Genomic DNA, 57,177 nt, shown 5'->3' with positions numbered 1-57,177 from the left:
TGCTGAATGCTCAATGGATGGCGCGTCGGATGATGGATGGAGGTGGAGATGTTGATCGTTCTACAAGTGTCGTAAAGTCGCAGTAAATGTCCCCGAGGAACGGCAGCGATAGGACGCCAGATCGGCACAGAGGCGAACTCCGGATGCTATCGATGTGGACATTCGATCGATACATCGGCCTCTAAGTCCCGATTATCGAGAACTAGTGAAAATTCCGGCTCTTCACATTCAGCCGGTCGATGAGCAGATCAGGTATAAAAATGTCCCGCGCAGGCGCCGCTGGTTTTGGTCGATCTCTGGCATCCGGCGCCCCATTCCCATGCGCGAATTCATCGCCGCGCCCGTGCGGAAGCGGAAACGAATCCCCCCGCTCACCGAGCTGATCCAGATCATCGGATAGATCGACCAGCCGCTGTGCGACAAGATGGACCACGTCCCCTTCCCGCTGGATTTTGCCGTCGATCGCCAGCATCGAGGCCGAAAGCACAAGCCGGCGCTGGCACTCGAATAATGTTGGCCAGACCACCGCATTGACGATGCCCGTCTCATCTTCGATCGTCATGAACATGACACCCTTGGCGGAACCCGGGCGCTGGCGCACAAGCACCAGCCCGCCGGTCATCAACCAGCGCCCGTCCCGCGCGGCCATGGCTTCGGCACATGTGACCATGCGCTTCTCGCGAAGGTCCTTTCGCAGGAAGGCGACCGGATGTTGGCGGAGGGTGAGGCCGATATGGGAATAGTCCTCCACGACCTCGTGCCCTGCCTTCATCAAGGGCAAAGCAACCGAGGGCTCCTGCACTTCAGCAACCTGCCGCGCCTCGCGCTCGGCGGCCGCGGCCCATAGCTCAAGCGGCTCGTCGCGCAGCGCCTTAATAGCCCATAGCGCATCGCGGCGCTGGCGCTGTAACGACGGCAGGAAGGCATCGGCATAGGCGAGCTTCACGAGGGCGGCTGTCGGCACACCGGATCGGCGCCAGAGATCGTCGGGTGATGCGAAAGGTTCGTCGGCCCGCGCAGCTACGATCCGCGCAGCATCCGCGATTGAGAGCCCCTTCACCATCCGCATGCCCAAGCGCACGGCTTTCAGGCTGCCGTCGCCGGCGTCCTCAAGCGTGCAGTCCCAGCGGCTTTTATTGATGCAGACGGGCCGTACTTCGACGCCGTGCGCCCGCGCGTCGGACACGATTTGGGCGGGAGCGTAAAAACCCATCGGCTGCGAATTCAAAAGCGCGGCGCAAAAGGCGTCCGGGTGGTGGCATTTGACCCAGCTTGACGCGTAGGCGATCAACGCGAAACTCGCCGCATGGCTTTCCGGGAATCCGTAGCTGCCAAAGCCTTCCAGCTGCGAAAACGTGCGCTCGGCGAAATCATCCGAGTAGCCGTTCTTGACCATGCCCGCCACGAGCTTGTCCTTGAATTTCGAGACCCCGCCTGAGAACTTGAAGGTCGCCATGGATTTCCGCAACTGGTCCGCCTCCCCGCCGGTAAAACCCGCACAGACCATCGCTACCTTCATGGCGCTCTCCTGGAACAGCGGTATGCCAAGGGTTTTCGAAAGAACCGCCTCCAGCTGCGGCGTCGGATATTCGACTCGCTCCTTTCCTTCGCGCCGGCGGAGGTAGGGATGCACCATGTCACCCTGGATCGGCCCGGGTCGAACAATCGCCACCTGGATAACCAGATCGTAAAAGGTTTGAGGTTTGAGGCGCGGCAGCATGGACATTTGCGCGCGGCTCTCGATCTGGAAGGTGCCGAGCGTGTCGGCTTTGCGGATCATGGCATAAGTGCGCGGATCCTCGGCCGGAATGGAGGCGAGATCGCGGACGTCGCCCTTGTGCTCCGCCATCAGGGCAAAGGCCTTGGCCATGCAGGTCAGCATCCCGAGCGCGAGCACATCGACCTTCATGAACTTCAGCGCTTCGATGTCGTCTTTATCCCACTCGATTACTTGCCGGTCGTCCATACGTGCCGGCTCGATCGGTACGAGATCGTCGAGCCTGTCATGGGTCAGGACGAAGCCGCCTGGATGCTGGCCGAGATGGCGCGGCGCCCCCATCAAATGGTGCGCCAATTCCAGAGTTAGCTTCAGGCGATAATCGGCTGCATTGAGATTGTTCTCCTTCAGCTGACGCTCGGATACACCTTCAGACCAACCCCATACGCCGGATGACAGCTGACTGATCATATCTTCCGGCAGACCGAGCGCCTTGCCAACGTCGCGCAACGCGCCTTTAGCGCGGTAGCGGGTGACGGTCGCACACAAAGCGGCCCGACGCCGGCCATAGGTCTCATAGATCCACTGGATCACCTCTTCGCGGCGCTCGTGCTCGAAATCGACATCGATATCGGGCGGCTCGTCGCGCTGCTGGCTGATAAAGCGTTCGAAGAGCAGATCGTTGGTGTCAGGATCGATGGAGGTAACGCCCAAGCAATAGCAGACGGCCGAATTGGCAGCCGAGCCCCTACCCTGGCACAGAATCCCCTTCGAGCGGGCGAACCGGACAATCGAATAGACTGTGAGGAAATAGGGCGCATAGTTCATCGCCCGGATCAGTTCCAGCTCGTCGCACAGGGATTCCCGGACCTTGTCAGGCACGCCCTCGGGGTAGCGAGCCGCCGCCCCCTCCCAAGTGAACTTGATCAGCGACTGCTGCGGATCGAGACCGGGGACAATGGCCTCCTCCGGATATTGGTACTGCAGTTCCTTGAGGTCGAACTTGCAGCGATTGACAATCTCGCGTCCGCGGGCGAGTGCTTCAGGATATTCGGCAAAAAGCCGTTGCATCTCCTCCGGCGCTTTCAGATAGCGGTCGGCATGACGCTCGCGGTCGAAACCGACATCATCGATGGTCGTTCGCGTCCGGATGCAGGTGACGACGTCCTGCAGTTGCCGGCGGCTTGGCTCATGAAACAGCACGTCGTTGGTGACGACCGTTCTCACCTTGAAGCGGGCGGCCATGGAGGCGATGCCGTACAGACGCATGCGGTCGTTTGGCCGACGGCGTAGGCACAAGCCGACATAGGCCCGATCTCCGAATAGCTCGGCCATTTTGCGAAGCTGGACGGCGCAAGTCTCGTCAGCTTCGTCCGGCACCAGCACCCCGATCATGCCGGCCGCGTGCTCGGCAACATCAGTGAATTCGATCAGACAATTGCCTTTGCCACCACGGCTCTTGCCAAGAGACAGCAGCCGCGTCAGGCGCGAATAGGCGAGCCGGTCCATCGGATAGACGAGGATCGACATGCCATCGGTCAGGTCGAGCCGGCAACCGACGACGAGCCGAATGCCGGTGGCCTTTGCCGCCTCCCAGGCACGCACCACGCCGGCAAGACTGTTGCGGTCGACGACGCCGAGCGCGTCGATTCCGAGTGCGGCCGCCGTCGCGAACAGTTCGTCGGCGCTGGATGCACCCCTTAGAAAGCTGAAATGCGTCGTGACCTGAAGTTCGGCGTAGCGCGTCATCCGAACACCCCATGCACGAACCAGAGGTGCGAGCCTGTTTCCGGATCGATGCCGTCCCCGGCGCGATAGAGCCAGTAACGCTCGCCAAGCTCGTCTTCGACCACGAAATAGTCCCTGACCGCCTGGAACTCGCGCGGCCGGCGCCACCATTCGCCGAAAATGCGCTCCGGCCCGTCGGCGCGCATGACCTTGCGCCTCTTGCCACGCCAGGTGAACACCGCCGGCGGTTGATCCGGCAAAAGCGCGATGACCTCGATACGCTCCGGGTTTGCGAAGAGCCGCGTCGGCCGCGGCCATTTCACGGCCCAGGCCTCGCCAATATCCGGCGCGGTCGCGGCGATGCGCCGGACCGAACGCTCCGGCACATCGGAGGCGACGGGCGCGACACGGAACAGCCGGTGGCCTCGGTTTCCGAGAATGTCGACCAGAGGCGTGATGTCGGCAACCTCAGCCTCGATCAGCGAGGAGGTGACCTGACGTTCCTCTAGCGGCTCGGCAAACACGGCGACCAGAACCAGCTTCTCGATGCCGAAGCCGGGGTCGATCGTCTCGACCCGGTCGCAGAGCAGTTTCGACAGGCGCGCCGGATCGCGGACCGGCTTGGCAAGTCCGGCGCGGAGATGCTGGCGCGTGTTGTCGACGCGATGGATGAAGAGGTCGCAGCGCCGCGCACCCAGGCCGTTTTCCGCCAGCCGGGCCGAAAGCTGCCCGACCAGCCGCCGCACATATTTGGCGATGGTCTCGGGCGCACCGATCGGTTCGGCAAAATTCTTGGCGACCTCGACAAGTTCAGGCGTGCGGATCGGCTCGATCGGTTCGGCGACACAGCCGAACATCTGATCGAGCCTTCGCGCCGGTTCCGTCCCGAACCGCAGCGTCAACGGCGCGCGCGGCATGGTAGACAGCTGGCCAACCGTGTCGATGCCGAGGACCCGCAGCCCCTGTACGGTTTCCGCCGGCAGCCGAAGCGCCATAGTCGGCAGGCCCATGACCGCCTTCTTCACCTCACCCGCCGACACAACTGTCGTTTCCACCGCCAGCAAGCGGGCGAGCGCATGCGAGGCGCCCCATGTGTCTGCGACAGCGGCACGCGCCGTTAGTCCGCGACCGCGCAGCCGGTTGATGAGGCCGGAGACGAGCAGCTCTTCCCCGCCATGCAGATGATCCGCGCCTTCGGTATCGATGACGAGACCGTCAGCGCCATCGATTGCGACGACCGGGCTATATTGCCGGAGAGCCCAGAGTGCCAACCGTTCGAGCGCAGCCGCGTCCTCCGCCGGTGCAGCATCGACCATCAGGAGGTCTGTGACCATGGCTTGCGCCTTGCTGGCAGACATGCCGATCCTGAGACCAACTTGCCGAGCTATCGGATCGGCGCTGGAGATCCAGCGCTTCGAACCGCTGCGGGCAATCACGACCAGCGGCTTGTCAGCCGGCAAGGTTTCTCCAGCGTGCCGTCTGATCCGCTCGGCCGGGAGCTGTGGGAAGTAGACAGACACGACCCTTGGCATCGGGGGCTCCAATTTCAAATTCGGCGCATGCGCCCGCTTTCACGCGCATCAGTTCCGCCAGCCAGCGCGCCCTCCCGACGCCCGCCACGGGCAGTCTCTCCGACGGCAGGGTGCTGATGCGCCACCGCGTCGTCGAGGCCGTCGGCTGTCCATAGTCCGAAGCCTCGTTCTGTCGCCGCCATCGCCTCAGAACGATACCCATGGCCCCGGTCTTCTCCGCAGCGAGTTGCAGGCGCCGGGAGGCGTTCATTGGCAAACGCACCAGTTCGCCGACCACGGCGGCAAGCCCTCCAAAGGACAGCCCCTCCTCCATGGCCGACAGCGCCTCCTCCTCTCGGTCGCTTTCGCAGAAGACGACGCGGTCCGGATGGAGCCCTGCCTGAGCTACCGCAGGGAAAAACAGGTCCGGGCGCGTCATGCACCAGAGAACCTTGCCGTGCGACCGGGCGACGATGCCCGCCACGAACAGGGCTGCTGCCGCTCCATCGACGGTCCCTCCCCCACCCCCTGCCACCTCATGCAGACAGCCGTAACCCATACCCCCGCCCGGTAGAACAGCGTCGATCTCGGAGACCCCGAATGGCAGGTATGTGGCGCGTTTTCCGTAGCTGCATCCGAGAGAGGCAATTCGATCTCGTAGCTCCGATATGACAGGGTTGGCGTACGACATGTGGATCAGGACCGAAATCGGTTTTCTTCAGGTTTGAAAGGGAGTATGTTCCCTTTTTGTTCCTTATTGTTATGGGAGTCAATGTGGCCCTATGGCCGAGTGGAGGAACCGGCTTTGTCGTCCACACCAACTCCGGACGGGAAGCTCGAAGAGATTCAATCGCCTAACGAGATATCGTCCACAGGCAAACAAAATGTCATCGATGAGAAAAAATACCTATGTTGAATATCCGGCGCTGACAGAGGTCGCGCGTCCGTCATCTCGGTCGTATGTACGCCCTGTCCACGATACCGCGAGTTCGACCGGAAGGCTTTCATGCTGGATGTCGGCACAAGCACAAGCTTCATGCACTCGTCGACGCTTTGTCGGCGGTTGCGCTCGCATGCAGGCCGATGCCAATACGGATCAATGCCAAACCCGGTTTTCTGTCTGGTCGAGGCCGCGCTATGGTTGAAGAAGGAGGACCGGCCATGACCGGGACAATTGTTTCCTTTGAAGAGAAGCGACTTGAACGAATGGACAGCACGTTGTTTGGCGTCTCGGACGAGGAAGTCGAGATGACAGCGATAGTCTCACGCATGCAGTTTTGCGATGCCGAGCGGAAGCTGGTGGGTGAATACCTGTGCGTGGTCGATGGCGGTGAGGTTCTATTGAAGCCGGATGACGGCGATGCTCCGGAATTGCCGCTAATCCATATTGGAGATCTGCTCTCCAATTATGCTCGACTGCTCGATGAAGAGCACGGCCATCTGGAATATCGGCGCCAGCAACTGCAGAACCCCTGATCCGGCGACCTTTGTAGAGAGTATTACGGATCGCTGGCGTTTCGGGCTTCCCCGATCGCGTAGAAATGTCCGCCTGCGACGTGATGAATGGTCCGAAACCTGGGGTCGGCCGTCTCGAAGTGCCATCGGCCGTTTCGAAATACGCGGTCATCGGCCCACGCCGCCGTCACCTCGGCAACGAACAAGTCGTATTCATTCTGCACGTGAGGTTCGGGGATAACCCTGCACGCCAGCCATGCGGCGCATCCGCCTACGAACGGCATGTCGTGTCCAGGAATCTCGAACAGGGGTGCACCAGAGTGAGCAAGTTTGCCCGGATCGTCGTGCAAGCTTGTCGTACCGAGCGTGTTGGTCAGCACGACCTGATCGATCGTCGGCACCTGCACGACAAATTGCCCGCTGCGCTCGATCAAGATCCTGGTCTGCGCGATCTTGTCCAGCACGACCGTTAGCTTGGGCGGATCGAAATCCAGGCCGCAACACCAGGCAACAGACATCACGTTTTCGACGCCGTCATGTCTCGCCGAGACCAGCACCGTTGGACCGTGATTAATCAAACGGCCGGCACGATCAAGCGCGACGGACTGGATGTGATGTTGCATGTTGATATCTTTCGCGCGACTAAACGGATCGCAAACTCCTTGGCAGAATGGGTTGGGAGGGTCAACTTTGCCTTGGCGACAGTGCTGACCGAGCGTAGGTTCTGTCAACATGTTTCCCTTGGCCTAGGCACCGAAACCCTCAGGCCGACGCGACCGACAATGCCAGATTGCGGATACACCGCAGTTAGAGGCCGTCTCACGAGCATGATCGCTCATTTGTGGTAGCATGAAGTTGGCAACCGCTGCCCGGCAAAAGCAGGTTTTAGTGGATCCTGTTTCCAACTTTTTCATAGAAGCATTTGGATGGCTATTTCGGCTGTTCGGCGCTCCGGCGCTTGCGACTTTTATCGCTCAGATTGGCTGGTTTTTTAGCGAGCGGTACTGGCCGTCAATTAGTGCAGCAACGTTTGTCGGATTTTTCATCGAGAACCCTGACTTCGACGTTTTTTGGCTCGATGAAGCTCTTGCGCAAACTCCCTCTAGCCGCCTTGTTCGCCCTCCTTTCACTTGCAATGCTTCCTGCCATGCTTGTCGTTACCGGACCACTTCTGGCATGTCGTCGCAGGGACTAGCGCACCTCGATGCGAAAAAGCCCTGGGGGCAAGTTCCCATTTTGTTCACAGTCGTTTATAACCGTTCGATGCCCCATCTAAACTCTAGGGCGGACTTCGAAGCGGCACGGCGGACATGCAGACAACATACCTGGACAAACTCAATGATCGGCAGCGTGAGGCGGTCGAACACGGGATCGGTCTGCCTGACGGCAAGATCGGTGGTCCGCTACTGATCATCGCCGGCGCCGGCTCCGGGAAGACCAATACACTGGCCCACCGTGTCGGCCATCTCATCCTCAATGGCGCCGACCCACGTCGCATCCTGCTGATGACGTTTTCGCGCCGGGCCGCGTCCGAGATGGGACGCCGCGTCGAGCGCGTCTGCCGGCAGGTGCTCGGCGACAACGCCGACGTCATGACCCACGCGTTGGCGTGGGCCGGCACCTTCCATGGCATCGGCGCGCGGCTTATGCGTATGTATGCCGAGCAGATCGGGCTCAATGTCGACTTCACGATCCATGACCGTGAGGACAGTGCCGATCTGATGAACCTCGTTCGCCATGAACTTGGCTTCTCCAAGATGGAAAGTCGGTTTCCGACCAAGGGCACCTGCCTGGCCATCTACTCCCGCGCGGTCAACTCCGAGAGTTCCATCAACGAGGTCCTGAGGTCGGCCTATCCTTATGTGCTCGGCTGGGAGGAGCAATTGAAGCAACTTTTCGCCGCTTATGTCGAGGCAAAGCAGGCGCAGAACGTGCTCGATTACGACGACTTGCTGCTCTACTGGGTGCAGGTCATGTCCGACCCAGAACTTGCCGACGATATCGGTGGCCGTTTCGATCATGTGCTTGTCGATGAATATCAAGACACGAACCGCCTGCAGGCCTCGGTCCTGATGAGACTCAAGCCCGGCGGCTACGGACTTACAGTGGTTGGAGACGATGCCCAGTCGATCTATTCCTTTCGTGCGGCAACGGTTCGCAACATCCTCGATTTCCCCAAAGAATTCTCACCGAAGCCAGCCGACGTCATCACGCTCGATCGCAACTATCGTTCGACCCAGCCGATCCTGGCCGCGGCCAATGGGGTGATCGATCTCGCCCGCGAGCGCTTTACCAAGAACCTCTGGACGGACCGACAATCCGAGCAGCGGCCGATGCTTGTGACCGTCAAGGACGAGACCGACCAAGCGAATTACATCGTCGAACAGGTGCTGGCGAACCGCGAGGTCGGCATACCCTTGAAGCAGCAAGCCGCCCTCTTCCGAACGTCGAGCCACAGCGGCGTGCTGGAAGTCGAACTTACCCGCCGCAACATTCCCTTCGTGAAGTTCGGCGGCCTGAAGTTTCTCGACAGCGCGCATGTGAAAGACCTGCTCGCCACCTTGCGTTTTGCCCAGAACCCACGCGACCGCGTCGCCGGGTTCCGCCTTCTCCAGATGCTGCCCGGCATCGGGCCACAGACGGCGGGCAAAATCCTCGACACGATCGCCATCGACCCAGAGCCGCTCCAGTCGCTTGCGGAGATCCCGCCGCCGCCCAGGACGGGTGACGACTGGCCGGCTTTCGTCGACCTGCTCGCCAGTCTCCGGAAATCCGAAGGCGGATGGCCCGGGGAGATCGGGCTGGCGCGTCTTTGGTACGAGCCGCATCTCGATCGCATCCATGAAGATGCCGATACCCGAAAAGCCGACCTTATACAGCTCGAGCAGATCGCCGGCGGTTATCCGAGCCGCGAACGCTTCCTCACGGAACTGACGCTCGATCCGCCAGATGCCACTAGCGACCAGGCCGGTGTGCCCCTACTCGACGAGGACTATCTGATACTCTCGACGATCCATTCCGCCAAGGGGCAGGAGTGGCGTTCCGTGTTCATGCTCAACGTGGTGGATGGATGCATTCCATCTGATCTCGGCGTGGGAACAACCGCGGAGTTGGAAGAGGAGCGGCGTCTGCTCTATGTTGGCATGACGCGGGCGCGTGACAATCTTGCCCTGGTGACGCCGCAACGGTTTTTCACGCACGGCCAGAATGCCCAGGGCGATCGCCATGTCTATGCATCGCGGACGCGCTTCATACCGGCCACCCTCCTCCAATTCTTTGAGGCGACGAGTTGGCCGAAGGTCTCGGCCGCCGCCAGCGAGCGGAGCGCAAGGCAGATCCGAATCGACGTCGGCGCGCGCATGCGATCGATGTGGAAGTGACATGAGCGAGGACGACGGTACGCCGACGAGAAAGATCATCCATGTCGACATGGATGCCTTCTATGCATCGGTCGAGCAGCGCGACAATCCGGAACTGCGGGGCAGACCTGTCGCCGTCGGTGGCGCGGCGGAGCGCGGTGTCGTTGCCGCGGCGAGCTATGAGGCGCGCGCCTTCGGCGTTCGATCTGCCCTTCCCTCGGTGACGGCCAAACGGCGCTGCCCGGACCTGATCTTCGTTTCACCCCGCTTTGATGTCTACCGCGCCGTTTCGGCTCAAATCCGGGAGATATTCGCCGAACATACCGATCTGATCGAGCCACTGTCGCTTGATGAAGCCTATCTCGATGTGACCCACAACAAGCAGGATATCCCTGTCGCGACCGATATCGCCACTGTAATCCGGGCGCGTATCAACGAGGTCACCGGGCTCAACGCTTCGGCCGGTATTTCCTATTGTAAATTCCTCGCCAAGATGGCCTCCGACCTCAACAAGCCGAACGGTCAGGCTGTCATCACGCCCAAAAACGGGCCGACCTTCGTCGAGGCCCTAGCAGTGAAGAAATTCCACGGCGTCGGACCGGCGACTGCGGCAAAAATGGAGCGGCTTGGAATTCTGACCGGTGCGGACCTGAAGGCCAAATCACTCTCCTTTCTGCAGGAGCAGTTCGGAAAATCGGGAATCTGGTACTACAACATTTCCCGCGGCATCGATCATCGGGACGTGCAACCGGACCGCCCGCGCAAGTCCGTCGGCGCCGAGGACACATTCATGATCGACATATTCGATCTCGAAGCTGCCCGCGCCGAAATTATGCCGCTTGCCGCCAAGGTCTGGCGCCATTGCGAGGCCAGGGGACTTCATGGGCGAACCGTGACACTCAAGGTCAAATATGCCGACTTTCAGATCATCACACGTAGCAAAACGACCGCACCGCCGATCGCTACGATAGAGGAGCTTGCAGCCGTCGGGCAATTGCTTCTCAATCCCCTGTTCCCGACCGCCAAAGGCATCCGCTTGCTCGGCATCACGCTTTCGTCCTTAATCGATGACGAGGAAACCGCGGCGGCTCAGCTCGAGCTGCAGATGTAGATCTCCAGCGGTTCACGCTACAGGTCGAAATCCGCCCGAGATGCCTTACATTGCCAATACATAGGCCGCGACGCAGTGACGATGTTGGCCATTCGGAGGAGCCATGTGCAACGATTATCGGCTGATGGTCGAGCTTGCATCGGTCATCGAGGAATTCGAGCAGGTGAGAATCAAGATCCGGTTTCCGGAAGGACGGCCGAACATCGAGCCGCGCGAGGACATCAAGATCACCGACACGGCGCCGATCGTCCGAACCGTCGAGGGCGAGCGAGGTTCAGGCGAACTCGTTCAGCGGCGATGGAGTTGGCCAAGCCCGACCAGGAAGCCGGTCTACAATTTACGCGCGGAGGGCCGCGAGTTTACTGCCAACCGATGCCTCATTGTCGCCGACGCCTTCTTCGAGTTCACGACCCCGGAAGATCCAAAAAAGAAGCGCAAAGACAAATGGATGTTCAAAAAGGTCGGCGAGCCGATTTTCGCGATCGCGGGCGTCTGGCGTGAGACCGATGACGTCGGCCAGGCCTTCACGATGCTCACCATGCCGCCCGGACCCGACATCGCTCCCTACCATGATCGCCAGATCGTCATCCTCGAGCGAAGGGCCTGGGCTGGTTGGCTCAATCCCTCGATACCGGCAAAGTCACTGATTCAACCTCTGCCGCAAGGTTCTCTGTCGGTCGAACAGGTGGGCTGATACGCTTCGCATTTTCCCACAGCCATGCGTTCCCGGGTGGGCATGTCAGGGTCGAGGATGCCGAGGCCGCCGAGGGCGTGTGCGTCGTGGAGTTCGGAGACGGCGTGGCAATGATCGGAGAATGACATCCCGACGGCGACGACATCCATATCAATATGCCCGCCTATCGCACCGCCAAGGGAACCGACATCGGCGCGCGAAGCTCGCGGCTGGTGCTAACCAGGATGGGCAATGGCGCTTGCAGCGGCGCCCCTGACCGTCTCGAAAGGAAGCGGAATGGCCATTACCGAACCGGAGCCTATGTCGCGCGCGAAAGCGCTGGCCTACGCCGTCGGCCTGCCCGCGGCCTTGGTGGCGCTCATCTTCCTGCCGATCGGGCGTCTCGATTGGACGCCGGGCTGGATCTTCATCGGCTTTCTCGCTGCTGCCTTCGGGGTCTCGGCCCTAATCCTCAAGCGCGTGAATCCGATCATCTACCGGGCACGCAGCCGCTTTCAGCCCGGCACGGAGCGCTGGGATCGGATGCTGCTCCTGCTGATGCTGCCCGCCATGGTGGCGGAGGTGCCGCTCGCCACGCTCGACGCCGGCAGAATGGCCTGGTCGTCGGTCCCGTCCGCCATCGTGGTGCTGGGCTACGGGCTGCTTGCCGCCGGCATCGCGGTCACCACGTGGGCGCAGGCGGTCAACCGCTTTTTCGAGCCCGGCGTCCGCCTCCAGCGCGAGCGCGGCCAGCACGTCGTCACCTCCGGCCCCTACGCCTTCGTGCGCCATCCGGGCTACAGCGGCGCGCTGATGCTGTCCGCCGGGATTACGCTAGCGCTCGGCTCCTGGTGGGCGCTGCTGCCGGCGGCTGCCGCCGGCGCTATACTTGTCCTGCGCACGCGCTGGGAGGATGCCCTGCTCCACTCGGGGCTGGAGGACTATGCCGACTATGCACGGCGGGTCCGGTTCCGCCTGCTTCCCGGTGTCTGGTGACGGGCGGAACGAATCCGCCGCTCCCCGCATTTCTCCGGCACACGATATTGGTTCGTCGCCCCGCTACGGTAGCGGGGCGTCTTTTTGGAACCATGCAGGAGGTCCGCTATGCATGTTCGAATTTCTCCGCCGCAACAGCCGATCAACGACCCGGACGTCACGCTGGAATGCGAGCACGCGATCGACGGCGCGGTGCGCGAGCTTGTCGACCAGGCCGTCACCGCCGGTTGGTCGCCCGAGGTGACATTTGCGGCGATCAAACGCGTTACCGATCGACAGGCAAGGGCCTATCAGGAGGATCCCGATCCTGCAGACGACGCGGTCGAGGCTCGCCCGCGCACCGGATTCTCGCTGGCACCGTTCTAACGGTCGTTGAAGTGGACCACGCTGTTGCGAACGGAATGAGGAACGATGAAAATCGCGACGTACAATGTCAACGGGGTCAACGGGCGCCTCGCCGTACTTCTGCGATGGCTTGAGGAAGACTCTCCTGACGTGGTCTGCCTTCAGGAACTGAAATCACCGAACAATCGGTTCCCCCGCGCGGAATTGGAGCGCGCGGGCTATGGCGCAGTCTGGCATGGCCAGAAAAGCTGGAATGGCGTCGCGATCCTCGCCAAGGGTCTTGTGCCTCTCCTGACGCGCCGTGGCCTGCCGGGCGATACCGACGACACCCATAGCCGCTATATCGAGGCAGCCATCGACGGCATGCTGATCGGCTGCCTCTACCTTCCGAACGGAAATCCCGCGCCCGGCCCGAAATTCGACTACAAGCTTCGCTGGTTCCAACGGCTCCACGCCTATGCCGCTGAGCTCGTCGAACTCGACATACCCGTCCTGCTCGTGGGCGATTACAACGTCATGCCGACGGATCTCGACGTCTATGCACCCGAGCGCTGGCGGGACGATGCGCTGTTTCGCCCGGAGGTTCGCAAAGCCTATGCCGACCTTGTGTCGCAGGGCTGGACGGATGCGATCCGCCATCTGCATCCGGATGAGCGGATCTACACGTTCTGGAAATATTGGCGCAATTCCTTCGAACGTGATGCGGGCCTGCGCATCGACCATTTCCTCCTCAGTCCCGTTGTCGCCTCCTGGCTGCTGTCGGCGACCGTGCGACGCCGGCCGCGAGGTTGGGAGCACACCAGCGACCACGCACCTGTCATGATCGAGATCGAGCCGCCGAAGGAATGATATCAGGCCGAAGCCCGTTGCACGCGCCGGCGCTCGCGCGCCCGTGCCGTCCGCCGCGCTTCGCGCAACTCCTCAAGGGTCGGCAGCCACCACCCACGCCGACGCTCCTCTTTCGCCGGCTCTCTGCGCGATGGCCAAGTGTGCACCAGTTCCTCGAGCGTCGGCGTTCGCCATAGGCCCCATACTTGGTCCTCTGAGATAGTTGGATAGAGATCTGCAATACCCTCGCCATCGGCGACCTCGCCGGTTATCTCCGTAACAACGACGATACCGTATGCCAGTGTGGCAACAGCCCGGTCCAGCGGCGGGAGCCCGCTGGCTGGAAGCGGTATGCGTCGTCGCCGGCGCTCAGCAGTACGCCGACGGGCCTTCCGTTCATCCTCGGTGCCTTTTCGGGCCTCGGCGCGCTTGCGGCGTTCGCCCGGCTCGCAACGGCGCGCCTCGGCCTCGATCACCTCCCAGTGCTCGACCAGGTCGTCATAGGACGCAAATGGCACGCGCCAGACCTTGTGATCCCCATCCCAGCGGGCGAACGGCACCTGCCGGATTTCGTCAACCAGCGCGCGAGAATACGGCGTCCTGATGCGAAAGCCGTCCTTGTCGACCAGGAGATAAGAACTAAGAATCGGCTCGAAGGCGAAGGCGTCCCTGCCCTTGGCTTCGGCATAGGGATCGACGCGAGATTGCTCGTTGGCCAGCCAGCGATCAATGCGCCGGCCGGCGGTCTTACCAGGAACGATCCACGCTTTTCGCCGGTCGCTCCAACGGGCGCGCGGAAACGTCTCGCGAAACCGCTGCACTGTCATCCGATCGAACGGAAATGCGACGGCGGCGCGCTCGCCGCCATCACCGATTTCATCGTCAGGTTCGATATCGTCGACCATATCTTCACCTGTGAAGGAGGGACGGACAGTCCGCTCCTCAGTGCTTCATATGCCGGTCACCGCGGTCGCCTTCGCCGGGCTTGGCCTCCGCCTTAGCCTTATGCCGACGGTCGGCCGACAGGGAACGGCTGACATCGACACTTTCCTTAAACTGGCCCTTCTCGTCCCGGCGGACATAGCGCTTGCCGGTTCCCGTATCGATGGTCTCACGCTTCGTCATGACTTTTCTTCCTTTCGGTTACGGTTTCGGAAGAACGCATGACGCGGCGAAAAAGATGCAGTGAATCAAGTACATATTCCAGGCTCGCAATAGTCGAAGGGGGGCGCAGCCTAAGCGCTTGATTTTTGATTCATTTTTGAACTGGAACAAAGTCGCAAGTGGTTCGCTTGACTCGCTTTGGTTGCGTCGAGTCGGGAGTTTCGAGATGGCCGGTCAGCGTGCCCAGTGGAAGGGCTTCATCAAATTCGGCGAGGTTGCATGCGGCGTCGGTCTTTATACGGCCGCCAGCACGTCCGAGCGCATCTCGTTCCACACGATCAACAAGAAGACCGGCAACCGCGTGAACCGTGTCTTTGTCGACAGCGACACGGGCAAGGAGGTCGAACGGGAGGATCAGACCAAGGGATTCGAGATCGAGAACGGCCAATACATCATGGTCGATCCCGAGGAGGTCGCGGCCACGATACCGGAGAGCGACAAGACGCTCACCGTCGAGGCCTTCATCCCATGCTCCGATGTCGACGACGTTTATTTCGACAAGCCCTATTATCTCGTCCCGACAGACCGCGTCTCTTCCGATGCGTTCACGGCGTTGCGCGATGCCATGGAAAGGTCCCAGGTCGCCGCGGTCGCTCACACGGTCCTCTTCCGCCGCATGCGCACGGTGCTGATCCGCACGCATGGCAAAGGGCTGATCGCCACGACGATGCAATATGACTATGAGGTCCGGTCGTCGGAAAAAGCATTCGAAGAGATTCCGAAACTGCGCATCAAGGGTGAGATGCTGGATCTCGCCAAGCACATTATCGCGACGAAAAAGGGCTCGTTCGATCCCGCAGCGTTCGACGATCGCTACGAAGCGGCCGTTGCAGAACTGGTGAAAGCGAAGATCGAGGGCAAGGCGCTGCCGAAGCGCAAGGAGGTCAAGGTCTCGAAACCGGACGATCTGCTCGCGGCACTGCGCGAAAGCGCCAAGATGTTGAAGGCGAGTAACGACGAGCCGAAGCGTTCGGCGGCGAACGCCAACAAGGGTGCCGACAGGAAGCCGGCAGCGCGTACAGGGGCATCAAAATTGAGCGCCGCAGCTGCGCACCGTAAAGCTAGTTGAGGAGAACGACAATGGCGCCTCGTCCCTACTGGAAAGGATACCTCAAGCTCTCGCTCGTGACGTGCCCGGTCTCGATGTCCCCGGCGACGTCCGAAAGCGAGAAGGTCCGGTTTCATACCCTCAACAGAGCGACCGGCAATCGGGTCGTCTCGCAATATGTGGATGCGGTCACGCGCAAGCCCGTTAAAAGTGAAGACGAGATGAAGGGCTATGCCCGCGGCGAGAACGACTATGTGCTTCTCACCGACGACGAACTGGACGCGGTCGCCCTCGATACGGTCAAGACGATCGATATCGAGAAGTTCGTTCCGCGCGACAGCATCGAATGGGTCTATCTCGAAAAACCGCACTACCTTGTGCCGGAGGATCCAGTCGGCCACGAGGCTTTCGCCGTCATTCGCGATGCCATGGCGGCCGGCGCGGTTTTTGGCGTCTCCAAGCTGGTGATCGGCCGGCGCGAGCGGGCTGTCGTCCTCGAACCGCGCGGCGAAGGCATCGTGCTGTGGACGCTGCGTTTCGGCGACGAGGTTCGGCCGGAGGGATCCTATTTCGAGGCGATCGACGACAAGGCAGACCCCGAGCTCATTCCTCTGGTGCAGAAGTTCATCAAGCAGCACACGAAGGAATGGTCACCGGATATGGTCTCCGATCCGGTGCAGGACGCCCTGCTCGACATCATCGCCAAAAAGAAGAAAGCGCTGAGGCCGTCCCGAAAGGGCAAGGCCAAGGATGAGGAACGCCCGTCAGGCAATGTCATCGACATCATGGATGCGCTCCGCAAAAGCCTCGCTACCGGTGGCAAAAGCAAACGCGCATCCTGAAATCGTCACGAAAGACACCTATGTTCGAACTCTCTCCATGTGATGGACATCGATGAAACGAAAGCGCCAATCCGCCATCCCCCTTTACGACCAATCTCGGGAGACGCTTCAGTCGCGTCCGGTTCGCAGGCGCGATCCCGAGCAGCCGAGCCTGCCCTTTGACCCGATGCCGGATCGTGTCGAGCCGTGTCTTGCCCTGCTGCGGCCGGGGTCCCCGGAGGGGCCGGACTGGCTGTACGAACTCAAATGGGACGGCTACCGCCTGGCAATCCACATCGCGCCCAAGGGCGTGCGGATCATCACCCGCGGCGGCCACGACTGGACCCATCGTTTCCCCAGGATTGCCGAAGCTGCCAGCAAGCTTGGCGTAGGCACCGCCATTCTGGACGGCGAGGCCGTGGTCCTCAACAAAGAAGGACGCTCGGACTTCGGGGCGCTGCAGCGCTCGCTCGGTGGGCGCGGCGGCAAGCGCGCGTCGACCGAGGCGATCTTCTTCGCCTTTGATCTCCTCTATTTCGACGGCCACGATCTGACCAAGACCGAACTTGATGTTCGCCGGCATCTGCTCGAAGACTTTCTCGACGGAACGGTTGGCGCGGTGCAGCTCTCGGAGGAAGTGCATGGGGACGGAGCCGCGCTCCTGGCAAACGCCTGCAGAATGGGTCTCGAAGGTATCGTTGCCAAGCACCGTGACCGACCCTATCGCTCCGGCCGCACCGGTGACTGGATCAAGATCAAGTGCGTGCAGAGCGAAAGCTTCATGATCGTCGGCTACGAGCATTCCGCATCGGCGCGCGGCGGGATCGGAAGCCTGCTCCTAGCCGCGCGCAAGGGCGATGGCTGGATGTCGGTCGGCTCGGTCGGGACCGGGTTCAAGACGAACGATGCCGAATATCTGCGCAAGACGCTCCACAAACTCAAAATGAAAACACCGGTCGTCCCGCTAAAGGGCAAAAACTATGTCTTCGCCCAGCCGACATTGATCGCCGAGATCGAATTCAGGGGCTGGACCGACGACGGCAACTTGCGCCATTCCTCCTATAAGGGGTTGCGCGAAATCCAGGACAATGCCGCCGTGTTCGATATGGCGGCAATTCCAAAGAGCAGCTGATCATCCCCTGGGGTTGAGATCGGCATGGTCCAGGCCGAAGTGATCGAGCACCAGTTGCAGATTGCGCCGGTTGGATTTGAAATAGATGTCGAAAACGTCGCCGAGCACCGGCACGCTTCCCGCAACCGTATCGAAGCCGACATTGACGAGCATCTTGACAAGCTTGTCGTTCGGAACGCCAAGGCGGCGGGCCTCGTTGACGATGACGAGGCTGATGGCAGCAGCTGCGAAATCACCGACGCCCGGGATAAGGCCTAGAACCGAGTCTGCGCCCAGAGAAATCCGCGTGCCGGGAACGCGGAGCGCCGTGTCCATCAACCGCGCCAGGCCGCGGATACGCCGAATGCGGGTGAGGTGCTCGATGGGTATGTCGTGCTTCTTCATTCGTTCTATGTGGTCCCCGCGCCCTGCCGTTCAATATCATGCCGCAGCCTTGTGCTTACCGAGCCGCTTGATGGCCTGTTCGAGCGGGCGCTGTCCGTCGCAATAGTCTTCCCACGCGCTTGTCTTCGCCAGCAGCGCCGGGACGGACCGCAGGGTGAACCGCTTCGGTTCGAGGTCGGATTTCACCTGCGTCCATGTCAGCGGCATCGACACGGTGGCGCCCGGCCGCGCGCGCGGCGACAGGGGCGCGACGGCGGTCGCCATACGATCGTTGCGCAGGTAGTCCAGGAAAATCCGCCCGCCGCGCAGACTCTTGGTCATCTTGATCAGGTAGAGGTCCGGATTGTCGCGGGCCATTTCCTGGCAGACGTTATGGGCAAAGCCCTTGGCCTCGGCCCAAGAGAGCGGCTTGCGTTTGTTGACGGCGAGCGGCGTCACGACGTGTAGTCCCTTGCCGCCGGTCGTCTTGCAGAAGCTGATGAGGCCGAGATCGTCGAGACGATCGCGCATTTCGCGCGCGGCGGCCACCACTGCGGAAAATTCCACATCAGGGCCAGGATCGAGGTCGAACACGAGGCGGCCCGGCACTTCCGGCTGGCCGGGCTCGCAGTTCCACGGATGCAGCTCGATGCCGCCGATCTGGGCGATGGCGACGAGGCCTTCGATCCGGTCGACTTGCAGATACGGCTTCTTGTCCCCAAACACCTTGACCAGTTCGAGGAGGTTCGACGTTCCCGGCATGGCGTGCCGTTGAAAAAACTGCTCGCCACCGATACCGTCTGGCGCGCGGATGATCGAACATGGCCGGCCTTTCACATGGTCGATGAGCCAGTAGCCGACAGCCTCGTGATAGCGGGCTAGATCCTCCTTCGTGACCGGCTCGGCATCACCGGCGTCTGGCCAGAGCGGCTTGTCGGGGTTCGAGATGAACACGCCCATGACCTCAGCTTTCGCGCCCTTGCGTCGGCTGGGTTTTGTCTTCATCACAGCGTCGGGCTCGGGCGTCTCGGTCTTTGCAGGCGAAGCCGGCTTCTCGGCCTCGACCTCGGCCGCCGGCTTATCCTCCCGCAAGCCTTTGAAGGCGGCCTGCCGCACAAGGCCGTCTGCTGTCCAGCCGGCGAACTCGATCTCGGCGACGAGTTCAGGCTTCAGCCAGACAACCTCCTTTTCCTTTTTTGGCGCGCCTATACCGGTGAAGGGCGATTTGTCGGTCTCGGCCGCTTTTAGCTTCGGGAGCAGCGTCTCGACCTTCTTCGCGCCATAACCCGTGCCGACGCGGCCGACATAAACGAAATGATCGCCGCGGTTGACGCCGACGAGCAAGGAGCGGAACTTGCCGTTCGTTTTGGCATAGCCGCCGATGACCACTTCATGGCCGGCGCGGCATTTGGACTTCGCCCAGCTCTCGGTCCGGCCCGATCGATAGGGCGCATCCGCCTGCTTCGAAACGATGCCTTCAAGGGATAGCTTGCAGGCAGAACGCAGGACCGCATCGCCGCCGGTTTCGAAATGCTCGACGAAACGCAGATGCGGATCATCGGGGGCGTCAGCGATGAGTTCTTGCAACCGGGACTTCCGATCTGTCAGAAGTTTCTCCCGCAAATCCTCACCACCGTCGAATAGCAGATCGAAAGCGAAATATACGAGGTTGCGGGTGTTCCTCTCGGAAAGAGCCGCCTGTAGCGCGGCAAAATCCGGAGCACCGTTATCGTCGAGGGCGCAGATCTCACCGTCGATGATACAGTCCGGAAGCGACGAGGCAGCGTCCGCGATCTCGGGATACTTGGCGGTCCAGTCGAGGCCCTTGCGGGTCTTCAACGTGACCTTGCCGTCGGCAACCCGCATCTGGATGCGATAGCCATCGAACTTGATCTCGTGCAGCCATTTATCGCCGGCGGGCGGTCGCTCCAGCGTCTCGCAGAGCTGGGGCGCGATGAAGTCGGGCAGGTCGATCGCAGTCGATGTCTCCACGTTTCTGCCAGACCGCTTTTTTTTGCGCTCGTCAGCTGCCAGACCCTTCTTGCTGTCCCAGACGGCATCAGCCTCTACATCGCCATCCGCCATCATGAACGGTTTGGGCTTGCGCCCTTTGCCGGCCGCTATCTGATCCATCGTGCGGGCCGACGCGACCGATGTCATGTTTTCGTCCAGGATCGCAGCACCGTTTTCGTCGACCGAATAGTCATCGTGATGTTTGATGAGGAGCCAGTTGGTGCGTTTGCCGCCGTCGCGGTCGTTTCGCATGCGAACCAGCACAAAGCTGCCGTGCAGACGCTTGCCGTGCAGCGTGAACTTAAAATCCCCCTTCTTGAGCGCCTCTTCCGGCGATTTATTGCCTTCCGGCTCCCAGTAGCCGCGATCCCAAAGCATCACCGTGCCGCCGCCATACTGGCCTTTCGGGATGGTGCCTTCGAAGTCGCCATAGTCGAGCGGGTGATCCTCGACCTCGACCGCGAGACGCTTGTCGCTTGGGTCAAGCGATGGTCCCTTTGTTACCGCCCAGGACTTGAACACGCCGTCGAGTTCGAGACGCAGATCATAATGCAGGCGTGTGGCATCGTGCTTCTGAATGATAAAGCGAAGCTTGTCCGATGGTTTGACGGCGGTCGCGCCGCTCGGCTCCTGCGTCTGCTTGAAATCCCGCTTCTTCTTGTAGGTTGAGAGCTTGTCAGCCGCCATCATCGACCTCGATCCATCTCGCGTTGCCGACGCCCTTCGTAGGTCCGGGCGCGTCGAGACGAAACCCCGCGCGATGGATTGTTGTTCCGCTCTGTCCCCCGCTGATGTCTGGTTGCGCGTGCCTTTCGTGGCCAATATGCTCGGTGTTGCGCAATGCCGCCCAACTTACGAGGATTACATGACGACAGGTACGGTTAAGTTTTTCAATCAGGACAAGGGGTTCGGGTTTATTACGCCCGACGATGGCGGACAGGATGTCTTTGTCCATGTCTCAGGCGTGATCTCCGGCGTGACGCTGCGGGACGGTTCCAAGGTCAGCTATGACCTCGGTCAGGACCGCAAGACCGGCAAGACGAAAGCCGAAAACGTTCGCGCGATCTGATCGGCGCGGCACGCGCGGCGGCTGGTCGATGTCGCCGCGCAATTCTAAGGTACGCTGATCCGGTTCGCCGGCAAAAAAGCTCTGAAGGGCAGCGGCATTTTCGATACATGTCTCGGTCTGCCTCCGCGGAACATCGATGATCGAGATGGCCTTGAACTCCCCGCCGCCGCGTTCCATCTAACGCTCGCCACACGTATTCAATGACTGCGTGCAGCGGTGGTGCTCTGCAGCGCGTTCGTAGTTGACCGGATTCGAAGGGCGCTCCCCGAAAGGGTCGAGCGCCGTTCGTCTTTTCGGGAGGCTCCTCAGCTGCCGGCACGATTGACTTCCTGCCGCCGCGCTCCACTTCAGCACCGTCCTTCCATCTCAAACGGACGGGACCCGGGAGTCTCGAGCAGCCCGCCCTATCGCGGGCCTCCCTATCAACAGACACGCATGCAGGAAACGAAATGCCTCTCAACAGAAAGAACGGCGCATCGGCGCCGAAGGAACTTGGGCTGTTCTGGCCAATGCAGACGGCCGAGGGAGCGACGATCGACGTCTTCATCTATGCCAGCACACTGCAATCCTTCGATCCGGATTCGCTCGGCCCTGTCGGGCTCTTGAAGCGACACAGGCCCTTGCTCGAAACCATCGCGAGCGAGAAATACGATCGGGAAGGCGCGTCCGCAGACCTGCTCCATCTCACGAAAGATGATCTCAGCGCGACGCGAGCCAATGAGGCTGTGGTCGACGACGTGGAGTGAGGTTCGAAGGGCGTCATCGGCGATCAAGCGTAGACGATGATCGCTGCTTCGATCTGCCTGATCGCCTTCGCCGCTCCCATGAGGATGGCCCTCATCTCATCGTCATAAAGATGGACCGGCATTCCCCCGGCCAGAATGATGTCCATCGCCTCGGCGGATTTTAAAGTCACGCCGGCTCGCCGAGCAAATCCCAGCCTTTTCGTCCTTCATCCTGTCGCACAGACGGTTGTGATGAAGACCTGAAGCTTTTATCGTCCACCGAGATTCCCTTGGAACGATCAAAACGAGCGCGGAGGGCGAGATGGGATCGGGTTTCTTCGAGCCGTCAGAACTTTCGGCCTTACGGATCGTCGTTGACGAGATCACCTCGCAATCATAGCGCAGCCGTCATCCGAACGCGCGCAACGCGTTTGCCAGGTATCTGCTTGGCTCCTACGCGGACGGCACGTTCAATCCCGCCACAGATCGGCCGCTCCTTGCGTCGATTGCGAAGGCCCCTGTGGCCGGCAACGCAACGTAGACGGCGGGACTGGCCTGTTCACAGCAGACCCCCTGAGAACTAGAGAGCAGGAAAACCGGGCAGATATCGAATATCGTCGTCGTGCGGGAACATGTCCCATCCATCTTCAGTTTAGTGAACACGCCAGCGGCAGCGCAGCGGCTGTCCGGAGGCTTTCCTATCAATATGGACTTGAGGAGATTGGATATGGCGAGCAACGCTTTGAAAGCCCTGTTGGGCGTCTTGGCCGTGGCGGGCTATCAGAACCGTGACAAGATCGCGGAGATACTCAGAGGCCTGCGGACCCCTTCGCAACTCGGTCCCGATGGCCGACCGCAGTCGGGCGGCCTCGGAGATCTAGTTGGTGGTTTAACCGGGGGCGGCTCGCAGGGGGGCTTGGGCGGGCTCGGCGGTCTCTTCGGGGGCGGAATTGGAAGCGGCGGTTTGGCTGGCGGACTTGGCGATTTGCTCAAGCAATTCCAGGAAAAAGGCCACGGCGATACCGCGAACTCCTGGGTCCAACCAGGCGAAAACAAACCCATCGACGGCATACAGCTATCCGAGGTTCTCGGACCTGAAATTCTCAGTGACCTTTCCGCGCGGACCGGATTGTCGGGTGATGAAATTCTCAGCCGACTCAGCCGCGATTTGCCGAGGGCCGTTGACGATCTGACCCCGGATGGCCAGGTGCCGTCCGACGAGGAGGAGACCTTCGCACCGTCGTCCGTACCGTCGGTTAGGCCTACCAGCGTACAAGGGAGGGTTGGGTTTTCCCGCCGCTGAGTGCCGTCGATCTTAACGATATCGAGTCGGGTTCGCGGACATACAACTACGCGAAGCAGTCAGGTCGGCACCTGCAAAGCAGCATGTCTTTGAGGTTATCCTCGGGGCAAATCCCCTCGAAACCCGAGGGCTTCAGCCGTGCAGAACCAACAAAACATCTGACGACAAAGAGGACGCGGCTCCTCGTTAACCGGGTCCTCCCATCCACCAGCAATGAGGGAAGGACATTCCTAACTTCAGTGCCGGGTTGGACGATCAGGCGTTTGGTAGCGGTCAGCACAATGGACTGGAACAAGATAGGAGAACAGACGATGGAGGAGATCGGCTCACCTGTACCGAAAGGTGTGGTGGATGTTCAGAAAGATTTTGTCGGCATCCTACCGCAGGAAATGAATCCCGATAAGGAGCTTGCCCGCCTCAGAAGGCAGATGCGTCAGATACGAACGCGCGCGGAGAATTTGGGGCTGCTCGCTGCAAATCCGCGACGGCAGATGCGCAGGCTCGCAGAACTGGTAGTGATCGCGGGGATTGCCGGATTTGCGTTCGCGCTATGGAGATTGCAAACCTTTTAACGGGGCGTTCGCGCTAACCTCATCGTTACTGGCGGAGTATGCCGGCTTCCACGGCTGACATCGTAAGCGCTTCAACCGCGCGAGAAGCCTTCCTGGGGGCCAATCGATGGCGTCGATGCATGCCCTGCGATCTGCCGCGAATGCCTCACCGCCACGTTCCGACCAACAAGTCATCAGGCAATCTGGGACCTCCCGGGTATTTTATGCGCTTAAAGTCATCCTCATAGTCGGTTGATGTCGACGGCAGGGTCCATGGGGTTCGGTAGAGCAATTGACCCCAAGATAGGTGGGGAACGTTAAGCCCGCCAACATTCTAGAATCCTGAATATGGGCCGGCGGTTAGCTCCGGCTTCGACGGGGTCATGGGTCGGCGCCGAAAGGGTCAAATTTCCACGTTTAAACACATATCCCGCTCGGAGACCGGCGACGTCGAGCTCAATGTCGGCACAGCGACCTCGAACTTGGGGCTACGATATCACGCGGGGTCGGGAGCCGCAAAGGGCGGGCAAGGTGTCAATCGGCCCATTACTTGCGGGCATTAGTCAAGCCTGATCAGCCCCTACCCGGGTCATGGTCCGGCGCGAAAATGGGCGCCCAGAATGATGTTGCGTTCCGCTTCCATTCTTGAAATCAGCCCGTTACGCGCGCGCTGGCCGGCTGTTCGTCCGCTAGCGGACCGGCTGTATTCGCGCGCGCTGCGAGATATTCGAACAGTCGCGCCACTGCCTCCGCACCCGGATCGATATGGCCCTCAAGCTGTTTTGCGTTGATGTAGGCCGCCCGTCCCGCTTTGGCGTGCAAGAGCGTTGCCGTCAGATTCGCGCCCGTGCGCGCTGCGTCCGCGGCAGGGACGAACCCTTGGTCGAGGGCGTCCAGAGCAGGCGAGAGGGCATCCACCATGGTTCGGTCACCCAGGCGTGCGCCGCCGATCTCCTGCATGCGGGCAAGACCTGCCTTCAGGGATTCCCGGATCGTCAAGCCACTTGATGCGCCGTCGCCGGCCGCGGCAAAGAAGATCGCCAGAAGCACACCGGACGAGCCGCCCATCGTCTGGCTCAGTTCCTGACCGATAGCCCGGAAGAGTTGCGTGTGATCAGAAAGAGGGAGACGATCGAGGGCTTCGATGAGTGCCCGCGCGGCTCCCGCCAGCGTCGAGCCGGTGTCGCCGTCGCCGGATTTCGCATCCAGCGCATTCAGATCTTTCTCCGCGCCGATCAGCAGAGTGCAGCAATCCGCCAGGAACTGACGCGTGGACTCATGCCTGGAGGGAAGCGGTGCGATCGGTGTCAGGCCGTCTGGCAGCGATATCACCGCGGCGGGGACAATGCTCGTTAAACCCGGCCAAGCGGGCATCGAGACAGGCATGGACAGAAGTTCCAGCTCCCCCTTGTCAGCCGGGAAGACCGAGATCGAAAAGCCCTGCATGTCGAGCGACGTCATCATCGGCGCCGGCCCCACAATATGCGATATGCGTCCGGCGATCGTCGATTGTGTCAGTTCATGAACGAGCACGGACATTTCCAGCACCGAAGTGCCGCCGAGATTGTTGACCAGTGCCACGTGAGGTTTTTCCGCCATTGTTGCGGCCAAATGCCCGACCATCGCGGCAATCGCACCTTTCGCCCCGGAATAGGTGACCTGTTCGACGCCCGCTTCACCGTGAATGCCGAGGCCGAGTTCGGCATGGCCTTCCGGGATCCGGTTCTCCTTCGGAGAGCCCGGCACGGTGCAGGTATCCAGCGACATGCCGATAGAGCTTGTGTTGTCGATGACCCGGCGGGCCGCCCTGGTGACGCCCTCAAGATCGGCGCCGCTCTCGGCCAGAGCGCCGGCGATCTTGTGCACGAAGAGAGTGCCCGCTACGCCGCGCGCCTGCGGCAGGTTGGGCAGCGCGATGTCGTCGTCGACGATGACCATGCTGACATTCATGCCGAAGGCACGGGCGCGTTCGGCGGCCAGGCCGAAATTGAGCCTGTCGCCGGTATAATTCTTGACGATGAGCAGGCAACCGGGCGGTCCCGTGACGGCAAGGATGGCGGCCAGGATCGCGTCGACACTCGGCGAAGCGAACACATCACCGCAGACGGCCGCCGTCAGCATTCCCTTGCCGATAAAACCCGCATGGGCAGGCTCGTGCCCTGATCCACCGCCCGAGACGATCGCTACCTTCCTCTTGTCCCAGTCCGAACGGACGACGACGCGGATATGAGGGTAGCCGTCGAGCCGGCTCAGCGCGCCTCCGGAGGCGACCAGCAGCCCATCAATCGCTTCGGTAACGGCATTTTCCTTGCTGTTGAGGAACTGTGACATTCTCGCCTCCCTTAAACTAAGCGCATGCCGGCCGCGTCGAAGTAAAGCGGCTTGCGGGGCTGGATCTTTACAGTCTCGCCACCTTTGAATTCCGTATGGGCATCGGTGACGGTGATGAGATTGTGCGTCTTGAAAGATAGATGCAGGCGCGTCTGATCGCCGAGATGTTCGACGCGCATGACCGTTGCGTTCTGTCCCTCGCCCTGATGGATGTGTTCGGGACGCAGGCCGATCGATTTGGCGTTTGCCGGTGCTGCAGGGAAGAGATCGGCGGGAAGCACGTTGATGCGCGGCTGTCCGAGGCGCGTCGCCGCGTAGATGCTGATCGGCTGCTCATAGATTTCGCGCGGCGAACCGAACTGGACCACCTTGCCCTCATGAAGAACCCCGACATGGGTTGCCATCGTCATGGCTTCGATCTGGTCGTGCGTGACGTAGAGCAGGGTCGCACCGGATTTGGCCTGGATGTTCTTGAGTTCGATGCGCAGATCGGAGCGCAGTTTCGCGTCAAGCGAACTGAGAGGCTCGTCCATCAAATAGATTTGCGGATTGCGGACCAGTGCGCGCCCAATCGACACGCGCTGCATTTCTCCACCCGAAAGCGCGGTTGCCTTGTTGTCGAGCTTGTGGGAAATCTGCAGGGTTTCAGCAACCGCGTTCACCTTCTCGTCGATGATGCGCTGCGGCGTCCTCAAGAGCGGCGACTTCAGCGGAAATTCCAGGTTCTGCCGCACCGACAGATGCGGATAGAGCGAATACTGCTGGAACACCATCGCGACGTTGCGTTGCGCCGGCGTCAGGCCGCGCATCGACCGTCCGCCGATGAAGACCTCACCGTAGTCGGGGGTATCGAGGCCCGACACCATCCGTAGCGTTGTCGTCTTGCCAGCGCCCGTCGGCCCGAGAAGGACGACGAACGAACCATCCGGGACGATCATCGAGATGTCGTCGAGGGCGCGATTTCCGGCAAAGGATTTCGTGATGTTTTGCAGGATGACCTCAGCCATGGCTCAGGACTCCCTCATTGGCCTCGGAAACCAGAGCTTTCCCTGATATCGAATCGAAGATCGTAAGAGTTCTGGTGTCGAACTCTAGGCCGATCAGTTCATCGACGCGTGCAGCTTGGTTCGAAGGTGTACGTGCCTTGATGTCTCCGTGCGGCGTTTCCAATGTGACGATCTGTGTCGTGCCGAGATATTCGACGGCAATCACCCGGCCGGCGAATGCGGCACTGTCCCGAAACCGCATATGTTCGGGCCGCACGCCGAGCGTCAGCTTGCCGAGCCGCTTTTCCCGAGATACCGGTACTTTTACGGAGGTGCCAGCAAGGTTGATTTCATTGCCACCGATGTCGATCGCGCCGTCGAACTCCAGGAAGTTCATCGGCGGCGAGCCGATGAACTTGGCAACGAACTTGGTTGCCGGCCAGTCGTAGATCTGCTGCGGCTTGCCGAATTGTTCAACGACCCCGTGATTCATCACCACGATCTTGTCGCCCATCTGCATGGCTTCGAGCTGATCGTGCGTGACATAGACGGTGGTTGCGCCCATACGATCGTGCAGCGCGCGCAACTCTTCTGCCATATGCTCGCGAAACTCCGCATCGAGGGCGCCCAACGGTTCGTCCATGAAGAAGGCCTTCGGCTTGCGCACGATGGCGCGGCCGAGCGCCACGCGCTGGCGATCGCCGCCCGAAAGGCCGCCGACCGGCTTTTCGAGGATGTTCTCGATCCTCAATATCTTTGCGACCTCGGCAACGCGCGCGGCAACTTCCGTTTTGTTCAAGCCCTGACTGACGAGCGGATAGGATATGTTCTTGCGCACGTTCATATGCGGATAGAGGGCGAACATCTGGAAGACGAAGGCGATGTCACGCTCGCTTGCCCTCTTCATTCCGACCTCCTCGCCACCGATGTAAATTTCACCGCTGGTGGGAAGTTCAAGCCCGGCCATCATCCGGAGCGTCGTCGTCTTGCCGCAGCCCGACGGACCGAGCAGCATGAAGAACTCGCCGTTTTCGACTGTGAAACTGGACGACTTCACGGCGTTAAAGGCCCCGAAATCCTTGCGCAGATTCTCAATTCTGATCTGTGCCATGGTTCACTCCGGGAAATGGCTGACAATGATGAACATGACCGTTCCCACCAGCGTCACGAGAAAGGAAAACGAGAAGAGCGTCAGCGACAGGGGCTGCATCAGCATGACGACGCCGAGCGCGATCAGGACCGAAGCGACCATCTCCCATGCGTTGCGGCGCAGGCGGAGGAGGCGGTTGAGAAACGTCGTCATTTGCGAACCGCTCCAAAGGTGATGCCGCGCAGCAGATGTTTGCGAAGCAGGATGGTGAAGACCATGACCGGAACGAGGAAGATGGTGGCGCCCGCGGCGACCGCCGGCCAATCCTGGCCGCTGACACCGATGATCGTGGGAATGAAGGGCGGCGCCGTCTGGGCATTGCCGGAGGTCAGAAGCACGGCGAAGGCATATTCGTTCCAGGCGAATATCAGGCAGAAGATCGCGGTAGAGGCGATGCCGGTGACGGCCTGCGGCAGCACGACCTTATAGAAGGCCTGGAAGCGGGTGTAACCGTCGATGAGCGCCGCCTCCTCGTATTCGACCGGGATCTCGTCGATGAAGCCCTTGAGCAGCCAGACGGAGAGCGAGAGGTTCACAGCCGTATAAAGCAGGATCATGCCGGCATGGGTGTCACTGAGCCCGAGCGAGCGGAACATCAGGAAGATCGGGATGGCGACCGCGATGGGCGGCATCATCCGTGTGGATAGGATGAAGAAGAGAAGATCGTCCTTCAACGGCACCTTGAAGCGCGAGAAGGCATACGCCGCCGCCGTGCCGAGCACGATGCACAGGACGGTCGAGCCGAAGCCGATAATAACGGAATTGGTGAACCGTTCGGCAAAGCGTGACGCTCCGGTGATTATCACACCGTTCTTGCGGACCAGCTTGTCGTACCAGGTCGTCGGCTCGCCCAACGCCTTCAACTGATCCTCCGGGACGCGGGTCCGAGTGGTAAAGAGATTGACGTAACCCTCAACCGTCGGCTCGAAGATCATCTTGGGCGGGTAGGCAATCGCGTCCGCGGGGGATTTGAAACCGGTTCCGATGATCCACAGCAAGGGAAGCAGGGTGATGACGGCGTAGAGCACGACCAGAATACCGGCGAACCACTTCTGACGTCCCGACGGCTCGGTAACGGAATATGTGCTCATCGTTTTTTGACCTTGTTCAGGGCTTTTACGTAAATCGACGCGAGGCCGAAAACGGTGACGAAAAGAATGACGGCGTAGGCGGATGCGTAACCGGTCCGCCATTGCTCGAAAGCCGCGCGCTTGAGGTTGATCGAGGTCAGTTCGGTGATCGAGCCAGGCCCGCCGCCCGTCAGTTGCACAACGAGGTCGAACATCTTGAAGTTCTCGATGCCGCGGAAGAGCACGGCGAGCATCAGGAAAGGCAGCACCAACGGAATGGTGATGGTCCAGAACTGCCGCCATTTGCTGGCGCGGTCGCATTCTGCTGCCTCGTAGATGCTCGGCGGAATGGAGCGCAGACCCGCAAGGCAGATGAGCATGACAAAAGGCGTCCACATCCAGGTATCGACGATGATGATGGCCCAGGGCGCCAGTGACGTGCTTGCGATCATCGAAAAGCTCGACGGATCGCTTCCGGTCAGGAAGCCCACGACATAGTTGAACAGGCCGATCTGCGGTTGGTACAGGAAGGTCCAGAAATTGCCGACGACAGCGGGGCTCAGCATCATTGGCAGGACGATGATCGTCGTCCACAGATCGTTGCCCCGGAATTTCTTGTTGATCAGATAGGCCAGCGAAAAGCCGATCAGCACCTGCAAGACGATGGTCCAGATCAGGAAGTGTGCGGTCGCCTGCATGCTGAGCCAGATATCTCTATCTGTCAGAATGTTGATGTAGTTCCTGAGGCCGACAAACTCGATCTGAGCATTGGGTCGGTTCACGCGGAAGTTGGTAAAACTCAGCCTGATCGTCCAGATCAGAGGGAAGATGTTGATGGCAAGCAGCAACACGATTGATGGCGCGACGAAGAGCCAGGCTATGGCACGATCGGACAGGCCTTTGACGCGCGCGGCGATTGCAGGCGGCGTCGCGCTGGCGATCCGATCGATCGGGAATTGGAGCATGTCCGTCTCCTTGGGCATAAAAATGAAGAATTGCGGGGCCGGCTCGGTCCGCTAGGGGCCGGCCCTGCATGACGCTCGCTGCCGGGGGAAGCGGGCGTAAGCGTCAGTATTTGCCGTCGTCCTCGAAGATAGCGGTCCAGTCCTTCACGAGACCATCGAGCGCGTCCTTCGCGGTGCCTTGGTTTGCGACGACATAGTCGTGGAACCGCTTCTGCGCGGCCTGAAGGAGCGAGGCGTAGGACGGCTCCGCCCAGAAGTCCTTCACGATCGCCATCGAGTCGAGGAACGGCTTGGCATAGGGCTGGCTTGTCGCGAAGCTCGGGTCTTCCACGACGGCGCGAAGGGCCGAGTAGCCGCCGAGCTTCCACCATTTCTGCTGGATCTCGGGCTGCGAGAACCACTTGATGTAAGCGAGCGCTTCGGCCTGCTTCTCGGAGGCCGCCACCACCGAGATGCCCTGGCCGCCGAGTTGCGCAAACTGCACGCCATCGGGGCCGGCCGGGTTCGGGAAGTAGCCTGACTTCTCGCCACCGACATTGGCGTCGGCATTGATGCCCGGCCAGGTGAACGTGAAGTTCATTTGCAAGGCGACCTGACCGGACTTGTAGGCATCGACGTCCTCGGTCATGTAGGCGTCGGAGTGGCCCGGCGGTGTGCAGCAATCGTAGAGCTTCTTGTAGGCCTCAAGACCGGCGACCGCGCCGGGCGAGTTCACGAAGCCTTCGAGTTCGTAAGGCTTTTCCGGGTTGTCATACTTGAAGCCATAGCTGTAGAGCGCGTTCGTTGCGCCCATGGTGATGCCTTCCGAGCCGCGCTCGGTATAGATGGCAGCGCCGTAGACCTTCTTGCCGTCGATATCGCGGCCCTGGAAGAACGCCGCGATATCGGTCAGTTCGGCCCAGTTTTTAGGCACGGCCAAGTCGCGGCCGTATTTCTGCTTGAACTCGGCCTGAAGTTCGGGGCGTGCGAACCAGTCCTTGCGATAGGTCCAGCCGACGACATCGCCGAAGGCCGGCATCGCCCAATAGTTTGGCGTGTTCTTCGGCCATTCCGCATAGCCGACGACGGTCGCCGGGATGAAGTCGTCCATCTTGATCCCTTCCTTGTCGAAGAAATCATTGAGCTTCACGTATTGGCCGTTCTCAGCTGCACCGCCGATCCACTGGCTGTCGCCGATCAGGAGATCGCATAGCTTGCCGCCGGAGTTGAGTTCGTTGAGCATGCGATCGGCAAAGTTCGGCCAGGGCACGAATTCGAAGTGCATCGTGTTGCCACTCTTGGCCTCAAAATCCTTGCTGAGTTCGACGAGAGCGTTGGCGGGGTCCCACGCGGCCCAGCAAAGGGTCAGATCGGCAGCTTCGGCGCTGGAAGCCGCCGCAGCGGACACAGCAATATACATCCCGGCAGCGAGTGCCGAGCTCGTCAAAAGAGACTTCATAACTGGGGCTCCTCCCGTTGACCTCTCGACCTCCATCAAGAGGGTAAGTGCGAGTGTTGGCGACGACATTTGAAAGCGTGCGGCGCCTGGCGCGACTGTCCTTTCAGGTCTTGGCGTCGCGTCATCACAATGCAGGAATAACTGAGGTGCGCACCTCAATGCAAGCGATTTCTGAGGTCCGCACATCAATTCTTGCGTTTTTTGTGTTTTTGCGAGAAACGTAGCCCTTCGAATGGAGTTATGAGCCCATATGCGGCCTACAGCGAAAGACCTTGCAGAAGCCGCCGGTGTCAGCCTTGCGACCGTCGACCGCGTCTTGAACGACCGACCGAACGTCAGTAAGAAGGCGGCCCGGAGCGTTAATGAAGCCATTGAGAGAATTGGTTTTATTCGGAATCCTGCGGCCGTAAGCCTGGCGCGAAACAAAAGTTATCGATTCCGGTTTGTCTTGCCTCGGTCGGGGGATCTCTATCTTCGCGAGTTGTTCCAGCGGGTAAGGGAGTTGAAGGCGGCCCTCAAAGCCGACCTGACCGAGGTAGACTACGTTCAGATTCCCATTGATGACGCCCATGGGATCGCGAAGTATCTCCGAGGGATCCATGACAAGGAGATCGATGGCGTTGCGCTCATGGCGCCGGAATCGCCACAGGTCCGCGATGCTGTCGCACGACTTCTGGAAAGAAACATAAAGGTGGTGCAGTTTTTATCTGGCCAGGAGAAGCTACCTGCGGCGGACTTCGTGGGGGTTGATAACTTTGCCGCGGGTGCGACCGCTGGAAAGCTGATCGGGCGCTTCACCTGCGGCGCGACTGGTAAGGTGATGGTCATTGCCGAGACGATGCAGTCAATGGATAGCATCCAGCGCAGGCATGGTTTCGATACAAAAATAAACGAGCAATTTCCATATCTTCAGTGTCTCCCGTCGATCGAAACGCATGCGGATGAGGCGCGCGCCGGCCAGATTATCCCCCGCGTGCTCGACAACAACAGAGATATTATCGCTATTTATGTATTGAGTTCGGAGGCACGCGTTCCGTTGGTTGCGGCGGCAGCCAGAGTGGATCTCGCCAATCTCGTCGTTGTGGCACACGAGCGTACTCCCTTCACGGAAGCGGCGCTAGGTGACAATCGGATCGACGCTGTTATCGCGCAGGATCCGGGTCATGCGGTGCGAAGCGCAGTCCGCATCATGCGGGCGCGTTCCGACGCGCGCGAGCCACTTGCGGCCCAGGAGCGGATTAGAATCGAAGTCCTTCTTAAGGAAAATCTTTAAAGTGGGGAGTCTCCTCATTAAGAGATCCTTGGGCTTGAGGTGCGCGCCTCATTTCGAACGTCGAGAACATCGACTTCTGTGATCCACCGTATCACCGATTCAATACAAAGTTTGGCTGCATTGACGAGGCGTGCGAACACGACGATCTCCTCGTCGATATGTAGGGTAACGTTGGCCACCTGCTCAGAAGGACCGCCCCGAACGAGGGTCCGACCCGATGATCGCTGATCATGCGACGCGACGGTGCGGGCGTTGCCGTAGGAATGGGCAACAGTTCAATAAGTATTTATTAAGACTGGTCCATTTCAGATATTTTAAAGCAACTTCTGCATCTTAGCGGAAGGTGGAGATTAGGCTATGCGGAGTGTTAAACCATACTAGGCGTCAAGTGCACTATTGAGGTTTCCTAGTCCTATCATCAGCATCATTGGCTCTGACGGAGAACGCAGGAGCACGCCACGGAATGCCAAATATCTCAGCGGCATTGAGCAGGCGGAGTCCCATATCTCGGACCAGGGCACGACCAAAACCTTTGCCTTGATAGGCCCGATCTACAGCTAGTCGACCTAGGACCGCGACTGGGATCGGATCCGGTATATTGCATCGAAATCGGCCGGGTGCTTCTGGCAGCTTCACCGTTCCTGAGGCGAGCGCGTAATAGCCAATGACATGACTTCCTTCGCAGACTACAACGATACGTGGCGCGCCACTCACCTGAATGGGACGGGCGTGTCGATGAAGCCAAGTGTCCAGTTCGGAAACGCCGGAATCGAATTCGGCCAACTCATGATGATCGGCCAAAGGAAACGGCGCCGTTACGGTCACGCCTGATCCCAGGGCGCTTTGGTAGACATGGTGCGTTTCAAACGCTCGTTAATCTGCGCGGGCGCATCAAGGCGGGCAAGGTACGCTGCATAGGCTTCCGGACTCACCGTGAAAATCGTACGATCAAGCAGCACCAGCTCGGCGTCCAGACGCCTCCAACATGATATCTGTGCGGGTCTTGCCAAGCAACTCAGCCGCACGGTCGATCAAATTGCGCGTCGCCGGCTTAATCCGGATATTTAGTGGAACGCTTGCGTCCCCGTTCTTACTCGTGTGTGACGTCGACATGAGAAACTCCAATGTGTGCATTATATGAAGTAACGACACGGCAATGCGTCACCGGCGTCGGTGATCAATGGAGACACTCCGTTTGTTCGTCCATGGATATGCGATCACAGATCACGGCGGCGGGGACAACGCGGGAGCGGAACACCGGTTACGTTCTGGCGAGCATCGAAAAAAGGATCAGGCACTGCCGGGCGGTGCGAAGAAGCAGTTCACGTCGCTCTCCGTGGGGTGGAGGCAGATATGGTACTGGCCATCACCGGAGCGCATCTCATCGCCATATGGGATGAAGAACCGATGTGATCTTGTCGCGAGGTGGTGGTCTCCCGTTTGCAGGAAGACTGAAAAGCCATAAGGTCCCAGGGTGACATCCCGAGCGGGAATAGCTTCACAATCCCCTCCTATAGCGTGCGCCTTGCAGCACGCAGGAGGATAGGTCCAGCCGCTATTCGCTTGGTGGGCCTCCCCACTCGCTATAGCGCCGACAACGATTGCCGCAAATGTACCCAGCGATAGGATTGATAGCACCAGTGTCATCGCAAACCTCCTTAGAGGCAGCCCCGAAGAAACGCCGAGAAGTTGCTCCATGCACTGCATGGAACGCAATCTTCTGCATGGGCTAGTTAATATGCCTCACACGCCGTCACTCTGCTTAGAATGCGATTTTGGGTAGACGGGCAACTGCGTCGGTATTCGGCTCAAACTACGCCAGCGCTCCCCATCTTATAACATAAATCTCCGTCGTATTGGCGTGAAAAAACTGAGCGAACTGCACGTGCAAACGGTCTGTGTATCAGCGATGATTTTTATACTGCGCTCGCGCTAATGGATTCATGCCTCCGGCCAATCACGAACGCAGCTGGCACTCAACTTTCATAGCGCATGCCTTGCTGCGGTAATCCAGCCTCGGCATTCATTTGGATACTCAAGCAGCCTAGGCAGCGACCCTCAGGAATATTTCTTCTATCTCCTGAGCACTCATAGGCCTACCCACGAGATAGCCCTGCAACTGGTCGCAGCCTGATTCTGCCAAGCTGTCTGCCTGCTCCTGCGTTTCGACGCCCTCAGCCGTAACCGGAATTTCGAGCGCTTTGGCTAACGATAAAGTGGCGTTCAATATTCCTGCGCCCTTCGAGTCTTGCAGAGCTGTTACAAGTGATCGATCGATCTTCATGCGGTCGAACCCGAACTCACGCAGCGCACCTATACTTGCGTAGCCGCAGCCAAAATCGTCCAGAGCAAACTTAACCCCAATCGATTTCAATCGGGCTATCGTGCGCTTTGCCTGTTCGGGGTTGGACATTAGTACCCCTTCCGTAACCTCCAGTGTCAGCCGATAAGGGTCAAAGCCCCTCATTTCCAGAACGCTCTGGACAAGCGCCGCGAAATCAGGATTGCGCAATTGAACGGGCGACAGATTAACCGACAAGCCAACATCATCCCAGGAGGACGCGGTCTCGACGGATATCTCCAGAATTTGTCTCCCGAGTTCGTCGATCAGTCCGGCTCGCTCGGCAACAGCAATGAAGACTTCGGGGCTTATTGGCCCGGTTTCAGGAACCCATCGGGCAAGCGCCTCGACGCCCCGCAACGAACCCGTCTTGGCATCGACAAGGGGCTGAAACGCCGGTCGAACCTCTCCGTTTTCAATGGCGCGCCGGAGTTTGTCTTCCATTTCGGCTCGGTGGAGTCGTTGCACGTCGAGCGAAGCAAGATAGCTCACCACCCGGCCTCGACCACTTTCTTTCGCTTCATAAAGCGCCATATCGGCTCGCCGCAACAACTCGTATCCGTCGGATACGTCGGAACTGTAAGGCGAGATCCCAATGCTGGCGCCCACTTCGATCGTTCGCCCGCCAATGCGGAAGGGTTCATGCAGCGCCCTAATCAACGCCCCCGAACTTTCCTCGATCGCCTTGGTCGCACCGAGAAATGCGAACTCATCCCCACCCAGACGACAGATTATCTGCGTCTGGGGCAACGTCTCCTTCATGCGTCCGGCGACGAGCTTGATTAATTGATCGCCGATCGCGTGGCCCCAGGCGTCATTCACTTCCTTGAAGCCATCCAGATCAACAAGCGCGAGTGCAAAACCGTCACCCTGCATAGACCTTGATGCTTTAATGCCGTCTAACAATCCGGCCCGGTTCATCAAGCCCGTCAGGCTGTCATGCGTGGCTTTGAATCTGGCGGAAAGCGCATCGCGATGTAGACCGCGTACCACGGCAATCGCCGTCGCGACAATCGCCATCAGGAATGAGACGAATAAAACTCCAGCTACGAGCAGCGACTTGTACACAGCATTAAAGGTCAAGTTTCCCGGCATGCGACTTGGCCACTGTAGATAGGCGACTGATCGTCCGCTGTCGCCGAGAAGCGGGATACTGAGACCTTCGCGATCTGGAGAGGCGACAAGCTTCAGACCTCCGATGTCGAAAGTTTCGTCAAGCTGCTCAACGACCTCGGGCGTTAGCAACTTGGCAAAGAACAGCGTGCTGAAATTCTGCATCGAAGGACTGGTGATGTAAGGTTGAATTGCCCCAGCCGCCACGAGATAGATTCCGTCCGCGGTTGGTACAAATGCAGTCACGCCTCGTTGTCCCGATAATGACGCGCGTTTCGCCAATTCGAAGAGGCTGTTTCCAAAAAACCGAGCGGGGTCGAACGCCGCGCCTTTATTGTAGGCGTTTAATACGTTCCGCGTTGGCGTAAGAACGATCGCAACATCGTAAAGCGGATAGTCTTCAGTGGTTTTTCCCCAATTTTCGTAGGCCCAAGCCGCACCGTCTGGCGATCCAATTTTCGTGTAGGCGTCATCCCAAACCGCATTGTCGCGAACAGTCGAACCAAGGCGAGCCTGAAAGGACCGGATGGCCGACGTGACTGCACGGCCTGCGCGCGCGTCGTCTATATTGTTTGCGTCGTCTTTCATGCGCACGACAGCCGTAAAAATGATGCTGGCGATCAAACCAATGACGCAGGTGAAGATGGCGGTGACGACGGCAACTCGCGCTTTTCGGGATGAACTGCGGATTCGATGAATCATTCTCACGGCTTGGCCTTTGATACTCCGACCTGAACGTGACGGAAAATTACAAACGACTGCTTAAGACTGAGCGCGAACATTGTTGTTGGGAGCGATAGTTGAGATCGAGGGGCGCTTCGTGATCCATCGATCACGCGTTCCGGTTCGGCTCGGACCAATGAAGCTAGCCATCAATTTTGTCCATTCCGCCGCTGTCCATCCTTCCCAAGCCAGCCGCGAAGCCTTCCACGTCAATAGGCTTCCCGAACAAGCAGCCTTGACCGACCAGACAGCCCATCGCGGCAAGCATAGGCTAGTATTCCCGAGCGCACTTAGGCGTGGTTGACTATCAACGATCGCATTCATGGTGACGCTCCCCGAATACGGGAGTATATTAGAAATTGCGGTAGATTGGAGAACTGCAATGAAGCTCGGTGTATTCGTAGTGTCGGCGGCACTGCTCGCCTCCTGTACAACTGCGCAGATCGAGCCGATCCCTGGCAGCATTACCTATGGCGGACAGCCCCGCACGAAGCTGACGAAGTCGCCAATTGGCAGCAAATTCGTTCACACATTTCACGATCAGCAAGGGAACTACTGGAGTGAGACCTACCAACTCCTGCCGGACCGGTCGCTGAAGATTATTTCCAGGCGCAGAACCGACGACTTCACTTTGAATGAACACGGTGGGCTGTAGCCGAGTTCTGTCCGCAGTGCCGCTCCGGGTAACTCCCTGTAAAGCGGCAACAGCACGTAACTCAAGGGATCTTGGCAAGGAGATATTTCGGCTCCGGCGATGAGGCAAATCTCCCGTGAAGCCTGGGGGGAAATGGTTGCGGCCGGAGCCTGCCGGTGGTCAGGCCCCGCCGCGTAGTTCTTACGCTATCGAGCGTCTGGCTACGAAGCCGCAGTTTGTGGACCAATGACGGCAGCAATTTCCGTAATTTTATTTGCAGGGAAACCACCTAGTTCGGCATGCTGACGGATGACCTCGGCACTAGGCGCCTCATGAACACAGTAGATTTTATCGCCGGCCACGTAGCTGGTGATCCAAGTGTAAGGTACACCGAGACCGGCTACCACCTCATTGGATTTCGCTGAGATCGCGCATAGCTCGTCTTTGGAAAGCTTGTCCGCGCCGGGGACCTCCCGCTCAATAATGAAAGTTGGCATGTTTCTGCTCCTTTCTTTGAGACTGACAATCAGGCGCTTAGCGCGGGCTAAAGTCAATACGTTGCTAATATTCGCTTGAGTCCGGTAACCCACCTAACTTGCGTCAAGACCAAATCAGATGTAACCGGTTTTGTGGTCCCACGTTGCCCGCTGACACCTGATCTGTGATCGAGTTTCCATGGACGAGCGACAAGGAGTTTCTCCATGGATACTACACTGGAGGTTCTCACGAAGCGACGGAGCCGACGTGAGGCTCACCGCCAATGGCCGGACGAGGTCAAGACGCGGATCGTCTCGGAGAGCTTGCGTCCGGGCGTGACGGTGAACGAGGTCGCGGAACGTCACGGGCTACAAGCCAATCATCTGTCGTCGTGGCGAACGCTGGCGCGGCAGGGCAAACTGGTTTTACCGGAGCCGGAAGACGCAGTCGAATTCGCGGCCATGGTTTTGGAGATGCCGGCACCGGAACCACCAGCCACCAAGCAGAGCTCCCGCGCCGAGATTGTCGTCGGTCCTGTCACCATTCGTCTTGAGGAAGGGGCGTCTGCTGCCAGGATCGCCGCCATCGCGCGTGCACTGGCGGCGACAATATGATCTTTCCATCGAACCGCGTGCGGATCATGGTGGCGACCAAACCCGTGGACTTCCGCAAGGGGCATGACGGATTGGCAGCGCTGGTGAAGAACGAATTGCACAAAGACCCGTTCACCGGAACGGTCTTTGTGTTCCGGTCTCGCAAGACGGACCGGCTGAAGCTGATCTACTGGGATGGCAGCGGCATCGTGCTGGCCTACAAGCGGCTGGAAGAGCACACCTTCACTTGGCCCGGCATACGAGATGGACTGATGACGCTGACCCACGCCCAGTTCGAAGCGCTGTTTGCAGGGCTTGATTGGCGTCGGGTTCATGCCGTCAGAACGAGAACGCCGGAGGCCGTCGAATAGCTGCGGCACGATGACTCAGGACGGCTAATCCAAAGGTAAATCGCCCGAGATTTGGTAGGTTCTGGTCATGCTGGACGCTGCTAATTTTCCCGATGATATTGCTGCCCTGAAAGCGATGTTGATTGCGGCGCAGGCACGCGAGGCGGATAAGGTTGCCCAGATTACCCGCAAGGATGAGCGGATCGAACGACTTGAGAGACTGGTCGCCGCCTTCAAGCAGGCGGCCTTCGGGCGCAAATCCGAGAAGAGCGATCCCGACCAGTTCGATCTGGCACTGGAAGACCTGGAAACGGCGATAGCCGCGATCCATGCCGAGGATGAGGCAGACGCTCCAGCCGGGACCAAGGTCTCAAAACCACGGGCGATCAATCGCGGTTCCCTTCCTCAGCATCTTCCCCGTGTCGAAGAGGTGATCGAGCCGGAAAGCCTGATCTGCGCCTGCGGCGGTTGCCTGCATCGCATCGGCGAGGATGTCGCCGAGCGTCTGGATGTGGTCCCGGCGCAGTTCCGTGTCATCGTCACGCGTCGTCCCAAATATGCATGCCGTGCCTGCACCGACGGTGTCGTTCAGGCCCCGGCTCCGGCAAGTTTGATCCAGGCAGGGCTGCCGACGGAAGCGACTGTCGCCCATGTCCTAGTCTCCAAATATGCCGATCATCTTCCGCTTTACCGTCAGGCCCAGATCATGAGCCGCCAAGGCATCGATCTCGACCGCTCTACTCTTGCCGATTGGGTCGGCAGGGCAGCGTTTGAATTGCGTCCCGTCTTCGATGCACTGGTTGCCGACCTGAAGCTCTCGACAAAGCTCTTCATGGACGAGACCCGTGCTCCGGTTCTCGATCCCGGCTCGCGCAAAACCAAGACTGGATACTTCTGGGCGCTGGCAAGGGATGATCGCCCATGGGGCGGCGGCGCTCCGCCGGGCGTGGCCTTCACCTATGCGCCTGGTCGAGGAGGCATTCATGCTGAACGGATTTTGCAGGGCTTCTCCGGCATCCTGCAGGTCGATGGCTATGCCGCATATAACAGGCTGATCGCGCCAGAGAGGGTCGGTCCCGACATTCGGCTTGCCTATTGCTGGGCACACGCTCGTCGCAGGCTGGTGGAGATCACCCGCAACGCTACAGCACCCATTGCCGAGGACGGCGTCAAACGGATCGGAGAGCTTTATCGGATCGAGGCCGAATTGCGTGGCCTTGATCCGGAGGCTCGCCTTGCCGGACGGCAGGAGCGGTCAGCGTCGCTGATCGCCGACATGCAGACCTGGCTCGTCCATTACCGCGCCCGTGTCGCGACCAAGTCCCCACTCGGCGAGGCCTTGGCCTACATCACCAAATACTGGGACGGCCTGAAGCTGTTCCTGACCGACGGTCGAATCGAGATCGACAACAACAGCGTTGAGCGAACAATCTGGCCGATAGCCTTGAACAGGAAGAATGCTCTCTTCGCCGGGCACGACGCGGGAGCGGAGAACTGGGCGACCATTGCCTCACTCGTCGAGACTTGCAAACTCAGTGCCGTCGACCCACAGGCCTACCTGACCAGCACACTCACTGCCATCGTCAACGGCCACATGCAGAGCCGGATTGAAGAACTCCTACCCTGGAATTATCCCAGGGTTGGGATCGCGTTGACCCATCATCATCTAAAGTTGAGCGACCACTGTTAGGATAACCTTTAGAGCGGCTCGATACATGGGAGGCTGCGTAGCCTGTCCATTTAATTGGAGTCACCATGGAATCCACAAAGACGCCTGTGCGCCACCCTCTGGTCAGGCTGATTGCTATCGCGTTCCTGATATCGATCCCTCTTGGCATAATGCCGATCTTGCCGGTTATGCTCGGCTATAACTTCCTGCCGTCATACGAATGGATGTCAACGGCCAACGTCCTCGGCCTAGCAAATGGTCTTTTCTTCGCTGTCGCACTTCTTTGGGTCGGATGGAGAGCCAAAGACAGACTACCTGGCGGAACATTGAAGAAGACCGTGGGCATAATGGCCGCCCCGCTCTTCGGGTATTTCATGGGCAAGAATGTCGTCCTCATCGCTCCACCGATGATCCTCGCACTTGTCGCAGGCCACCATGTCGAGATTTCTTTCACAGTGGCGCGTGCAGATGCATACGGCACCTCGCGCTGCCGGTCACCGGTCGAGCTTCGGGATTTGCCGTTCTTGTTCAACAGAGTATGCCGGGTCAGCGGTCAATTTAGAAAGGACGTATCGCAAGGAACTGAGGTGGAAGTCACCGGACACGGTACCGAACTGGGTCTCTTTGTCGAAGACATTCGTCAGGCAACTAAGTAGGGATCACAAATAAGGGTGCCTTCGGCCCACTAAAATCCCCCGACGCGTGTTCGGCACACCGGTTACAATCAGATAAATAGCGGCTAAGTAATATGCAAAGAGTGAGAACCCCTACCGAGTTTGCCGCATGGTGAAGCGCGGCCACTTGAGCCATTCTGCAAACGCGAGCCAGCAAAACCTAACACGCGATCCAGACCACGGTTCTTGCCGCCTATTGCCGTCGATCAAGTTCGCGAATGCGTGGGGGATTGTCCCTACGCGCTCTTACCTCTCCGGCAGGCAGGCCTTTCGGAAGCCATCGACAAAGTGGTCTCGTACAGATGCATCGCGCAGCGGCTGGGAGCTGAGCCAATGGCCGATCGTGAAATGAGGGTGAGCGATCAGGAACAATTCTGCTTCTCGCCGCGCCTCCTCACGGTGGCCCAACTGCGCAAGCGTAGCAGCCAGGAATTTGCGTGAGTTGGTACGATACGTGTCTTCCCTGCGGAGAGTAGCGGCCGCGGCCTCATAGTCACGCGCGGCGTATTGCGCCTGCCCAAGATGACAAAGATACCAGCAGGCTGGATAGGGATTGAGCCGCAGAGCTTTTTCGATCTGCGCTAGTCCGTCGGCAACCCTGCCGTCCAGCACCGACATGTCGGACATGGCGGCCCAGGTGTCGGCGTGGTTGGGGTCCAACTCCAGAGCCTTGGCGAAGGCGGCCTCCGATTCCTGCCATTGTCGCTCATAAGCCAAAATGGTCCCCAGAACGTAACGGCAGCCGGCATCGTTGGAATCCAGGCCGACCGCCTCCCGTGCGAGCTTCGCCGCCATCCGACGGTTAGGATCTTCGGGCTCGCCGAAATGAGTCCAGGCAAGCCAGCGGTTATAAGCGAGTAAACTGAGCGCCTCGGCATATGATGGTTCGAGCTCAACCGCGCGCTGGAGCAGCATATAGGCCTCACGTCCGGTTTGCGGTGACTCTTCCGTCAGGAGGCGGGCGCGTACGCACAGATCGTATGCCTCAAAGTTCTTGGGCCGATTACGCTGCGTCGGGATGGTCAGCCGGCCAATGAGGGCCTCAACAATCTTGGCGTTAACTTCATCCTGTATTTCGAAAACATCTTCCATTGTCCTGTCAAACCGGTCGGCCCACAAGTGCTGGCCGCCAAGCGCGTCGATCAATTGGGCATTGATGCGGACGCGGCCCTTTGCACGTCTGGCGCTCCCCTCGAGGACGTAGCGGACGCCGAGTTCCTGGGCGACCAGCCGTATGTCGACCGGCTTGCCCTTGTAGCCGTATACGGAATTGCGCGCGATGACGAACAGGCCAGCCGTACGGGAAAGGTCGGTGATCAGGTCTTCGGTCAAGCCGTCGACGAAAGGCGCGTCTGCTTCATCCCCGCTCATATTCGTGAACGGCAATACAGCGATAGAGGGACATTCGGGCAGCGGCAAAGTGCTCTGCAGCGCATCCGGCCAATGCCAGACATGAACCGGGCGAGTCAGGTTCTTCAGGTAGCGTTCGCCTGCATCAAAGAACCGGTCACCGATCTTGCCGACGATCTCTCCGTGAACTTTGGCGGAAATGCAGATACCTCCGGGTGCTGCCTGCGTTTCGAGGCGAACCGCGACATTGACGCCGTCGCCGAGGACGTCTGAACCGTCGTCAATGACATCTCCCAGATTGACGCCTACACGTAAAAGCAGGCGCCGGTCTCCGGAAGACTCAACAGTGGTGGTGGGCCGCTGCATTTCCAGCGCAGCTGTAACCGCATCCACCGCGCTACCGAATTCGATTAAAAATCCGTCGCCCATGACTTTGAAGATACGTCCGTTGTGGCGCGCCACAGCCGGCTCGATAACGCCAGAACGGAGTTTCCTGAGGTTCGCCAGCGTTGCGACTTCATCAGCCTCCATCAGGCGTGAATACCCCACCACATCCACAACGACGATGGCGGCAAGGCGACGCTGGAGAGATTGATCCGTCATGTGAGGACAAGCCTGGCGACTGAGTTAGCAGGTTATTGTTCAACCGCGGATGAGTCAACAAGTTGTGTTTCGGCAGAGCAATTGACCCCATAGCTGCGCGGAGTGTTGACCCCGGCAACATTCTAACATCCTGAATAAGGGCCGGCGGTTAGCCCGGGTTCGACGGGGTCATGGTTCGGCGCCGAAAGGGGGCAAAGTTCCACGCTTAAACACAACACATGTTGTGCTCGAATCTAGACGATCTAGCTCAAAAACGTGGCTCCTCCCGTCACAGCGACGAGAACCTTTCCGATCCGCGTCATGATTCCCGCTCCTTTGCAGGTCACGTCTGCGCGTTGTTGACGGGAAACCTTTCGACGGATGGACGTATCCGCCGTGTTTTGAAAACTGCAGAATCGTATTGCAGCGTCGGGCATCTTTCACGGCAGGAGGATTTCGGCGGCAAGCCCGCCGCCTGGCCGATTATAAAGCCGCACCGCGCCGCCGATGGAGGCGGCAAGCTGTTGGGCGATGGCAAGGCCAAGGCCGGTTCCGCCCGTCTCACGGTTGCGCGATCCCTCCAGTCGGAAAAAGGGTTGCATCGCGGCCTCCAGTTTGTCCTCCGGTATGCCAGGCCCGTGGTCGAACACGATGATGACGATACCGCCGCTGTCTTGCCGCACCACGGCGATCTCAGCGCTGCCAGCATACTTCAGGGCGTTGTCGACGAAATTGGTGAGAATACGGCGAAGCGCATGCGGCTTCGTCGCCACCGTGCCGGAGATCGTGCCCACCGCCTGCACCGGCTTGCCGGTATCCTGATAATCATAGGCGATGCTGTCGATGAAGGAGGACAGATCGATACGCGACGACTTTTCAGCGCTGCCGTGAGCGCTACGGGCATAGGCGATGCCATCGTGCACCAGCCGCTCGATTTCCTGGAGGTCCTTCACCAGCTTGTCGCGTTCGGGCGTGTCGTCAGCCATGTCGGCACGGAGTCGCATGCGCGTGATCGGTGTCTGCAGATCGTGGGAGATGGCCGCAAGGATTTGCACCCGCTCTTCGAGGTAGTGGGCAATACGGTCGCGCATGGCATTGAAAGCCGCCACCGCATGGGTGACCTCGCTCGGTCCGATTTCATTGAGGGCAGGCCCAGGGCGGTTCGGGTCCAACGCATTGGCGGCTGCGGCCAGCCTCTCGAGAGGCCGGATCGCCTGTCGGACGGCGAAGCCGGTGCACAACATCAACAACCCCATCTGCACGACGAACACGTAGGGCAGCCAGTCTGCAACCGGCATCACTGCGCGCGGCATGATGTCGATCGTCAACGGGCTTCCATCGCTGAGTGTCAGATGCGCCTGTAGACGCAACATTTTGCCGGGAACAGATTCCACACGAAGCGGAAAACGGTAATCCACTGCGTCCTTGATCCTTGCAGCAATCTCAGCTCCGCGCCGCGAGGTGTCCGGTGTGCCAGGCAGCCCCTCGCCGAGAACGAACCGGTAATTGCCGCGACCGAGACGATCGACGAAACGTGGGCGGTCGTTGGCCGATAGCTGGTCGAGGACAGCAATAGAGGTCGCAACGTCGTTCTCCAACGTTCCCAGCATTAACTCCTTCGCCGTCAGATAACGCTCAATCGAGAGCACGGCAAAGGACAACCCATATGCAAGGGTTAGCCCGATGAACAGAATAAGGAATATTCGGGCCCGAAGCGTTCTGGGCCAGCGGAAAAATCGTGCCCATACCCAGCTCATCACGGCTCCAAGATTTCAATCGGCACCGAAAAGACATAGCCTTCGCTGCGTACCGTCTTGATATAAACGGGCTCGCGCGCATCATCGCCCAGTCGCTGTCTCAGCCGGCTGACGAGGAGGTCGATCGAGCGGTCGAAAAGCTCCGCATCACGCCCTTGGGTGAGATTGAGCAGTTGATCGCGGTTGAGGATGCGCTGTGGGTGATCGATGAAGACGCGCAGCAGGCGGTATTCCGCGCCGCTCAACGCGATTTCAGTGCCTTCCCGATCAAGCAGATGGCGGCCGACCGTATCGAGCCGCCACTGTCCGAAGCTGAGGATCTGTCCGCCTTCGCTGATCCGCAGATTGGCGGGCAGCATGCGGGTACGCCTGAGGACCGCCTTGATCCGGGCCAGCAGTTCGCGCGCGGCAAAGGGCTTTGCCAGATAGTCGTCGGCCCCCATTTCTAGGCCGATAATACGGTCCATCTCGTCGCCGCGGGCCGTCAGCATCAGGACTGGGGTCGCCTTGTGTTTTCCCGCCCGCAATTCGCGGGCGAGAACGAGGCCATCGTCGCCGGGCATCATCACGTCGAGCACGATGAGATCGACGGTATTGACCTCAATGAAAGCGCGCATCTGCCGGCCATCGGCGGCAACGCTGGTTCTCAGCCCGTTCTTCTGCAGATAGGACGACAGAAGTTCGCGGATTTCGCGATCGTCATCGACTATCAGGATATGGTCGACATGGTCCATGAAGGGTTTCCAAAGCGGCGGCCCTGTGCCGCTTTTCTTATCTAGCCTGTTGGCCGCGGCCTGCGAAGAAAAAATGCGCACCCTGACCCAAGACCAAGCGTATGGTCGTCGTTACTTGCGACCGCGCAACGAACCTTAAAACCATTGGTAAAACTTGCGTAAGGGTTAGTCACGTCAGTCGAACTTCCGGAGAAATTACGATACTTTCAAGTCTAGATTAGAGCGGAATTTTTCAGCAAGTCGACGAAGGTCAAACGTCGGCCGAGGTCGTAGGTCGTCGTTCAAAAGAAGGGCACAGGCTCAGATCGGGTGACTCTTGTGGGATACCGGCTCCAGGGCGGTTCTTCCCGATCCGACGTGTCACAGGAGTTAAAGTTGAACTACTTGGTGCGTTAAGACCGGATAGGGAAGCACTAGCTCCTTTTTCTTCGAAAGCCTGACGAACCGGTATCATCGGGATAGTCAAATTCCATTGCGCTGCCCGGTCCGCCTGGATCGGAAGAAAAGCAAGCTACCGGGCCCTCTATCGAACACTCAACCACCAAGCCCAGCCCCCGCCGAGGGCGAGGCCTCCGCCCATATGATATCCGTCACACAGGGCGCCGCGAAACGGCGCCCGCGATGAGGAAAACGATGAGGCTTTTCATCGTAATCATTCAAGTTTTCCTCAAACAACGGTCAACACGACGTCGATATTGCCGCGCGAGGCCTTGGAATAGGGGCAGGTCTGGTGGGCTTCGTCGACGAGTTCGCGGGCAAGGTCCTTTTCGAGACCCGGCAGGCTGATGTTCAGGCGGGCCTGCAGGAAATAACCCTCGCCAGCCATTCCGAGATCGACTTCCGCATCGACAGCGGTTTCGGCCGGAAGACGGATCTTGCGCTTGCCGGCGGCAAGGCCGAGTGCGCCGATGAAGCAGGCGGACCAGCCGGCGGCAAACAGCTGTTCGGGATTGGCGCCACCCTTGCCGCTGCCGGGAGGCGACAGTCTGATGTCGAGGGCGCCGTCTTCGCTACGGGCCGCACCATCGCGACCGCCGGTCGTGTGCGTCTTGCCTGTGTAGAGAACCTTTTCGATCCGGGTCATGATGTCTGCTCCTTCGTAGGTCGCGGTCTGCGACGTTGTTGACGAGAAGCGTTTTGAAGGACCAACGTATCCGGCATGTTTTAAAAAACTGCGGAATTGTATCGCAGCGTAGCAGCCGACCCCGCCGCTACATTCGCGTACAAATGCCCGGAAAATCCGGGCATTTTTCAGGGCAGTATGATAAGCTTGGCGCAAGGGCGACTATCGCCGTCCATCTCGCCGCCGGCATCGGCGGCGATGCTGGTTCTCAGCCTGTTATTCTACAGATAGGACGACAGTAGTTTACGGATTTCACGATCATCATCAACGACCAGGACGTGCTTGGTCCATGAAGGTTTTCCGAAGCTTTTGCCGTTGGCCGCGGCATATTCTAGACCATTTTTTCAGCAAAATGCTTTATCGCTATGTTTTCACGTCACTCCAGCCCTTCAGCGAGCAACATCAATCACGGCTTTGGCAAATGCCTCGGGTGCCTCCTGCGGCAGATTGTGGCCGATGCCGCCGGTGATCGTGCGGTGCTCGTATTTTCCGGTGAATTTCCTGGCATAGACGGCAGGGGCTGGATGCGGCGCGCCATTGGCATCGCCTTCCAGCGTGATCGTCGGGATGGCGATTGGTGGGGCCTTCGCCAGCCGCTGTTCATAGGCGTCGTATTGCGCCTCGCCTTGGGCAAGGCTCAGTCGCCAGCGGTAATTGTGAATGGTGATGGCGACGTGATCGGGATTGTCGAAGGCGGCGGCCGAACGGGCGAAGGTCGCATCGTCAAACGCCCAGGTCGGCGAGGCAGTGCGCCAGATCAGCTTGGCGAAATCCTTCGTATTGGCCTCATAGCCGAGGCGGCCCCGCTCGGTCGCGAAATAGAATTGATACCACCAGGCCTGTTCCGCCGCCGGCGGAAGCGGCTTGAGGTTCACCTCCTGGCTGCCGATCAGATAGCCGCTGACGGAAACCATGGCGATGCAGCGTTCCGGCCAGAGCGCCGCCATGATGTTGACGGTACGGGCACCCCAGTCATAGCCGGCGATGATGGCCTTTTCGATACCGAGCGCATCCATCAGTGCGATCATGTCGGCGGCAAGGGCTGACTGCTGGCCGTTACGCGGCGTATCGGCGGAGAGGAAACGGGTCGTGCCATAGCCGCGAAGATAGGGCACGATGACTCGGTAGCCCGCCTCGGCAAGGATCGGCGCGACATCGATATAGCTGTGGATGTCATAGGGCCAGCCGTGCAGCAGCAAAACCACCTGCCCATCGGCCGGGCCGGTCTCGGCATAACCGATATCAAGCACACCAGCCTTCACCTGCTTCAGGGCGGCGAAGGTCGCATGCCCGTTTGCCGGGGCCGCAGAAGCCGGCCGGGCGACTGCAAGGCTTGCGATGCCGAGTTCGGCAGCGGCGATGGTTACGGCGGCAAGACCGAAGAATTGGCGACGTTGATGATTGATCGTCTCGGACATGAGCTTCTCCCGTTCAACAACTCTGCTCGCGAGACTGCGGGCGCTGTGTATCCCCAATATGTCACGCGAGCCGTCCGCGTGTTTGCCGATGTAACAACCAGCCGCCTCGATACACTTCGATACAATGTCTGCCCTGGCAGGCCGGATGCCTATTTACACTTTGGTACAAATTCCGGCCGCCACGGACACATCCAGGATACGTCGCGCGGGCGATATGCGCTCCACTGGCCGCACCGCCGTCCAGAGCCCGAAACCAAGGTTCTAAAGGAACACGATGATGACGCTTCTCATCATAGCCTATCTCGGGGGCGCGCTGACCATTCTGAGCCCCTGCATTCTCCCCATCCTCCCCTTCGTCTTCGCCCGCGCGGACCAGCCGTTCCTCAGCAGCACGCTGCCGATGCTGATCGGCATGGCCTTGACGTTTGCGCTGGTCGCGACACTTGCCGCAGTGGGCGGCAGCTGGGCCGTCCACGCCAATGATTACGGCCGCCTTGCCGCACTCGCGCTGGTTGCCGTCTTCGGCGCCAGCCTCATCTCCCCGCCGCTGGCGAGCTTGATTTCCCGCCCGGCCGTCGCCGCCGGCAACAGCCTGATGAATGCCAGCCGTACCGCCGCCGGCCCTCTCGCCTCTTTGCTGCTCGGCATCGCCACCGGCCTGCTTTGGGCACCCTGCGCCGGACCGATCCTCGGTCTCGTGCTGACAGGTGCTGCCCTTAAAGGCGCCAGTCTCGAAACGACCACCCTGCTCTTCGGCTATGCGCTGGGGACGGTGACCTCGCTTGGCCTTGCCCTTGCCACCGGCGGCAGGATTTTCGCCGGCATGAAGCGTTCGCTTGGCCTGAGCGAACGGGCCCGTAAGGTCGTCGGCGCCGCCGTTATTGGCGGCGTTGCGGCCGTCGCGCTCGGTGCAGATACGGGTTTGCTCGCACGGCTTTCCTACACCAACACCTCCTCTTTCGAACAGGCCGTGCTCGATCGCCTGCAAACGAAGCCAAAGAGTGAGGTCCTCGCCGTCGCTTCCGCCGATGCCGCACAGCCCTTCCGCAGTGGCCTGCCGGTCGAAGCTAGTGCTCCGTCGCTCGATGGAGCCGTCACTTGGCTGAACTCGGCACCGCTCGACGAGGCTGCGTTGCGCGGCAAGGTCGTGCTCGTCGATTTTTGGACCTATTCCTGCATCAACTGCATTCGCACCACGCCTTACGTCCGCGCCTGGGCGGAAAGGTACAAGGATCAGGGTCTCGTCGTAATCGGCGTGCATTCGCCGGAATTCGCCTTCGAAAAGAAGGTGGCCAATGTCGAAAAGGCGATCGCCGATCTCGGCATCAGCTATCCCGTTGCCATCGATAACGACTACAAGATCTGGCGTGCCTTCGACAACAGCTACTGGCCGGCCCATTACCTGATCGATGCGACCGGCAATATCCGCTACCACAATTTTGGCGAAGGCAACTATGCCGAGACCGAACACGCAATCCAGGACCTGTTGCGCGAAGCCGGCAGCAAGAAGACCGCCAGCGCCCCGGTAACCCCCGGCGCCAACGGCGTCGAGGCCAGCCGGGATCTCGCCAATATCCGCTCCGGCGAAACCTATCTCGGCTACCAGCGCGCGACGAATTTCGCCTCTCCCGAGGCCGTTGCTCCTGACGCCGCCGGCACCTACTCGGTCGAAAACCCCAGCCTGAACAGCCGGGGCCTTTCGGGAACTTGGACCATCGGCGCCGAATGGGCAACGCTCGCCAAACCCGGCGGCGCCATCGCCTACCGCTTCAGCGCCCGCGACCTCAATCTCGTGCTAGGCCCCGGCGCAGACGGAAAACCCGTCCGCTTCGAAGTCACGGTCGACGGCCCCCCCGGCATCGATCACGGAGCCGCCACGACGCTGCCGGCAATGGCACCATTACGGCAACAAGGCTCTACCAGCTCGTCCGCCAAGCCGGTAATGTTGAACCCCGCACCTTCGAAATCCGCCTTTTCGATGCCAGCGCGGAAGCCTATGCCTTGACGTTTGGCTGACGGCTGTCTGGCCGCAGGAAAATCGTCGTGATAAAGATCAAACAGCACCTCCGTTTTGTCCTGTCATCCCCGGCGCCTGCTGGAAAAATTCAACGCCCTTTTCTCGAATGGGTTTGCCGTCAAATCTATGGATAGATTCTTCATTCAGCGACCATTCAACGCGCAATTTGCACGGTTACGGCGATCTATCCCGCCTGGTAGGTGAAGAAAAGCTGGGCGATCGTTGCAAGCCGGGATCGCTCGATCAACCCCGAGCTCGAACGTGATATGGCGAAACGCGCTGGCAGCCAGACAGTTGAGATGGAAGCAAGCCACGCTGTGTTTGTCTCGCAACGGGAAAAAGTTGCCGATGTCATCGAGAACGCAGCGCATCAACTCGCCGAATGACAGGTCAGTCGCTCCCTTGCGGGGGGACCGACTTTTTTTTGGTTTTTTCAGGATGCGGAAATGGCGAGCCGGCTCGTCATGCCCAGCCCAGTGAGGAATGCCTCGTCGTGGCTGACGACCAGCAACGCTCCGTCATAGGCCCTCAGTCCCGCCTCAACGGCGGCGACGGAATCAATATCCAGATGGTTCGTCGGCTCGTCGAGGACCAGAAGCTGCGGCGGGTGCGGTCCGCCCAAAACGCATGCCAGCCCCGCACGCAACATTTGCCCGCCAGACAAAGTCCTGACCGCCTGAAGAGCCGCATCCGCACGAAACATGAACCGTGCGAGGGCGGCGCGGCAGACGGTTTCGTCCGCCTGCGGATTAAGGCGCAGGAAGTTTTCGCGAATCGACAGGCCCGGATCGAGCAGGCTTACCTGTTGATCGAGGAAGGCCGCGCGCACATGGAGATGCACCGTTCCCGACATCGGCTGCAAGGCACCGGTGATCACCGATAATAGGGTTGTTTTCCCCGATCCATTCGCTCCGGTGACGGCAATCCTTTCCGGACCGGAGATCTTAAGCGAAAAATTACGAAGCACAGGCCGTTCAGGCTCATATCCCGCTGTCACGTCTTTGATTGTGAGGACGGTCTTCGTTGCCGGGAGGTCGGTGAACGGCAGCGTGACGGCAAGCGGCTGCAACGCTTCTATGCGATCCCGCGCGCTGTTGAGGTCCTCCATGACATCGCTTTTCAACCGGTTGGCAAGAACGGAATTGGCAGCACTCGTCTGTTCGGCCCGCATTTTTAATCCGCCTGCGACGATCCGTGGCATGTCGCCCTTGGCTGCCTTTTTATCGCCGGTACCATCGCGCCGCGCTTTGCGTTCCGTCGTCAGCTGGACCTTGAGATTGATCCCCGCCAGGCGTTTTTCCGCATCCGCCAGTTCCTGTTGTGCAGCAGCCAGTTCCAACGCCTTACGCTCACGGTACTGGCTCCAGTTCCCGCCATAGCGCGTAACGGCAAGCGACGTCATTTCGATGATCGCGTCGACGGTCTCCAGAAGCTCTCGGTCATGGCTGACGACAATGACTCCGCCTCGCCATCCCGCCAAAAAGTCGATGACCGCAGCCCTTCCGTCCCGGTCGAGATTGTTGGTCGGCTCGTCGAGGATCAGGAAATCAGGTGCGGCGTGGATCTGGGCAGCCAGTGCGGCGCGCGTGCGCTGCCCGCCCGAGAGTTGCGCAAGCGGTGTTAGAAGCGGGGCATCCAGCCCGAAACGCGCAAGCGCTTCGATCATCTTGCTCTCCAGCAGCCAGTCGACGTCGGCAAGCTCATCGAGCGTTGCCGCCCCGGCCTGCGCGCGCTCGAGCACCTCTATGGCATCGCGTGCGCAAAACAGATCGGCGATCGTCTCATCCGGCGCGGGTCGGACGATCTGGTGCAGGACGTGGAGACGACCGGACACGGAAACCCGGCCCGCCGATGGCGACAGTTCGCCAGCGACTACCTTCAAGAGCGTACTCTTGCCAATACCGTTGCGGCCGACCAGGCCAACACGTTCTAAACCGAAGCTGAAGTTGAGATTTGAAAAAAGCCGCCGACCGTCAGGCGTCGAGAATGACAAATCCGAAAGGGTGATGGAATACGACATGGATATGATTTCCCCGTATGGCAAGGCAAGGTGGCGTTGCGTGCGGGTTGAAATCCATGATTGACCGTCCTGTTGGTGTTGCGAATGCCCTGTATTTATTCATGAAAAACGGCGCGTTCAAGGCCTCCGCTACTCACCAGGCGATTTCCTTGACCAGATCGACAAAGGCGCGCAGCTTCGCCGGGATATGGCGTCGGCCAGGATAATAAAGGCAAAGCCCCGGATAGGGCGGCGTCCACTCGGCCAGAACTTGTACAAGGCGCCCGGCAGCGATATCTTCGGCAACCTGCCATTCGTTGAGATAGGCAAGCCCTGCCCCTTCCCGCGCAGCGCGCAACATTAGGTCGCTTTCGTCAAGCGTCAGCAGGCCGGGAACATCCAGGGTAAAAGCTTCGCCGCGTCGTTCGAACTCCCATTGATAACGCGTGCCGCTCGCCATGCGGGCACGAATGCACCGATGGTTCATCAAGTCAGCCGGCGTGTACGGAATGCCGTGACCATCCAAATAGCGCGGCGCGCCGACAATCGCCGGGCGAACAAAACGGCTTATCGGCACCACGATCATCTCGGACGGCACCGCCTCGCGGATACGGATGCCAGCGTCGAAGCCCTGCGCGTTGACGTCGACCAGCGCACCTTCGGTGACGATCTCCACCGCCATCTGCGGATATCGGCGCATGTATTCCAGCACCAGCGGCGAAAGGATCATCCGCGTTGCGCCGATTGACGTATTGATGCGCAGCGTACCGGTCGGCACCGTGCGATGCTCTCCGGCGAGATCGATGGCGTTGCGAATTGCCGCCAGTGCTGGCGTGATTTCCGCAACAAACTGCTCGCCGGCGGCCGAAAGCGCCACGCTTCGCGTCGAGCGGTTGAACAGACGCACACCGATGCGGGCTTCCAGAGCCGCAATCTGCTGGCTTAGGGCGGACGAGGAAACCCCGATCTCCCGGGCAGCAGCGCGGAACCCGCCATGATCAACTACGGTCAGCACCGCCTCCAGTTCCGCCAGGGTACCACGCATCATTGTCCGTAATTCCTTATCATGGTGTCCATTTTTGAGCAGCTTATCAGCGCAATAATAAATCGCCAGATAGAGCGCATCGACATCGAAGGAGACAGTCATGCGCGACATCGATCAGATCTATATCGACGGCACGTTCGTTACCCCTCACGGAGAAGAAAGGGCGGAGCTTTTCAATCCATCCACGGAGGACAAGATCGGCAGCGTGCGGCTGGGAGATCGCGACGACGCCCATGCGGCGATCGCGGCGGCCAAGCGCGCCTTTCCCATCCATGCGCGCAGCAGCAAGGCGGAACGCATGAACATGTTGGCGGCGCTGAGCGCTGCCGTTCTCGCCCGCGCTCCCGAACTGACCGCCGCCATGGCCGAGGAATACGGCGCGCCGCAGTACTTCACCGGCTTTGCCGTACAACATGCGGCGTCCGCCTTCCTCGACATGGCGAAAGTTCTCCGGGATTATGAATTCACGCGGCAGATCGGCCGGGCGGAGGTGACCATGCAGCCGGTCGGGATCGCCGCGGCGATAACTCCTTGGAACAGCAATTACGGTTTCATCTGCTCCAAGCTGGCCACCGCCATTGCGGCCGGAACGACGATCGTGATCAAGCCGAGCGAAATGAGTGCGATCCAGACCCAGCTCCTGACGGAATGCCTCCATGAGGCCGGACTGCCGAAGGGGTTGTTCAACATTGTCAACGGACGTGGCTATATCGTCGGTGCAGAATTCAGCCGCCACCCCGACATTGCCAAGGTCACGTTCACCGGTTCGACCGCCGTCGGCAAGCAGATCCTGAAATTTGGAGCCGAAACACTGAAGCGGGTGACCTTGGAACTCGGCGGCAAGGGCCCGAACATTGTCCTCGACGATGCCGATCTTGACGTTGCGATCCCGAATGTTCTGAGGGCAGGTCTGATGAACAGCTGTCAGGCCTGTGTAGCCGGAACGCGCATTCTCGTTCCGGTAAACCGCATGGAGGAGGTGCATGCAAAATTGAAGGAAGGTATCGCTGCGTTCAAGGCCGGAGGCCCTGCTGATCCTGACGTCAGGATCGGGCCTATGGTGAGCAGCAAACAACATGAACGGGTGCAATCCTATATTCGTCTGGGGCTGGAAGAAGGGGCCGACCTGCTGGCCGGCGGGCCTGGACGACCAGACGGAATCGAGCGGGGCTGGTTCTCCCGCCCGACGATCTTCACCAACGTCCGGAACGACATGCGCATTGCCCGTGAGGAAATTTTCGGGCCAGTGCTTTCGGTGCTCGCCTATCATGACGACGATGAGGCAATCCGAATCGTCAACGACACAACCTACGGACTGCAGGCGTATCTGCACGGCCGTGACCCGGACCGGCTGCAGGTCTTCGCCGACCGCCTGGAATCCGGCCGCATTGTAATAAACGGCGCGCCGCACGAACCGCTGGCGCCCTTCGGCGGCTTCAAGCAATCCGGCTTGGGACGCGAATTTGGCGCGTATGGTCTGGAGGGCTTCTTGGAGCCAAGGGCAGTATTGAGTTGAACGAGGACTTTCGCAGAAATGATAAGGAAGCCGATATCTCGCGCCGGCGCGAGTAACTCCAAGTTGCTATTGATGCGAGTCGAACCGGCGACCCTGCAGTTTAAGGTCACGTGAATTATGTCATTTCAACCGTGGCCGCGCTGGCTGTTAGCGTGGAAGCATGTTTCTAAGACCAGAGTGCTTTCAAGCGCAAAGCTGTTCAGTATTACACATACATGGTCAGCGATGTGTACAACTCTGAATTTCTCCTTTCCCAGATAAAATACAGCTGGTCACAAATACGAACATTCTTTTCTTGGCGCGGGAATGCGGATTTGACACTTTCTCTGGGTTTGGGGATGGTCAATAGCCATTTCTTCCTGCAAAGCTCGACTCACCGAGCAAGTCCTGCACGACTTCAACAGCAAGGGCGGCTTGTAGCACTAAAGTAAACGCCCGATCGTGTTGGATCGCGCGATAGATCTGCGCTTTTATCGAAAGCTGACCTCAAGGTGCTGACGATCCTGAGCGACAACACGGCAGTTCGTCTCGAAACCCTCAGCTTGGATAGCAAGGACGAACTGCGAAGGTATACCAGACGTGTTGGAAACGGAGATATTGGCGCCGTCTGCTCCAAGCGACCGAATCGTGCAATCGAAAGTGGAGCGTCTGTCGTTGAAGATGATCGTGCCAGCCTTCAAGACACGACGCCGCTCAGTTGCTCCCGGCAGTTCGGCAGAACCCCAGGACACACAACGGTCGCGGCCTGCCTGTTTTGCTCGATACATGGCAGCATCGGCCTGAGCCAGCAGGGTATCGACGTCTTTCGCGACAATCGACATAGAAGCAGTACCGAAACTTGCGGTCACCCGGATTGTATCGGTCCCCATCTCCACCTGCTTCGAGGATAATGCCTGGCGCAGCTTTTCCGCAACGCCGATTGCGACTTCGCGATCGACATGCGGCAGCAGAATAGCGAATTCTTCGCCGCCTAACCGGCCGAGGAGATCGCCCCCGCGCAGCTGCTCCCGGCAAGTGGCTGCTACAAGCTTCAGGACACCGTCACCCGCCGCATGCCCATAGGCATCGTTCACTTTCTTGAAATGATCAACGTCAAGTCCAATGCACGAGACATCATGGTTGTGACGAGTTGCTTGCGACAGGATCCGAGAAGCCTCTTCCCTGAAGGCACGGCGTGTGAGGGCTCCGGTCAAGCTGTCCGTTGCGGCCGATTTCAGCGCCTCAACCCGATCCATAGCAACACCCGCCAGTTCCCGAAGAATGCTCAAATCTCTGTTTCCAAACAAGCGCGGTTTCGTGTCGATGGCGCAAACCGTCCCGACCGTGTGGCCGTCTGCCGTCTTCAGTGGCACGCCGGCATAGAATCGAATGTGAGCATCCCCCGTCACCGCGGGATTTGAAGCAAAACGGGGATCCCGGGTTGCATCCTGAACAACGATAGACTCCTCGCAATCGACGACATATCGGCAGAAGGTATCCTCGCGCGGCATCTCGTCTATCGGAAGGCCGGAACATGCCTTGTACCACTGACGATGGGCGTCGATGAAGGAGACGATTCCGATGTCTACCGTGAATATCTCCTTGATCAGCCGGACCAATCGGTCGAAACCCGCATCGCGTGGTGTATCCAGCATGTCCAGCTGGTCGAGCGCCGCAAGCCGGTCTATTTGGCGCTGTGCCGCTTCCGCTGATGATTTGCCAAACGCACGAACGACGGTCATGGGAACCCCTTGTTTCGTGCGATCATGCGCAGGATTTCGTAAACAGCCGGTTGCGTCGAAGGTTTTGGAAGGGCTCGCGCCACTCACCCGTGCCTCACTAGCTCATATCGTATAAATTTTTCAGTTCGAGCAACGACTTGCTCTCCGGAATTGCCGGTACGGGGCCATCAGCAGACTGTCAGCTTGTGGTCTCGGTTCTCGTCAAGCGGACGTTCA

Annotated in this window: 49 protein-coding genes and 3 pseudogenes; 23 read left to right on the top strand and 29 right to left on the bottom strand. The window is 59.6% G+C overall.

The genetic code is table 11. The annotated features are described in order from the left end of the window. Positions 1-202 precede the first annotated feature (202 nt). The 3 genes from ASC86_RS15245 to ASC86_RS15235 are packed head-to-tail and all read right to left on the bottom strand — an operon-like array spanning position 203 to position 5,647. Positions 203-3,466, bottom strand: coding sequence for an error-prone DNA polymerase (locus tag ASC86_RS15245; RefSeq protein ID WP_056322800.1), 3,264 nt, complete (start codon positions 3,464-3,466; stop codon positions 203-205). After that, positions 3,463-4,977: a DNA polymerase Y family protein gene (locus ASC86_RS15240; RefSeq protein WP_200943821.1), complete on the bottom strand. Its 1,515-nt coding sequence runs from the start codon at positions 4,975-4,977 to the stop codon at positions 3,463-3,465. The genes ASC86_RS15245 and ASC86_RS15240 overlap by 4 nt, the downstream gene beginning before the upstream one ends. Further along, complete coding sequence (locus ASC86_RS15235; protein ID WP_056322794.1) at positions 4,895-5,647, bottom strand: ImuA family protein; 753 nt, start codon at positions 5,645-5,647, stop codon at positions 4,895-4,897. Before ASC86_RS15235 ends, ASC86_RS15240 begins: the two co-directional genes overlap by 83 nt. Positions 5,648-6,117: 470 nt before the next feature. Here ASC86_RS15235 and ASC86_RS15230 point away from each other — a divergent pair, with 470 nt between their 5' ends. Further along, on the top strand, positions 6,118-6,432 hold the full coding sequence (locus ASC86_RS15230) for a hypothetical protein (protein ID WP_056322792.1): 315 nt from the start codon (positions 6,118-6,120) through the stop codon (positions 6,430-6,432). A gap of 23 nt (positions 6,433-6,455) precedes the next feature. Here the strand turns inward: ASC86_RS15230 and ASC86_RS15225 are convergent, their stop codons facing one another. Beyond that, the gene (locus tag ASC86_RS15225; RefSeq protein WP_056322788.1) at positions 6,456-7,034 is read right to left on the bottom strand and encodes a flavin reductase family protein; all 579 of its coding nucleotides are present in this window, start codon (positions 7,032-7,034) and stop codon (positions 6,456-6,458) included. 687 nt (positions 7,035-7,721) lie between these two features. On the opposite strand from ASC86_RS15225, the gene ASC86_RS15220 reads away from it, so the two are divergent. The 6 genes from ASC86_RS15220 to xth all read left to right on the top strand — a co-directional run bounded on the left by ASC86_RS15220 (position 7,722) and on the right by xth (position 13,744). Continuing rightward, a complete protein-coding gene (locus tag ASC86_RS15220) occupies positions 7,722-9,791 on the top strand; it encodes an ATP-dependent helicase (protein WP_056322786.1) in 2,070 nt (689 codons plus the stop codon). A gap of 1 nt (position 9,792) precedes the next feature. Further along, complete coding sequence (gene dinB / locus ASC86_RS15215; protein WP_056322783.1) at positions 9,793-10,881, top strand: DNA polymerase IV; 1,089 nt, start codon at positions 9,793-9,795, stop codon at positions 10,879-10,881. A 103-nt stretch (positions 10,882-10,984) separates the two neighbouring features. Further along, the gene (locus ASC86_RS15210) at positions 10,985-11,575 is read left to right on the top strand and encodes an SOS response-associated peptidase (protein WP_056322781.1); all 591 of its coding nucleotides are present in this window, start codon (positions 10,985-10,987) and stop codon (positions 11,573-11,575) included. A gap of 276 nt (positions 11,576-11,851) precedes the next feature. Then, positions 11,852-12,550 (top strand): isoprenylcysteine carboxylmethyltransferase family protein, encoded by a 699-nt coding sequence (locus ASC86_RS15205; protein ID WP_200943820.1) that lies wholly within the window; start codon positions 11,852-11,854, stop codon positions 12,548-12,550. Between the two features lie 108 nt (positions 12,551-12,658). Beyond that, on the top strand, positions 12,659-12,916 hold the full coding sequence (locus ASC86_RS15200) for a hypothetical protein (RefSeq protein ID WP_056322779.1): 258 nt from the start codon (positions 12,659-12,661) through the stop codon (positions 12,914-12,916). Positions 12,917-12,961: 45 nt separating this feature from the next. After that, a complete protein-coding gene (xth, locus tag ASC86_RS15195; RefSeq protein ID WP_056322776.1) occupies positions 12,962-13,744 on the top strand; it encodes an exodeoxyribonuclease III in 783 nt (260 codons plus the stop codon). A 2-nt stretch (positions 13,745-13,746) separates the two neighbouring features. Here the strand turns inward: xth and ASC86_RS15190 are convergent, their stop codons facing one another. Both ASC86_RS15190 and ASC86_RS15185 read right to left on the bottom strand, forming a co-directional pair. Further along, a complete protein-coding gene (locus ASC86_RS15190; protein WP_056322774.1) occupies positions 13,747-14,628 on the bottom strand; it encodes a hypothetical protein in 882 nt (293 codons plus the stop codon). A gap of 37 nt (positions 14,629-14,665) precedes the next feature. Further along, positions 14,666-14,848, bottom strand: coding sequence for a hypothetical protein (locus tag ASC86_RS15185; RefSeq protein ID WP_056322771.1), 183 nt, complete (start codon positions 14,846-14,848; stop codon positions 14,666-14,668). A gap of 205 nt (positions 14,849-15,053) precedes the next feature. Between ASC86_RS15185 and ASC86_RS15180 the strand changes: the two genes are divergently transcribed. The 3 genes from ASC86_RS15180 to ligD (ASC86_RS15170) are packed head-to-tail and all read left to right on the top strand — an operon-like array spanning position 15,054 to position 17,888. Next, complete coding sequence (locus ASC86_RS15180; RefSeq protein WP_056322768.1) at positions 15,054-15,956, top strand: Ku protein; 903 nt, start codon at positions 15,054-15,056, stop codon at positions 15,954-15,956. 11 nt (positions 15,957-15,967) lie between these two features. Then, positions 15,968-16,777, top strand: coding sequence for a Ku protein (locus ASC86_RS15175; RefSeq protein ID WP_056322765.1), 810 nt, complete (start codon positions 15,968-15,970; stop codon positions 16,775-16,777). Between the two features lie 52 nt (positions 16,778-16,829). Beyond that, the gene (gene ligD / locus ASC86_RS15170) at positions 16,830-17,888 is read left to right on the top strand and encodes a non-homologous end-joining DNA ligase (protein WP_056322763.1); all 1,059 of its coding nucleotides are present in this window, start codon (positions 16,830-16,832) and stop codon (positions 17,886-17,888) included. Here ligD (ASC86_RS15170) and ASC86_RS15165 read toward each other — a convergent pair whose 3' ends face one another. Together ASC86_RS15165 and ligD (ASC86_RS15160) are read right to left on the bottom strand one after the other, a co-directional pair. Then, positions 17,889-18,272 (bottom strand): DUF4112 domain-containing protein, encoded by a 384-nt coding sequence (locus tag ASC86_RS15165; protein WP_056322760.1) that lies wholly within the window; start codon positions 18,270-18,272, stop codon positions 17,889-17,891. It lies immediately after the preceding gene. Between the two features lie 36 nt (positions 18,273-18,308). After that, on the bottom strand, positions 18,309-20,951 hold the full coding sequence (gene ligD / locus ASC86_RS15160) for a DNA ligase D (RefSeq protein WP_056322758.1): 2,643 nt from the start codon (positions 20,949-20,951) through the stop codon (positions 18,309-18,311). A 178-nt stretch (positions 20,952-21,129) separates the two neighbouring features. On the opposite strand from ligD (ASC86_RS15160), the gene ASC86_RS25280 reads away from it, so the two are divergent. Together ASC86_RS25280 and ASC86_RS15145 are read left to right on the top strand one after the other, a co-directional pair. After that, on the top strand, positions 21,130-21,333 hold the full coding sequence (locus tag ASC86_RS25280) for a cold-shock protein (protein ID WP_082510207.1): 204 nt from the start codon (positions 21,130-21,132) through the stop codon (positions 21,331-21,333). Positions 21,334-21,782: 449 nt separating this feature from the next. Beyond that, positions 21,783-22,079: a hypothetical protein gene (locus ASC86_RS15145; protein WP_056322750.1), complete on the top strand. Its 297-nt coding sequence runs from the start codon at positions 21,783-21,785 to the stop codon at positions 22,077-22,079. Between the two features lie 23 nt (positions 22,080-22,102). Here ASC86_RS15145 and ASC86_RS25860 read toward each other — a convergent pair whose 3' ends face one another. Next, positions 22,103-22,249 carry a hypothetical protein gene (locus tag ASC86_RS25860; protein ID WP_156387069.1) on the bottom strand — a complete coding sequence of 49 codons (147 nt, stop codon included), beginning with the start codon at positions 22,247-22,249 and terminating at the stop codon, positions 22,103-22,105. A gap of 536 nt (positions 22,250-22,785) precedes the next feature. On the opposite strand from ASC86_RS25860, the gene ASC86_RS15140 reads away from it, so the two are divergent. Beyond that, a complete protein-coding gene (locus ASC86_RS15140) occupies positions 22,786-23,361 on the top strand; it encodes a YidB family protein (protein ID WP_056322747.1) in 576 nt (191 codons plus the stop codon). 311 nt (positions 23,362-23,672) lie between these two features. Further along, a complete protein-coding gene (locus ASC86_RS15135; protein WP_056322745.1) occupies positions 23,673-23,933 on the top strand; it encodes a hypothetical protein in 261 nt (86 codons plus the stop codon). Positions 23,934-24,563: 630 nt separating this feature from the next. Here the strand turns inward: ASC86_RS15135 and ASC86_RS15130 are convergent. The 7 genes from ASC86_RS15130 to ASC86_RS15100 form a co-directional block, all read right to left on the bottom strand. Then, positions 24,564-26,243 (bottom strand): dihydroxyacetone kinase subunit DhaK, encoded by a 1,680-nt coding sequence (locus ASC86_RS15130; protein WP_056322741.1) that lies wholly within the window; start codon positions 26,241-26,243, stop codon positions 24,564-24,566. An 11-nt stretch (positions 26,244-26,254) separates the two neighbouring features. Then, positions 26,255-27,250, bottom strand: a complete 996-nt coding sequence (locus tag ASC86_RS15125; RefSeq protein ID WP_056322738.1) for an ABC transporter ATP-binding protein — start codon at positions 27,248-27,250, stop codon at positions 26,255-26,257. Next, entirely contained in the window at positions 27,243-28,340 is a 1,098-nt protein-coding gene (locus tag ASC86_RS15120) for an ABC transporter ATP-binding protein (protein WP_056322736.1), read from the bottom strand. Before ASC86_RS15120 ends, ASC86_RS15125 begins: the two co-directional genes overlap by 8 nt. 3 nt (positions 28,341-28,343) lie before the next feature. Next, positions 28,344-28,532, bottom strand: coding sequence for a hypothetical protein (locus ASC86_RS15115; protein ID WP_056322732.1), 189 nt, complete (start codon positions 28,530-28,532; stop codon positions 28,344-28,346). Continuing rightward, complete coding sequence (locus ASC86_RS15110; protein WP_056322729.1) at positions 28,529-29,470, bottom strand: carbohydrate ABC transporter permease; 942 nt, start codon at positions 29,468-29,470, stop codon at positions 28,529-28,531. The genes ASC86_RS15115 and ASC86_RS15110 overlap by 4 nt, the downstream gene beginning before the upstream one ends. Beyond that, on the bottom strand, positions 29,467-30,414 hold the full coding sequence (locus ASC86_RS15105) for a sugar ABC transporter permease (protein WP_056322726.1): 948 nt from the start codon (positions 30,412-30,414) through the stop codon (positions 29,467-29,469). The genes ASC86_RS15110 and ASC86_RS15105 overlap by 4 nt, the downstream gene beginning before the upstream one ends. A 103-nt stretch (positions 30,415-30,517) precedes the next feature. Further along, complete coding sequence (locus ASC86_RS15100; protein WP_056322724.1) at positions 30,518-31,852, bottom strand: extracellular solute-binding protein; 1,335 nt, start codon at positions 31,850-31,852, stop codon at positions 30,518-30,520. A gap of 250 nt (positions 31,853-32,102) precedes the next feature. Between ASC86_RS15100 and ASC86_RS15095 the strand changes: the two genes are divergently transcribed. After that, complete coding sequence (locus ASC86_RS15095; RefSeq protein ID WP_056322720.1) at positions 32,103-33,125, top strand: LacI family DNA-binding transcriptional regulator; 1,023 nt, start codon at positions 32,103-32,105, stop codon at positions 33,123-33,125. A gap of 393 nt (positions 33,126-33,518) precedes the next feature. Here ASC86_RS15095 and ASC86_RS25275 read toward each other — a convergent pair whose 3' ends face one another. The 4 genes and pseudogenes from ASC86_RS25275 to ASC86_RS15090 form a co-directional block, all read right to left on the bottom strand. Continuing rightward, positions 33,519-33,839 (bottom strand): GNAT family N-acetyltransferase, encoded by a 321-nt coding sequence (locus ASC86_RS25275; RefSeq protein WP_348270771.1) that lies wholly within the window; start codon positions 33,837-33,839, stop codon positions 33,519-33,521. Positions 33,840-33,946: 107 nt separating this feature from the next. After that, positions 33,947-34,238, bottom strand: a pseudogene (locus ASC86_RS25270) (DUF1778 domain-containing protein). Between the two features lie 177 nt (positions 34,239-34,415). Continuing rightward, the gene (locus ASC86_RS26670; RefSeq protein ID WP_082510205.1) at positions 34,416-34,772 is read right to left on the bottom strand and encodes a hypothetical protein; all 357 of its coding nucleotides are present in this window, start codon (positions 34,770-34,772) and stop codon (positions 34,416-34,418) included. Positions 34,773-35,169: 397 nt separating this feature from the next. Then, a complete protein-coding gene (locus tag ASC86_RS15090) occupies positions 35,170-37,281 on the bottom strand; it encodes an EAL domain-containing protein (RefSeq protein ID WP_056322718.1) in 2,112 nt (703 codons plus the stop codon). Positions 37,282-37,684: 403 nt separating this feature from the next. Here ASC86_RS15090 and ASC86_RS15085 point away from each other — a divergent pair, with 403 nt between their 5' ends. Continuing rightward, positions 37,685-37,957, top strand: coding sequence for a hypothetical protein (locus ASC86_RS15085; protein ID WP_056322715.1), 273 nt, complete (start codon positions 37,685-37,687; stop codon positions 37,955-37,957). 200 nt (positions 37,958-38,157) lie between these two features. Here the strand turns inward: ASC86_RS15085 and ASC86_RS15080 are convergent, their stop codons facing one another. Beyond that, entirely contained in the window at positions 38,158-38,433 is a 276-nt protein-coding gene (locus tag ASC86_RS15080) for a DUF4242 domain-containing protein (RefSeq protein ID WP_056322713.1), read from the bottom strand. Between the two features lie 204 nt (positions 38,434-38,637). Here ASC86_RS15080 and ASC86_RS15075 point away from each other — a divergent pair, with 204 nt between their 5' ends. From ASC86_RS15075 to ASC86_RS15060, 4 genes are all read left to right on the top strand, one after another. Further along, positions 38,638-39,027, top strand: a complete 390-nt coding sequence (locus ASC86_RS15075) for a transposase (protein ID WP_056322709.1) — start codon at positions 38,638-38,640, stop codon at positions 39,025-39,027. Continuing rightward, entirely contained in the window at positions 39,024-39,377 is a 354-nt protein-coding gene (tnpB, locus tag ASC86_RS15070; RefSeq protein ID WP_056322706.1) for an IS66 family insertion sequence element accessory protein TnpB, read from the top strand. Before ASC86_RS15075 ends, tnpB begins: the two co-directional genes overlap by 4 nt. 67 nt (positions 39,378-39,444) lie before the next feature. Beyond that, positions 39,445-41,046 (top strand): IS66 family transposase, encoded by a 1,602-nt coding sequence (locus tag ASC86_RS15065; protein ID WP_056322703.1) that lies wholly within the window; start codon positions 39,445-39,447, stop codon positions 41,044-41,046. 65 nt (positions 41,047-41,111) lie between these two features. After that, positions 41,112-41,681, top strand: coding sequence for a hypothetical protein (locus tag ASC86_RS15060; protein ID WP_244477619.1), 570 nt, complete (start codon positions 41,112-41,114; stop codon positions 41,679-41,681). Between the two features lie 264 nt (positions 41,682-41,945). Here the strand turns inward: ASC86_RS15060 and ASC86_RS15055 are convergent, their stop codons facing one another. The 5 genes from ASC86_RS15055 to ASC86_RS15035 all read right to left on the bottom strand — a co-directional run bounded on the left by ASC86_RS15055 (position 41,946) and on the right by ASC86_RS15035 (position 48,663). Further along, the gene (locus ASC86_RS15055) at positions 41,946-43,652 is read right to left on the bottom strand and encodes an adenylate/guanylate cyclase domain-containing protein (protein WP_056322700.1); all 1,707 of its coding nucleotides are present in this window, start codon (positions 43,650-43,652) and stop codon (positions 41,946-41,948) included. Between the two features lie 419 nt (positions 43,653-44,071). Then, the gene (locus tag ASC86_RS15050) at positions 44,072-45,388 is read right to left on the bottom strand and encodes a HAMP domain-containing sensor histidine kinase (RefSeq protein WP_056322698.1); all 1,317 of its coding nucleotides are present in this window, start codon (positions 45,386-45,388) and stop codon (positions 44,072-44,074) included. Continuing rightward, positions 45,388-46,122 carry a response regulator gene (locus tag ASC86_RS15045; RefSeq protein ID WP_056322696.1) on the bottom strand — a complete coding sequence of 245 codons (735 nt, stop codon included), beginning with the start codon at positions 46,120-46,122 and terminating at the stop codon, positions 45,388-45,390. Before ASC86_RS15045 ends, ASC86_RS15050 begins: the two co-directional genes overlap by 1 nt. 667 nt (positions 46,123-46,789) lie before the next feature. Then, the gene (locus ASC86_RS15040) at positions 46,790-47,206 is read right to left on the bottom strand and encodes an organic hydroperoxide resistance protein (RefSeq protein WP_056322694.1); all 417 of its coding nucleotides are present in this window, start codon (positions 47,204-47,206) and stop codon (positions 46,790-46,792) included. Positions 47,207-47,634: 428 nt separating this feature from the next. Continuing rightward, positions 47,635-48,663, bottom strand: a complete 1,029-nt coding sequence (locus ASC86_RS15035) for an alpha/beta hydrolase (RefSeq protein WP_056322692.1) — start codon at positions 48,661-48,663, stop codon at positions 47,635-47,637. A 277-nt stretch (positions 48,664-48,940) separates the two neighbouring features. Here ASC86_RS15035 and ASC86_RS15030 point away from each other — a divergent pair. Both ASC86_RS15030 and ASC86_RS15025 read left to right on the top strand, forming a co-directional pair. Further along, positions 48,941-50,679: pseudogene (locus tag ASC86_RS15030) on the top strand (cytochrome c biogenesis protein DipZ). Positions 50,680-50,868: 189 nt separating this feature from the next. Beyond that, positions 50,869-51,066 (top strand): annotated as a pseudogene (locus ASC86_RS15025) (alpha/beta hydrolase); the annotation flags it as partial. A 47-nt stretch (positions 51,067-51,113) separates the two neighbouring features. Here ASC86_RS15025 and ASC86_RS15020 read toward each other — a convergent pair. Further along, a complete protein-coding gene (locus ASC86_RS15020; RefSeq protein WP_056322685.1) occupies positions 51,114-52,700 on the bottom strand; it encodes an ABC-F family ATP-binding cassette domain-containing protein in 1,587 nt (528 codons plus the stop codon). A gap of 133 nt (positions 52,701-52,833) precedes the next feature. Further along, positions 52,834-53,724: a LysR family transcriptional regulator gene (locus ASC86_RS15015; RefSeq protein WP_056322821.1), complete on the bottom strand. Its 891-nt coding sequence runs from the start codon at positions 53,722-53,724 to the stop codon at positions 52,834-52,836. Positions 53,725-53,824: 100 nt separating this feature from the next. On the opposite strand from ASC86_RS15015, the gene ASC86_RS15010 reads away from it, so the two are divergent. After that, positions 53,825-55,240: an aldehyde dehydrogenase family protein gene (locus tag ASC86_RS15010; RefSeq protein ID WP_056322684.1), complete on the top strand. Its 1,416-nt coding sequence runs from the start codon at positions 53,825-53,827 to the stop codon at positions 55,238-55,240. Between the two features lie 470 nt (positions 55,241-55,710). On the opposite strand, the gene ASC86_RS15005 is transcribed toward ASC86_RS15010, so the two are convergent. Then, entirely contained in the window at positions 55,711-56,961 is a 1,251-nt protein-coding gene (locus tag ASC86_RS15005) for a sensor domain-containing diguanylate cyclase (RefSeq protein ID WP_056322681.1), read from the bottom strand. Positions 56,962-57,177: the final 216 nt, after the last annotated feature.

Origin of the sequence: Rhizobium sp. Root1212 (assembly GCF_001424985.1) — a bacterium.
GTDB lineage: Bacteria > Pseudomonadota > Alphaproteobacteria > Rhizobiales > Rhizobiaceae > Pararhizobium.
The sequence above is the reverse complement of the archived record's forward strand: the minus strand, read 5'-3'. Positions and strand labels throughout refer to the sequence as shown.

Bases quoted from the DNA above. Each gene is read 5' to 3' on its own strand.
- ligD (WP_056322758.1), bottom strand. From the start codon at position 20,951: ATGGCGGCTGACAAGCTCTCAACCTACAAGAAGAAGCGGGATTTCAAG.
- ASC86_RS15190 (WP_056322774.1), bottom strand. From the start codon at position 14,628: ATGGTCGACGATATCGAACCTGACGATGAAATCGGTGATGGCGGCGAG.
- ASC86_RS15095 (WP_056322720.1), top strand. From the start codon at position 32,103: ATGCGGCCTACAGCGAAAGACCTTGCAGAAGCCGCCGGTGTCAGCCTT.
- ASC86_RS15165 (WP_056322760.1), bottom strand. From the start codon at position 18,272: ATGAAGAAGCACGACATACCCATCGAGCACCTCACCCGCATTCGGCGT.
- ASC86_RS15085 (WP_056322715.1), top strand. From the start codon at position 37,685: ATGAAGCTCGGTGTATTCGTAGTGTCGGCGGCACTGCTCGCCTCCTGT.
- ASC86_RS15060 (WP_244477619.1), top strand. From the start codon at position 41,112: ATGGAATCCACAAAGACGCCTGTGCGCCACCCTCTGGTCAGGCTGATT.
- ASC86_RS15015 (WP_056322821.1), bottom strand. From the start codon at position 53,724: ATGCGTGGTACCCTGGCGGAACTGGAGGCGGTGCTGACCGTAGTTGAT.
- ASC86_RS15115 (WP_056322732.1), bottom strand. From the start codon at position 28,532: ATGACGACGTTTCTCAACCGCCTCCTCCGCCTGCGCCGCAACGCATGG.
- ASC86_RS15135 (WP_056322745.1), top strand. From the start codon at position 23,673: ATGGAGGAGATCGGCTCACCTGTACCGAAAGGTGTGGTGGATGTTCAG.
- ASC86_RS15225 (WP_056322788.1), bottom strand. From the start codon at position 7,034: ATGCAACATCACATCCAGTCCGTCGCGCTTGATCGTGCCGGCCGTTTG.
- ASC86_RS15050 (WP_056322698.1), bottom strand. From the start codon at position 45,388: ATGAGCTGGGTATGGGCACGATTTTTCCGCTGGCCCAGAACGCTTCGG.
- ASC86_RS25280 (WP_082510207.1), top strand. From the start codon at position 21,130: ATGACGACAGGTACGGTTAAGTTTTTCAATCAGGACAAGGGGTTCGGG.
- ASC86_RS15180 (WP_056322768.1), top strand. From the start codon at position 15,054: ATGGCCGGTCAGCGTGCCCAGTGGAAGGGCTTCATCAAATTCGGCGAG.
- ASC86_RS15005 (WP_056322681.1), bottom strand. From the start codon at position 56,961: ATGACCGTCGTTCGTGCGTTTGGCAAATCATCAGCGGAAGCGGCACAG.
- ASC86_RS26670 (WP_082510205.1), bottom strand. From the start codon at position 34,772: ATGACACTGGTGCTATCAATCCTATCGCTGGGTACATTTGCGGCAATC.
- tnpB (WP_056322706.1), top strand. From the start codon at position 39,024: ATGATCTTTCCATCGAACCGCGTGCGGATCATGGTGGCGACCAAACCC.
- ASC86_RS15055 (WP_056322700.1), bottom strand. From the start codon at position 43,652: ATGACGGATCAATCTCTCCAGCGTCGCCTTGCCGCCATCGTCGTTGTG.
- ASC86_RS15080 (WP_056322713.1), bottom strand. From the start codon at position 38,433: ATGCCAACTTTCATTATTGAGCGGGAGGTCCCCGGCGCGGACAAGCTT.
- ASC86_RS15130 (WP_056322741.1), bottom strand. From the start codon at position 26,243: ATGTCACAGTTCCTCAACAGCAAGGAAAATGCCGTTACCGAAGCGATT.
- ASC86_RS15110 (WP_056322729.1), bottom strand. From the start codon at position 29,470: ATGAGCACATATTCCGTTACCGAGCCGTCGGGACGTCAGAAGTGGTTC.
- ASC86_RS15230 (WP_056322792.1), top strand. From the start codon at position 6,118: ATGACCGGGACAATTGTTTCCTTTGAAGAGAAGCGACTTGAACGAATG.
- ASC86_RS15010 (WP_056322684.1), top strand. From the start codon at position 53,825: ATGCGCGACATCGATCAGATCTATATCGACGGCACGTTCGTTACCCCT.
- ASC86_RS15205 (WP_200943820.1), top strand. From the start codon at position 11,852: ATGGCCATTACCGAACCGGAGCCTATGTCGCGCGCGAAAGCGCTGGCC.
- ASC86_RS15125 (WP_056322738.1), bottom strand. From the start codon at position 27,250: ATGGCTGAGGTCATCCTGCAAAACATCACGAAATCCTTTGCCGGAAAT.
- ligD (WP_056322763.1), top strand. From the start codon at position 16,830: ATGAAACGAAAGCGCCAATCCGCCATCCCCCTTTACGACCAATCTCGG.
- ASC86_RS15200 (WP_056322779.1), top strand. From the start codon at position 12,659: ATGCATGTTCGAATTTCTCCGCCGCAACAGCCGATCAACGACCCGGAC.
- xth (WP_056322776.1), top strand. From the start codon at position 12,962: ATGAAAATCGCGACGTACAATGTCAACGGGGTCAACGGGCGCCTCGCC.
- ASC86_RS15065 (WP_056322703.1), top strand. From the start codon at position 39,445: ATGCTGGACGCTGCTAATTTTCCCGATGATATTGCTGCCCTGAAAGCG.
- ASC86_RS15120 (WP_056322736.1), bottom strand. From the start codon at position 28,340: ATGGCACAGATCAGAATTGAGAATCTGCGCAAGGATTTCGGGGCCTTT.
- ASC86_RS15035 (WP_056322692.1), bottom strand. From the start codon at position 48,663: ATGTCCGAGACGATCAATCATCAACGTCGCCAATTCTTCGGTCTTGCC.
- ASC86_RS15175 (WP_056322765.1), top strand. From the start codon at position 15,968: ATGGCGCCTCGTCCCTACTGGAAAGGATACCTCAAGCTCTCGCTCGTG.
- ASC86_RS15040 (WP_056322694.1), bottom strand. From the start codon at position 47,206: ATGACCCGGATCGAAAAGGTTCTCTACACAGGCAAGACGCACACGACC.
- ASC86_RS15145 (WP_056322750.1), top strand. From the start codon at position 21,783: ATGCCTCTCAACAGAAAGAACGGCGCATCGGCGCCGAAGGAACTTGGG.
- ASC86_RS15220 (WP_056322786.1), top strand. From the start codon at position 7,722: ATGCAGACAACATACCTGGACAAACTCAATGATCGGCAGCGTGAGGCG.
- ASC86_RS15045 (WP_056322696.1), bottom strand. From the start codon at position 46,122: ATGGACCATGTCGACCATATCCTGATAGTCGATGACGATCGCGAAATC.
- ASC86_RS15105 (WP_056322726.1), bottom strand. From the start codon at position 30,414: ATGCTCCAATTCCCGATCGATCGGATCGCCAGCGCGACGCCGCCTGCA.
- ASC86_RS15100 (WP_056322724.1), bottom strand. From the start codon at position 31,852: ATGAAGTCTCTTTTGACGAGCTCGGCACTCGCTGCCGGGATGTATATT.
- ASC86_RS15185 (WP_056322771.1), bottom strand. From the start codon at position 14,848: ATGACGAAGCGTGAGACCATCGATACGGGAACCGGCAAGCGCTATGTC.
- ASC86_RS15240 (WP_200943821.1), bottom strand. From the start codon at position 4,977: ATGCCAAGGGTCGTGTCTGTCTACTTCCCACAGCTCCCGGCCGAGCGG.
- ASC86_RS15140 (WP_056322747.1), top strand. From the start codon at position 22,786: ATGGCGAGCAACGCTTTGAAAGCCCTGTTGGGCGTCTTGGCCGTGGCG.
- dinB (WP_056322783.1), top strand. From the start codon at position 9,793: ATGAGCGAGGACGACGGTACGCCGACGAGAAAGATCATCCATGTCGAC.
- ASC86_RS15235 (WP_056322794.1), bottom strand. From the start codon at position 5,647: ATGTCGTACGCCAACCCTGTCATATCGGAGCTACGAGATCGAATTGCC.
- ASC86_RS15210 (WP_056322781.1), top strand. From the start codon at position 10,985: ATGTGCAACGATTATCGGCTGATGGTCGAGCTTGCATCGGTCATCGAG.
- ASC86_RS15075 (WP_056322709.1), top strand. From the start codon at position 38,638: ATGGATACTACACTGGAGGTTCTCACGAAGCGACGGAGCCGACGTGAG.
- ASC86_RS15090 (WP_056322718.1), bottom strand. From the start codon at position 37,281: ATGATTCATCGAATCCGCAGTTCATCCCGAAAAGCGCGAGTTGCCGTC.
- ASC86_RS15020 (WP_056322685.1), bottom strand. From the start codon at position 52,700: ATGTCGTATTCCATCACCCTTTCGGATTTGTCATTCTCGACGCCTGAC.
- ASC86_RS15245 (WP_056322800.1), bottom strand. From the start codon at position 3,466: ATGACGCGCTACGCCGAACTTCAGGTCACGACGCATTTCAGCTTTCTA.